General features: G+C 65.2%; 61 protein-coding genes and 1 tRNA gene (2 of these 62 running past the window's edge). 30 read left to right on the plus strand and 32 right to left on the minus strand.

What is annotated here, in order from left to right:
• A protein-coding gene (locus JQ603_RS31550; protein ID WP_212345691.1) for a TlpA family protein disulfide reductase crosses the window boundary here: on the plus strand, positions 1–358 show its 3' portion. Its footprint begins 236 nt before the window's first position; 358 of the gene's 594 nt are visible here — the last part of the coding sequence; its start codon lies beyond the left edge, outside the window; it ends in the stop codon at positions 356–358.
• A 7-nt stretch (positions 359–365) separates the two neighbouring features.
• Here JQ603_RS31550 and JQ603_RS31555 read toward each other — a convergent pair whose 3' ends face one another.
• Both JQ603_RS31555 and JQ603_RS31560 read right to left on the minus strand, forming a co-directional pair.
• Entirely contained in the window at positions 366–1,505 is a 1,140-nt protein-coding gene (locus JQ603_RS31555) for an amidohydrolase/deacetylase family metallohydrolase (protein ID WP_212345693.1), read from the minus strand.
• 124 nt (positions 1,506–1,629) lie between these two features.
• Positions 1,630–1,706, minus strand: a tRNA-Arg gene (locus JQ603_RS31560).
• Positions 1,707–1,850: 144 nt separating this feature from the next.
• On the opposite strand from JQ603_RS31560, the gene JQ603_RS31565 reads away from it, so the two are divergent.
• A complete protein-coding gene (locus JQ603_RS31565) occupies positions 1,851–2,204 on the plus strand; it encodes a VOC family protein (protein WP_212345695.1) in 354 nt (117 codons plus the stop codon).
• A gap of 106 nt (positions 2,205–2,310) precedes the next feature.
• Entirely contained in the window at positions 2,311–2,604 is a 294-nt protein-coding gene (locus JQ603_RS31570; protein ID WP_018316453.1) for a GYD domain-containing protein, read from the plus strand.
• Between the two features lie 57 nt (positions 2,605–2,661).
• Here the strand turns inward: JQ603_RS31570 and JQ603_RS31575 are convergent, their stop codons facing one another.
• The 5 genes from JQ603_RS31575 to JQ603_RS31595 all read right to left on the minus strand — a co-directional run bounded on the left by JQ603_RS31575 (position 2,662) and on the right by JQ603_RS31595 (position 7,373).
• The gene (locus JQ603_RS31575) at positions 2,662–3,618 is read right to left on the minus strand and encodes a tripartite tricarboxylate transporter substrate-binding protein (RefSeq protein WP_212345697.1); all 957 of its coding nucleotides are present in this window, start codon (positions 3,616–3,618) and stop codon (positions 2,662–2,664) included.
• 48 nt (positions 3,619–3,666) lie between these two features.
• Entirely contained in the window at positions 3,667–4,038 is a 372-nt protein-coding gene (locus tag JQ603_RS31580; protein ID WP_212345699.1) for a dimethylsulfonioproprionate lyase family protein, read from the minus strand.
• Between the two features lie 27 nt (positions 4,039–4,065).
• Entirely contained in the window at positions 4,066–4,704 is a 639-nt protein-coding gene (locus tag JQ603_RS31585) for an RraA family protein (protein ID WP_212345702.1), read from the minus strand.
• A gap of 26 nt (positions 4,705–4,730) precedes the next feature.
• Positions 4,731–6,248, minus strand: a complete 1,518-nt coding sequence (locus tag JQ603_RS31590) for an AMP-binding protein (RefSeq protein WP_212345705.1) — start codon at positions 6,246–6,248, stop codon at positions 4,731–4,733.
• 96 nt (positions 6,249–6,344) lie between these two features.
• On the minus strand, positions 6,345–7,373 hold the full coding sequence (locus tag JQ603_RS31595; RefSeq protein WP_212345708.1) for an alpha/beta hydrolase: 1,029 nt from the start codon (positions 7,371–7,373) through the stop codon (positions 6,345–6,347).
• Positions 7,374–7,582: 209 nt separating this feature from the next.
• Here JQ603_RS31595 and JQ603_RS31600 point away from each other — a divergent pair, with 209 nt between their 5' ends.
• Entirely contained in the window at positions 7,583–8,203 is a 621-nt protein-coding gene (locus JQ603_RS31600; RefSeq protein WP_212345711.1) for a hypothetical protein, read from the plus strand.
• 64 nt (positions 8,204–8,267) lie between these two features.
• Here JQ603_RS31600 and JQ603_RS31605 read toward each other — a convergent pair whose 3' ends face one another.
• Together JQ603_RS31605 and JQ603_RS31610 are read right to left on the minus strand one after the other, a co-directional pair.
• Positions 8,268–8,483, minus strand: coding sequence for a hypothetical protein (locus JQ603_RS31605; RefSeq protein ID WP_212345714.1), 216 nt, complete (start codon positions 8,481–8,483; stop codon positions 8,268–8,270).
• A gap of 32 nt (positions 8,484–8,515) precedes the next feature.
• Positions 8,516–9,517 (minus strand): 2-dehydropantoate 2-reductase, encoded by a 1,002-nt coding sequence (locus JQ603_RS31610; protein ID WP_212345717.1) that lies wholly within the window; start codon positions 9,515–9,517, stop codon positions 8,516–8,518.
• 161 nt (positions 9,518–9,678) lie between these two features.
• Here JQ603_RS31610 and JQ603_RS31615 point away from each other — a divergent pair, with 161 nt between their 5' ends.
• Together JQ603_RS31615 and JQ603_RS31620 are read left to right on the plus strand one after the other, a co-directional pair.
• On the plus strand, positions 9,679–10,272 hold the full coding sequence (locus JQ603_RS31615; protein ID WP_212345720.1) for a YidB family protein: 594 nt from the start codon (positions 9,679–9,681) through the stop codon (positions 10,270–10,272).
• A gap of 99 nt (positions 10,273–10,371) precedes the next feature.
• Complete coding sequence (locus JQ603_RS31620) at positions 10,372–10,644, plus strand: GlsB/YeaQ/YmgE family stress response membrane protein (protein ID WP_063692953.1); 273 nt, start codon at positions 10,372–10,374, stop codon at positions 10,642–10,644.
• A gap of 114 nt (positions 10,645–10,758) precedes the next feature.
• On the opposite strand, the gene JQ603_RS31625 is transcribed toward JQ603_RS31620, so the two are convergent.
• The gene (locus tag JQ603_RS31625; RefSeq protein WP_212345723.1) at positions 10,759–11,544 is read right to left on the minus strand and encodes an SDR family NAD(P)-dependent oxidoreductase; all 786 of its coding nucleotides are present in this window, start codon (positions 11,542–11,544) and stop codon (positions 10,759–10,761) included.
• Positions 11,545–11,792: 248 nt separating this feature from the next.
• Here JQ603_RS31625 and JQ603_RS31630 point away from each other — a divergent pair, with 248 nt between their 5' ends.
• From JQ603_RS31630 to JQ603_RS31640, 3 genes are read left to right on the plus strand one after another with little or no spacing between them, the layout of a single operon-like run.
• On the plus strand, positions 11,793–12,857 hold the full coding sequence (locus tag JQ603_RS31630; RefSeq protein ID WP_212345725.1) for an acyl-CoA dehydrogenase family protein: 1,065 nt from the start codon (positions 11,793–11,795) through the stop codon (positions 12,855–12,857).
• Between the two features lie 18 nt (positions 12,858–12,875).
• On the plus strand, positions 12,876–14,036 hold the full coding sequence (locus tag JQ603_RS31635; RefSeq protein ID WP_211404341.1) for an acyl-CoA dehydrogenase family protein: 1,161 nt from the start codon (positions 12,876–12,878) through the stop codon (positions 14,034–14,036).
• A 17-nt stretch (positions 14,037–14,053) separates the two neighbouring features.
• Positions 14,054–14,872: an enoyl-CoA hydratase/isomerase family protein gene (locus JQ603_RS31640; protein WP_212345727.1), complete on the plus strand. Its 819-nt coding sequence runs from the start codon at positions 14,054–14,056 to the stop codon at positions 14,870–14,872.
• A gap of 42 nt (positions 14,873–14,914) precedes the next feature.
• Here JQ603_RS31640 and JQ603_RS31645 read toward each other — a convergent pair whose 3' ends face one another.
• The gene (locus tag JQ603_RS31645; protein WP_212345730.1) at positions 14,915–15,931 is read right to left on the minus strand and encodes an IS30 family transposase; all 1,017 of its coding nucleotides are present in this window, start codon (positions 15,929–15,931) and stop codon (positions 14,915–14,917) included.
• Between the two features lie 214 nt (positions 15,932–16,145).
• Between JQ603_RS31645 and JQ603_RS31650 the strand changes: the two genes are divergently transcribed.
• From JQ603_RS31650 to JQ603_RS31665, 4 genes are all read left to right on the plus strand, one after another.
• Positions 16,146–16,586, plus strand: coding sequence for an EamA family transporter (locus tag JQ603_RS31650; protein WP_212345731.1), 441 nt, complete (start codon positions 16,146–16,148; stop codon positions 16,584–16,586).
• A 66-nt stretch (positions 16,587–16,652) separates the two neighbouring features.
• On the plus strand, positions 16,653–17,927 hold the full coding sequence (locus JQ603_RS31655) for an MFS transporter (protein WP_212345733.1): 1,275 nt from the start codon (positions 16,653–16,655) through the stop codon (positions 17,925–17,927).
• 25 nt (positions 17,928–17,952) lie between these two features.
• Positions 17,953–19,203, plus strand: a complete 1,251-nt coding sequence (locus JQ603_RS31660; protein ID WP_212345735.1) for an arsenic transporter — start codon at positions 17,953–17,955, stop codon at positions 19,201–19,203.
• A gap of 111 nt (positions 19,204–19,314) precedes the next feature.
• The gene (locus JQ603_RS31665; RefSeq protein ID WP_212345737.1) at positions 19,315–19,551 is read left to right on the plus strand and encodes a hypothetical protein; all 237 of its coding nucleotides are present in this window, start codon (positions 19,315–19,317) and stop codon (positions 19,549–19,551) included.
• A 46-nt stretch (positions 19,552–19,597) separates the two neighbouring features.
• Here the strand turns inward: JQ603_RS31665 and JQ603_RS31670 are convergent, their stop codons facing one another.
• On the minus strand, positions 19,598–20,962 hold the full coding sequence (locus JQ603_RS31670) for an MFS transporter (protein WP_212345739.1): 1,365 nt from the start codon (positions 20,960–20,962) through the stop codon (positions 19,598–19,600).
• Positions 20,963–20,986: 24 nt separating this feature from the next.
• Positions 20,987–21,751, minus strand: a complete 765-nt coding sequence (locus JQ603_RS31675) for a GntR family transcriptional regulator (RefSeq protein WP_212345741.1) — start codon at positions 21,749–21,751, stop codon at positions 20,987–20,989.
• Between the two features lie 179 nt (positions 21,752–21,930).
• Between JQ603_RS31675 and JQ603_RS31680 the strand changes: the two genes are divergently transcribed.
• The 3 genes from JQ603_RS31680 to JQ603_RS31690 are packed head-to-tail and all read left to right on the plus strand — an operon-like array spanning position 21,931 to position 24,968.
• Positions 21,931–23,130, plus strand: a complete 1,200-nt coding sequence (locus tag JQ603_RS31680; RefSeq protein WP_212345744.1) for a mandelate racemase/muconate lactonizing enzyme family protein — start codon at positions 21,931–21,933, stop codon at positions 23,128–23,130.
• 12 nt (positions 23,131–23,142) lie between these two features.
• On the plus strand, positions 23,143–23,910 hold the full coding sequence (locus JQ603_RS31685; protein WP_212345747.1) for an SDR family oxidoreductase: 768 nt from the start codon (positions 23,143–23,145) through the stop codon (positions 23,908–23,910).
• 26 nt (positions 23,911–23,936) lie between these two features.
• A complete protein-coding gene (locus tag JQ603_RS31690) occupies positions 23,937–24,968 on the plus strand; it encodes an L-idonate 5-dehydrogenase (protein ID WP_212345750.1) in 1,032 nt (343 codons plus the stop codon).
• Here the strand turns inward: JQ603_RS31690 and JQ603_RS31695 are convergent.
• Positions 24,965–25,831 carry a DUF3280 domain-containing protein gene (locus JQ603_RS31695; protein WP_212345752.1) on the minus strand — a complete coding sequence of 289 codons (867 nt, stop codon included), beginning with the start codon at positions 25,829–25,831 and terminating at the stop codon, positions 24,965–24,967. The genes JQ603_RS31690 and JQ603_RS31695 overlap by 4 nt on opposite strands.
• A gap of 189 nt (positions 25,832–26,020) precedes the next feature.
• Between JQ603_RS31695 and JQ603_RS31700 the strand changes: the two genes are divergently transcribed.
• Positions 26,021–27,406 carry a sensor histidine kinase gene (locus JQ603_RS31700; RefSeq protein WP_212345754.1) on the plus strand — a complete coding sequence of 462 codons (1,386 nt, stop codon included), beginning with the start codon at positions 26,021–26,023 and terminating at the stop codon, positions 27,404–27,406.
• Positions 27,403–28,065 carry a response regulator gene (locus JQ603_RS31705; RefSeq protein WP_183245131.1) on the plus strand — a complete coding sequence of 221 codons (663 nt, stop codon included), beginning with the start codon at positions 27,403–27,405 and terminating at the stop codon, positions 28,063–28,065. Before JQ603_RS31700 ends, JQ603_RS31705 begins: the two co-directional genes overlap by 4 nt.
• A gap of 4 nt (positions 28,066–28,069) precedes the next feature.
• On the opposite strand, the gene JQ603_RS31710 is transcribed toward JQ603_RS31705, so the two are convergent.
• The 3 genes from JQ603_RS31710 to JQ603_RS31720 all read right to left on the minus strand — a co-directional run bounded on the left by JQ603_RS31710 (position 28,070) and on the right by JQ603_RS31720 (position 29,993).
• Complete coding sequence (locus JQ603_RS31710) at positions 28,070–28,912, minus strand: hypothetical protein (protein ID WP_212345756.1); 843 nt, start codon at positions 28,910–28,912, stop codon at positions 28,070–28,072.
• A 206-nt stretch (positions 28,913–29,118) separates the two neighbouring features.
• Positions 29,119–29,610 carry an SRPBCC family protein gene (locus JQ603_RS31715; RefSeq protein WP_212345758.1) on the minus strand — a complete coding sequence of 164 codons (492 nt, stop codon included), beginning with the start codon at positions 29,608–29,610 and terminating at the stop codon, positions 29,119–29,121.
• Positions 29,607–29,993 (minus strand): ArsR/SmtB family transcription factor, encoded by a 387-nt coding sequence (locus JQ603_RS31720; protein WP_212345759.1) that lies wholly within the window; start codon positions 29,991–29,993, stop codon positions 29,607–29,609. Before JQ603_RS31720 ends, JQ603_RS31715 begins: the two co-directional genes overlap by 4 nt.
• Before the next feature lie 284 nt (positions 29,994–30,277).
• Between JQ603_RS31720 and JQ603_RS31725 the strand changes: the two genes are divergently transcribed.
• A complete protein-coding gene (locus tag JQ603_RS31725; RefSeq protein WP_212345762.1) occupies positions 30,278–31,339 on the plus strand; it encodes a serine hydrolase in 1,062 nt (353 codons plus the stop codon).
• A gap of 66 nt (positions 31,340–31,405) precedes the next feature.
• On the opposite strand, the gene JQ603_RS31730 is transcribed toward JQ603_RS31725, so the two are convergent.
• A complete protein-coding gene (locus JQ603_RS31730; RefSeq protein WP_212345765.1) occupies positions 31,406–32,239 on the minus strand; it encodes an outer membrane protein in 834 nt (277 codons plus the stop codon).
• A 267-nt stretch (positions 32,240–32,506) separates the two neighbouring features.
• Complete coding sequence (locus tag JQ603_RS31735; protein ID WP_212345769.1) at positions 32,507–33,211, minus strand: SDR family oxidoreductase; 705 nt, start codon at positions 33,209–33,211, stop codon at positions 32,507–32,509.
• Positions 33,212–33,313: 102 nt separating this feature from the next.
• Here JQ603_RS31735 and JQ603_RS31740 point away from each other — a divergent pair, with 102 nt between their 5' ends.
• Positions 33,314–34,153 carry a GNAT family N-acetyltransferase gene (locus tag JQ603_RS31740; RefSeq protein WP_212345772.1) on the plus strand — a complete coding sequence of 280 codons (840 nt, stop codon included), beginning with the start codon at positions 33,314–33,316 and terminating at the stop codon, positions 34,151–34,153.
• A gap of 6 nt (positions 34,154–34,159) precedes the next feature.
• Here JQ603_RS31740 and JQ603_RS31745 read toward each other — a convergent pair whose 3' ends face one another.
• Positions 34,160–34,621, minus strand: coding sequence for a hypothetical protein (locus tag JQ603_RS31745; protein WP_212345775.1), 462 nt, complete (start codon positions 34,619–34,621; stop codon positions 34,160–34,162).
• 280 nt (positions 34,622–34,901) lie between these two features.
• Here JQ603_RS31745 and JQ603_RS31750 point away from each other — a divergent pair, with 280 nt between their 5' ends.
• Positions 34,902–35,186 carry a hypothetical protein gene (locus JQ603_RS31750; RefSeq protein WP_212345778.1) on the plus strand — a complete coding sequence of 95 codons (285 nt, stop codon included), beginning with the start codon at positions 34,902–34,904 and terminating at the stop codon, positions 35,184–35,186.
• Between the two features lie 55 nt (positions 35,187–35,241).
• On the opposite strand, the gene JQ603_RS31755 is transcribed toward JQ603_RS31750, so the two are convergent.
• From JQ603_RS31755 to JQ603_RS31780, 6 genes are all read right to left on the minus strand, one after another.
• Positions 35,242–35,526, minus strand: coding sequence for a hypothetical protein (locus JQ603_RS31755; protein ID WP_212345780.1), 285 nt, complete (start codon positions 35,524–35,526; stop codon positions 35,242–35,244).
• A gap of 12 nt (positions 35,527–35,538) precedes the next feature.
• The gene (locus JQ603_RS31760; protein WP_212345782.1) at positions 35,539–36,003 is read right to left on the minus strand and encodes a curlin; all 465 of its coding nucleotides are present in this window, start codon (positions 36,001–36,003) and stop codon (positions 35,539–35,541) included.
• A 42-nt stretch (positions 36,004–36,045) separates the two neighbouring features.
• The gene (locus JQ603_RS31765; RefSeq protein WP_212345784.1) at positions 36,046–36,456 is read right to left on the minus strand and encodes a curlin; all 411 of its coding nucleotides are present in this window, start codon (positions 36,454–36,456) and stop codon (positions 36,046–36,048) included.
• Between the two features lie 26 nt (positions 36,457–36,482).
• Positions 36,483–36,875: a curlin gene (locus tag JQ603_RS31770; protein ID WP_212345786.1), complete on the minus strand. Its 393-nt coding sequence runs from the start codon at positions 36,873–36,875 to the stop codon at positions 36,483–36,485.
• 65 nt (positions 36,876–36,940) lie between these two features.
• Complete coding sequence (locus tag JQ603_RS31775) at positions 36,941–37,342, minus strand: curlin subunit CsgB (RefSeq protein ID WP_212345788.1); 402 nt, start codon at positions 37,340–37,342, stop codon at positions 36,941–36,943.
• Positions 37,343–37,519: 177 nt separating this feature from the next.
• Entirely contained in the window at positions 37,520–38,215 is a 696-nt protein-coding gene (locus JQ603_RS31780; protein ID WP_433996665.1) for a response regulator transcription factor, read from the minus strand.
• 551 nt (positions 38,216–38,766) lie between these two features.
• Between JQ603_RS31780 and JQ603_RS31785 the strand changes: the two genes are divergently transcribed.
• From JQ603_RS31785 to JQ603_RS31805, 5 genes are all read left to right on the plus strand, one after another.
• Positions 38,767–40,197 carry an efflux RND transporter periplasmic adaptor subunit gene (locus JQ603_RS31785; protein WP_212345793.1) on the plus strand — a complete coding sequence of 477 codons (1,431 nt, stop codon included), beginning with the start codon at positions 38,767–38,769 and terminating at the stop codon, positions 40,195–40,197.
• The gene (locus tag JQ603_RS31790) at positions 40,194–40,916 is read left to right on the plus strand and encodes an ABC transporter ATP-binding protein (RefSeq protein ID WP_212345796.1); all 723 of its coding nucleotides are present in this window, start codon (positions 40,194–40,196) and stop codon (positions 40,914–40,916) included. The genes JQ603_RS31785 and JQ603_RS31790 overlap by 4 nt, the downstream gene beginning before the upstream one ends.
• On the plus strand, positions 40,913–42,136 hold the full coding sequence (locus JQ603_RS31795) for an ABC transporter permease (protein ID WP_212345799.1): 1,224 nt from the start codon (positions 40,913–40,915) through the stop codon (positions 42,134–42,136). Before JQ603_RS31790 ends, JQ603_RS31795 begins: the two co-directional genes overlap by 4 nt.
• A gap of 51 nt (positions 42,137–42,187) precedes the next feature.
• Positions 42,188–42,505 (plus strand): response regulator transcription factor, encoded by a 318-nt coding sequence (locus JQ603_RS31800; protein WP_212345802.1) that lies wholly within the window; start codon positions 42,188–42,190, stop codon positions 42,503–42,505.
• Between the two features lie 989 nt (positions 42,506–43,494).
• Complete coding sequence (locus tag JQ603_RS31805; protein ID WP_212345804.1) at positions 43,495–45,348, plus strand: alkaline phosphatase family protein; 1,854 nt, start codon at positions 43,495–43,497, stop codon at positions 45,346–45,348.
• 56 nt (positions 45,349–45,404) lie between these two features.
• Here the strand turns inward: JQ603_RS31805 and JQ603_RS31810 are convergent, their stop codons facing one another.
• A complete protein-coding gene (locus JQ603_RS31810; RefSeq protein WP_212345806.1) occupies positions 45,405–45,977 on the minus strand; it encodes a hypothetical protein in 573 nt (190 codons plus the stop codon).
• Between the two features lie 382 nt (positions 45,978–46,359).
• Here JQ603_RS31810 and JQ603_RS31815 point away from each other — a divergent pair, with 382 nt between their 5' ends.
• Complete coding sequence (locus JQ603_RS31815) at positions 46,360–47,019, plus strand: peroxiredoxin (protein ID WP_057751633.1); 660 nt, start codon at positions 46,360–46,362, stop codon at positions 47,017–47,019.
• Between the two features lie 53 nt (positions 47,020–47,072).
• Here the strand turns inward: JQ603_RS31815 and JQ603_RS31820 are convergent, their stop codons facing one another.
• Positions 47,073–48,803, minus strand: coding sequence for a methyl-accepting chemotaxis protein (locus tag JQ603_RS31820; protein WP_212345808.1), 1,731 nt, complete (start codon positions 48,801–48,803; stop codon positions 47,073–47,075).
• A 169-nt stretch (positions 48,804–48,972) separates the two neighbouring features.
• On the opposite strand from JQ603_RS31820, the gene JQ603_RS31825 reads away from it, so the two are divergent.
• Both JQ603_RS31825 and JQ603_RS31830 read left to right on the plus strand, forming a co-directional pair.
• Positions 48,973–50,364, plus strand: a complete 1,392-nt coding sequence (locus JQ603_RS31825) for a cryptochrome/photolyase family protein (protein ID WP_245004005.1) — start codon at positions 48,973–48,975, stop codon at positions 50,362–50,364.
• Between the two features lie 66 nt (positions 50,365–50,430).
• Complete coding sequence (locus JQ603_RS31830) at positions 50,431–50,718, plus strand: histone (protein WP_212345810.1); 288 nt, start codon at positions 50,431–50,433, stop codon at positions 50,716–50,718.
• 61 nt (positions 50,719–50,779) lie between these two features.
• Here the strand turns inward: JQ603_RS31830 and JQ603_RS31835 are convergent, their stop codons facing one another.
• The 3 genes from JQ603_RS31835 to JQ603_RS31845 all read right to left on the minus strand — a co-directional run bounded on the left by JQ603_RS31835 (position 50,780) and on the right by JQ603_RS31845 (position 53,047).
• Positions 50,780–51,523: a hypothetical protein gene (locus JQ603_RS31835; RefSeq protein WP_212345812.1), complete on the minus strand. Its 744-nt coding sequence runs from the start codon at positions 51,521–51,523 to the stop codon at positions 50,780–50,782.
• Positions 51,524–51,622: 99 nt separating this feature from the next.
• Positions 51,623–52,495, minus strand: coding sequence for a DMT family transporter (locus JQ603_RS31840; protein WP_212345814.1), 873 nt, complete (start codon positions 52,493–52,495; stop codon positions 51,623–51,625).
• A 105-nt stretch (positions 52,496–52,600) separates the two neighbouring features.
• Positions 52,601–53,047 carry a hypothetical protein gene (locus tag JQ603_RS31845; RefSeq protein ID WP_212346066.1) on the minus strand — a complete coding sequence of 149 codons (447 nt, stop codon included), beginning with the start codon at positions 53,045–53,047 and terminating at the stop codon, positions 52,601–52,603.
• A 291-nt stretch (positions 53,048–53,338) separates the two neighbouring features.
• On the opposite strand from JQ603_RS31845, the gene JQ603_RS31850 reads away from it, so the two are divergent.
• On the plus strand, positions 53,339–53,602 hold the full coding sequence (locus JQ603_RS31850; RefSeq protein ID WP_211406413.1) for a hypothetical protein: 264 nt from the start codon (positions 53,339–53,341) through the stop codon (positions 53,600–53,602).
• 30 nt (positions 53,603–53,632) lie between these two features.
• On the opposite strand, the gene JQ603_RS31855 is transcribed toward JQ603_RS31850, so the two are convergent.
• A protein-coding gene (locus JQ603_RS31855; RefSeq protein WP_212345817.1) for a host attachment protein crosses the window boundary here: on the minus strand, positions 53,633–53,694 show its 3' end. The gene runs 400 nt beyond the window's last position; 62 of the gene's 462 nt are visible here — the last part of the coding sequence; its start codon lies off the right edge, out of view; the stop codon is at positions 53,633–53,635.

The following is a 53,694-nucleotide window of genomic DNA, read 5'->3' on the forward strand; positions in this document are numbered from 1 at the left end:
CTTGGTGAACTTCTGGGCGACCTGGTGCGCGGCCTGCAAGCTCGATCTGCCGATGCTCGCAAGTCTTGCAGGATCACGGCCCGACCGGCTCGATATCGTCGCGATCTGTACGGACACCAAGGACATCCGCAAGATCCGCGCGTTTCTCGGCGGCCTCGCCGTGCAGAACCTCGCCTGCTATGTCGATGCCTATGGCGCAGCGGCCGAAGCATCGACCACGATGTTCTCACTCGTCGGCATGCCCATCACCTATCTGGTCGGGACGGGCGGACGGATCGAGGGCTACATCGCGGGCGCGCCCGACTGGCTCTCGCCGGCGGGCGCGCGGCTGCTGCAGTTCTATCGCGAGCGGGATTAGCGCGGCCTCAGTTCGGATGCCACCAGCGACCGCCGATCACGACACCCTCCGAGACGATCTTGCGATCGCCGATCAGGTGCTCGCCGACGACGTCCTCATAGTCGAACTGGCCCTGCCTGACCGTAACAAGCGTGGCGTCGCCGACGCTGCCGGGCTTGAGGCTGCCGAGCTCGGGGCGGCGCAGCGCCATCGCCGCGTTCACCGTCGAGGCCGCGACCACGTCGGAGAGCTCCATGCCCATGCACAGGAATTTCGACATGGTCGTCACCTGGTCGAAGGCGGGGCCGTCGATGCAGAGCTGGTGGATGTCGGAGGAGATGGTGTCCGGATAGAAGCCGTTGGCCAGCATGGCGCGCGCGGTCTTGAACGCGAACGAGCCCTTGCCGTGGCCGATGTCGAACAGCACGCCGCGCTCGCGCGCCTCCAGCACCACCTTCTTCACCGTGCCCTGCGCGGTCGCCGGCGTGTTGGGGAAGGGACGGAACGCATGGGTCAGCACGTCGCCGGGACGCAGGCGGGCCAGCACCTCCTCATAGCTCGGCGGCGGATGATCGATATGCGCCATCAGGGGCATGCCGACCTCGTTGGCGACCTCGAGCGCGATCTCGAGCGGCACCAGCCCCGAGGTGCCCGAGGAATGCAAGCCCACGCGCACCTTGATGCCGACGATGAGATCGCGGTTGGCATCGGCCACCTTGGCCGCCTCGATTGGATTCATCAATCGCAGCTCCTCGCTCTCGCCGACCATGATCCGGTGCGAGAAGCCGAAGATGCCGGCATGCGAGACGTGCAAATAAGCGAGGATGCGGACCTGGCTCGGCTCGATCACATGCTTTCGGAAGCCGGCGAAATTGCCGGGACCGGCGCTGCCGGTGTCCACCGCCGTGGTGACGCCGGAGAGGCGGCAGAATTCCTCGGCGTCGATGCCGAGCGAGGTGCCGCCCCAATAGACATGGGTGTGCAGATCGATCAGCCCCGGGGTCACGATGTATTTCGAAACGTCGCGCACAACCGTGCCCGGGTCGGCCTTGAGTCCTGTGCCAATGGCAGCGACCTTGCCGCCCGAAAATGCGACATCCGTCACGGCATCGAGCTTCTGAGAGGGGTCAACGACCCTTCCGCCGCGCAGGATCAAGTCAAAAGGCATCATGGTCTCCGGATGTAGCTGTGAGGCGGCCGACGACCAGTCAGCCGAAAGGAAGGAAGACCCCACTTCTAGCAATTTTTACGCCGGAGAGCTTGTCGAGCAGGGCCGACGGCCCATACCGAAATGGCGATCCCGGGAAGACTCGAACTTCCGACCTACGGTTTAGGAAACCGTCGCTCTATCCGGCTGAGCTACGGGACCGCGGAACCCGCAAGTTGCGGGCTCGGCCCCCTCATAGCAGAGCAGAATACGGTTCGCCAGCCGCAAGGCGGGCGAGATCCATCGTCAAGCTGAACACGGCGGCAGTACAATCGCGGCCGGATCCCTCCGGACGGAGCAGCCCACATGATCGAAAGCATCAGCGCCATCACGCTCGGCACGCATGACATGGCGCGCGCCGTGCACTTCTACCGCTCGCTCGGGTTCGAGCTGCTGTATGGTGGCGAAGCCGCCGCATTCACGAGCTTTCGCGCCGGCAGCGGCTATCTCAACCTGACGGCGCAGCCGGACGACAAGCGCTGGTCCTGGTGGGGCCGCGTCATCTTCTATGTGGCCGATGTCGACGAGACCTACGCGCAGGCGCGCGCTGCCGGATGGCAGCCGTCGACCACGCCGCGCGATGCCGAATGGGGTGAGCGTTACTTCCATCTCACCGACCCCGACGGCCATGAGCTCAGTTTCGCACGGCCGTTGTCCTGACCGAATAAGTCGCATCCGCTGACGTTCCAACGCGCAAGTAGCGCTGTCTCAGCCGCCGTGGCAAGCTCGGTGCGGTTTCCTCAAGTTCGAACCAGGGAGGACGACCATGGTAACCTACGTTGTGCTGTCGAACTTCACGGATCAGGGAGTCCGCAACGTCAAGGACTCGCCGAAGCGGGCCGACGCCTTCAAGGAGATGGCCAAAACGTTCGGCGTGACCGTGAAAGAGATCGTCTGGACGCAGGGACGATATGACGTTGTGACCGTTCTCGAGGCTCCAGATGAGGCCGCCGCAATGTCGCTCAGCCTTAGTCTCAGCGCACTCGGCAATGTCCGCACCGAAACGCTGCGCGCGTTTTCGGCGGCGGACATGACAAAGATTGTTGGCAAGATGCTCTGACGCTCAGGCCCGCGCGAGCGCACTGGACCCGGGATGGCAATCCCGGGAATAGGCGTCTCACGCCCTGATATTGTTGTCCCGGACCACCTTGCCCCAATAGGCGACCTGCTTGTCGAAGAAGGACTTGAAGGCAGGGCCTTCCTGGAGCAGCAGCGTCATGTGCTGGGTCTCCTTGAGCTGGGCGGCGGTGGCGGGCTCGCTCAGGATCTCCTTCGAGGCAGTTGCCATGGCCGACACGATGTCGGGCGGCGTGCCTGCGGGCGCGAAGATGCCCCACCAGGCCAGCGTCTCGAAATCGGGAAAGCCGGCCTCGATCGCGGTCGGCGTGTCCGGCAAGGCCTGCAGCCGCTCGCGGCCGAGCTGCAGGATCGGGCGCAGCATGTTGGTACCGAGCTGGGCGGCGACCAGCGCCGCCGATCCGGCGATGAGATCGACATGGCCGCCGAGCACGTCGTTCATCGCCGGTCCGCCGCCGCGATAGGGCACATGCATGATCTCGACGCCGGCCTTGCTGCCGAGCACCGTCATGGCGAGATGGCCGAGCGTGCCGATACCGACGGAAGCGTATTTCACCGCACCGGGCGTTGCCTTGCAGGCGGCGACCACGTCGGCAAAGCTCTTGTAGGGACGGCCGGCACCGGCCGCGATCACATAGGGCGCGGTGCCGATCAGCAGCACCGGCATCAGCTCGCGCTCGACGTCGACCGGCGGCTTGTCGAGGATGGAGGGGATCACCGCGTGGGAGTCGAAGGTGACCAGGAACGAGGAGCCGTCCGCCGGGCTCTTGGCGACCTGCGCCGCACCGAGTGCGCCGGCCGCGCCCGACTTGTTCTCGACCAAGACGATGCGGTTGAGCTTCGTCTGCAGATTGCTCTGGAGCAGCCGCGCCATCGCATCGGTCGATCCGCCCGGCGGAAACGGCACGACCAGCGTGATCTTCGAGGCCTGCGCACTTGCCGGTGCCATCGCGAGGATGGCGGGCGCGGCAAGCAGCGCCCGTCGTGTGATCGTCATGGTCCCCTCCCTTTTGTTTTGCGCTTTGCTTTTTTGCTTTTGAGCGCTTTAGGTCGTTCCGAAGCCCGACCCCGCTTTTTTGTATTCTGGCCGAGGCGGACTGAAAATGTCCAGCACGCGGGCGCCATCGGGGCCGGCGCGCATGGTGTGCGGCACGTTGCCGGGCGTGCGCCAGAAATCGCCCTTCTTCACCGGGATCTCTTCATCGCCCTGGACGCGGATGGCGGAGCCGTCGAGCAGCACGCCCCATTGCTCCTCGGGATGATGGTGCAACGTTCCTTTCGCATGCGGGGCCAGCGTCACCACCGACAGCATCGCCTGCTCGCCGGAGAAGATGCGCGTGGTCACGCCGGCCGCGAGCTCGCGGAAGAGGCCGTCATCGGGATTGTCGATGTTGTGGAATTCGTCCTTCTGGCTCACGCCGCTCTCCCCTTCGTTCGTCTCTGGTCAGGATTTGCCATAGGAGCCCTGGTAGCGGCCCTCGCGGATCGCCTTCATGGTCTCTTCCTCGCGCGCGACCTGGGCACGCACCGCTTCCAGCAGCGCGGCCGCGCCGGCAGCGGGAAACGACACCACGCCATCCTCGTCGCCGACGACGATATCGCCGGGCGAGATCACGCTGCCGCCGACAGTAACAGGCACGTTGATCTCGCCGGGGCCGTTCTTGTAGGGGCCACGGTGGATCACCGCGCGGGCGTAGCAGGGGAAGTCGTCAGCGGCGAAGGCCGCGACATCGCGGATCGCGCCGTCGATCACATAGCCTTCGGCTTTGCGCCACTGCGCGATGTTCTTCATGATCTCGCCGACCAGCGCGCGCGTCTCGTCGCCGCCACCGTCGACCACGATGACGTCGCCGGGCCCGACCAGCTCCAGCGCGCGGTGGATGGCGAGATTGTCGCCGGGCCGGGTGCGCACGGTGAAGGCCGTCCCCACCAGCTTGCCGCCGCGATGATAGGGTTTTAGCCCCACCGCGCCCGGCAGCCGGGCGAGATTGTCCGAGATGACCGAGGTCGGCGCACCGCGAAAGCCCGCGATGATCTCGGCGGGCGGCTTCGGCACGCTGTTCGCTGCGATCGTGATCGTCATGTCAAGGAGTCCTTTCGTGAATTTTCTTATTCGGCATGCGCCGGCGCCTTCGCCGGCAAGATCCGGAAGGCGCGTCCCTCCTTCATCCACGCCGCGCGCTCGTCGCGCAACAGTGTTCTGCGAACCTTGCCTGAATCATCGCGCGGCGGAGCGCTGACGAACTCGAAGCTTTCAGGGTGCTTGTAGCGGCTGAGCCGATCCTTGAGGAAGTCCGCCATGCCGTCGGCGATGGTCTGGCCATCCGCAGCGGGCTCCGGCTCGATGATGGCATGCACGCGCTGGCCCAGTTCGGGATCGGGCAAGCCCACCACCACGCAGGAGCGCACACCGGGACATTCGGAGACCGCGGCCTCGACCTCGGCCGGATAGATGTTGGCGCCGCCGCGCAGCACCATGTCGGCGAGGCGGTCGCCGAGATAGAGATAGCCTTCGGCATCCAGGCGGCCGATATCGCCGAGCGATTCCCAGCCGTCACTGCGACGCTTCGGCTCGGCGCCGAGATAATGATAGGTGGCGTCCTTGCCGTCATTGTTGAGGAAATAGATCTCCCCGATCTCGCCCGGCGCGACGTCATTGCCGTCCTCGCCGATGATGCGAAGTTTCGCCATCTCGCCGATCTTGCCGACCGAGCCCTTGTGTGTCAGCCATTCGGTACCGGAGATGATGCACGAACCCTGCCGCTCGGTGCCGCCATAGAGCTCCCAGATGCGCTCGGGCCCGAGCCAGGCGATCCAGTTCTCCTTCAGCCAGGGCGGCATGGGAGCGGCCATGTGAAACACGGTCTGCAGGCTCGACACGTCATAGGCATTGCGCACGTGCTCCGGCAGCGCCCAGATCCGGTGCATCATGGTCGGCACGAAATTGAGCCATTGCACGCGCTCGCGTTCGATCTGGCGCAACGTCTCCTCGGCGTCGAATTTGGTGAGGCCGGTGAGCTTGCCGCCCGTGAACAGCGCATAATGCGACACGATGAACGGCGCATTGTGGTAGAGCGGGCCGGGATTGAGCAGCGAGACGCCGAAGGGAATGTTGAGCGGCGGTGCTGCGACGGTATCGATCACCGCCGGCTGATGATCGAGGATCACCTTCGGCCGCCCGGTCGAGCCGCCCGAGGTCATGGCCTTCCAGTAGCGGGCGACCGGCGGATTGAGCGGCTCATCCGAAAAGCCTTCCGGCACGAAATCCGAGGGCAGACGGTTCGGCGCATTCCAGTCGGCCTCGCCGCCGACCACCAGCACGGGCTTCAAAATGTCGAGCACCGCGGCAGCTTCGCCGCGCGGCAGCCGCCATGACAGCGAGGTCGGCGTCGCTCCGCATTTCCAAACCGCAAAGGAGGTCTCGAAGAACGCGTTGCCATTGGGCAAGCCGATCGCGACGAAATCGCCGGGCTTGACGCCCTTGGAAGCGAACGCCCGCGCGCGCCGGTTGGCACCGCGTTCGAGCGCGTCCCATGTCAGCCTGTCCTGCCCATGCTGGACGGCGATCGTGCCTTGCGGTTTGCGTTCAGCGTACCAGCGCGGCACGTCGGACAGGGGCAGCAGCATCAGGCGTTTCCACTTCGTCTTCTTGGCGGCGCCCCGGGGTGAGGCACTCGCGGGCCGAAGTGTAACAGCGACGGCCGCGCCTTCAAGGCACCCGCGTCAGCGCTCCGCGCCACAGCCCGGACTGTCGAACAGCGCCGCAAGGCCGCATTTCGAGGTCAGCATCCTGTCGCCGTCGTGGCCAACGCCGGCGACATCCCAGACGCGGTGATTGGGCGTGCCGTGGTCGCGCTTTGCCATCGCATCGGCATAGGCATGACCGCGGACATAGCGCGTGGCGCCTTGCGCCTCGGCCATGCAGCTCTTGTCCAACGCAGAATGTTTCGGATTGGTGTCGAGCGTGCCGAGCAGGTAGATCACCTCGCGCTCGACATAGCGCTGCTCGAGTGCCGCTGGTGTCGCGTCCGCAAGATAGGGCGGACGGTCGCCCATGCCGTATTTCCAATTGTCGTAGCCGGGGCAGGATGCGGCAACCTTCGGCAGCGGCCGCTCAGCGCTGAAATAGGCATAGGACGAGGGATTGGCGACGACGTAGCGGATGTCGATATGCTGGCGCAGCAAGGGCGCCTCGCCCTTGCCCGCGATCGCATAGCGCTGCACGACCTGGCCGCCGCCGGAATGCCCGGCGACCACGACCTGCTTCAGGTTCGGAAAGACGCGCCGGTCCGAGAGCTTTGCCAGGATCGCATCGAGCGCCTCGAAGGACGACACCGGATTCGGCGCAAGCGCGGCTTCGCCGCCCTCCCATCCCTCGAGCGACCAGCGCAGCATGTCCTGCGGCAGCTTATGCGCCTCGATATCGATCTCCGCCAAAAACTGCGGGACGATCATGAGCGCGCTCTTGCCGTCGTCGCCCGCCGCGGCCTGCGCGTTGTTGGCCGATATGTAATATTCGTCGGCATTGCGCAGGCGACCATGCAGCACGATGACCGCGCGCAAGACCGCCGGCAGCGGCATCGACCAGTCGCGGGAGAGATAAAGCGGCAGCATGCCCCGCCCGCCGACCGAGAGCCTGGCATCGCCGATGGCCTTCACCGGCTTGCGGTTGGGCGCATCCTCCTCCGCTGCGAAGGCATGACCGCAAGTCAGCACCAGGGCGAGTGCGGCAAGTCGGGCCAGCGCGCTCATGACGGAGATTCCCCCTCGGATTCAAATCGATAAAAGTCTAAGCGCAACACGTGCCGCGCGGCTGTGACTCCCGCGCCACGTCAAGCAAAAAATGTCAGCATTACAGCCATGAAATTCCCGGGTTCCATGGGTGACAAGCCGGCGATAAAGGGGCAAAAATCTGGCCCGACTCGGTTCGAGTTGAGTCGTGTAAGGAATGCCCTCGTAAAATGTCGGTTGTCGTTGCATCGCGTCGTGCGGCGCTTCTCATTGCCGCAGCAGGAATTTTTCTGCTGACGCAGTCGCATGCCCAGGCGCAATGGTGGAAACGCGCGCCCATCGACTTCGAGGAATGCGCCGATGCCGCCGAGAAGGCCGCAACCAAGGCCGAGAAGACATCCGCGCTCGCCGACTGCAACGCCAAGTTCGCCGGCCGCCGCAAGCCGGGCGGCGGCTACACCTATTACGATTTCCTCCAGGACCGCACCTTCGACATCGCAGGTCCCAATCCGACGCCGGAGGAGCAGAGGAAGATCGACGAAACCTATACCGCCTACCTCGCCAATCAGCGGCGCAGCAATGAAGCGGCCCAGGCCACGGCCCGCCAGCAGCGCGAGCAGCAAGAGCAACAGGTCCAGCAGCTTCAGCAGATCGCGCTGCGAACCGAGACCGAGCGCGTGCCGGTGCCGGTCGAGCGGCCGAAGGTGCAGCAGAGCGTCGGCCAGCGCCCGAAGGGCGCGCCCTGCACCAAAGGCTCGTTCTCCTGCGAATGGCCGCGGCTGTCGGAAGGCCTGAACGAAATCAAGAAGCTGTTCAACCCGGCGCCGAGCAAGCCGGCGAAGAAGGGCTGAGTTTCACTGCTTTCGTTCCGCTGTTACCACAAACTCCGCTGTCGTCCCGGCGAAGCGTGTGGCTTCAGTTCGGATGCTTCTTTTCTCTGTGCTTCGGTTTGACCACCGGCACAGTCGCAGGCGCCGTTACCGTCGGCGAACTACCCAGCTGCGACCTGCTCTCCTGCAATCGCCTGTCATAGCCGGGCGAGGTCATGACCGTCGGCGGCCTGGCGTACGCGAGCGTCGATGTGCCGCAGAGCGCGGCCAGCGCGAACCCAACCATCAAGCTACGTTTCATCACGCTCTCCCATCGCGTGGCGGGCTCAAGCGCTACCCGCGAATCTGCTGCGGCGACAGCCCGGGCGGGCCCTTGCCGGCGCGTTCAGCCTCCCTGATCAACGCAACAATGCGGCGCATCAGCGGCACGGCGACATTGTTCCGCTCGGCCAGCGCGATGACTGCGCCCTGGAGATAGTCGATCTCGGTCTTGCGGCCCTGCTTCAGATCCTGCCACATCGAGGAGCGCGCCTCGGGATCGATCTTCATCGTGCGTCCGAGGATCGCGTTGAAGATCATGTCGGGCAGCCGCAGCAAGGTCGGAGACCAGTTCATCGGGATCGGCGTCGACGACACCGGCGCGATGCCGGCGGCCCGCAGCGCGGCCAGCCCCTCCGTCATCTGGTCGGCGAACAATCTTCGCCAGTCGCGGCTTGCCAGTTGCGCGGCGAGCGGCAGGTCGGACAGCGCGCTGAGCGCGTTGTTCAGATTGATGATCAGCTTGCCCCATTGCACGCCGGTGATGTCACCGCTCGCATGCACGTTGAGGCCGGGCACCGAGAGCGCCCCGGCGGTGTTTGTAGCGTCTGCTCCGACATGGATGTCGCCGGAGCTCGAGCGGTGGAAGCGCCCCTCGCCCATCGCGACCACGTTGAACGGCACCATGCCGGCGAGCACCGGCCGGCCGCCGAGGCGCTCGCGCAGCACCGCGACATTGCCGATCCCGTTCTGAAGCGAGACGATGACGGCGTCCTGCGGCGCATGCTGCGCGATCTGGTCCGCGACATCGGCGGTGTCGGCGCTCTTCACCGTGACAAGCACAATGCCGGCGCTGTGGAAGATGGAAGGGTCTTCCGAGAGCGCGAGCTGGCCGGCACCGAGCTTCTTCTCGGCCCCGTCGAAATCGGTGAGCCGCAGGCCGAACCGCTCGATCTCGGTCTTCACCCGCGGCCGCACCAGGAGCGCGACGCGGCGGCCGGCCGCTGCCAGCATGCCGCCGACGAAACAGCCGATGGCGCCCGCCCCGGCCACCACGATGGGTCGATCCGTAACCACCTCATTCTCCTTAACGTCCCGCTTCGATAGCAGAGGCAGCGCCGCCTGCCCAATGGTTGCGACGCATCCGCCTTGTAACCGTCATGAGAGCCCCATATGTTTTCGCCCGGGGGGCAGTCAGCGGCGAGCGCTCGCCGAACGAGACGCCAAAGGAGAGTACCATGGGTCTACTCGATGTCCTCAACGGCATGCAGAACGGCCCCCGCGGCCAGAGCACGCCAAGCTCAGAGCAATCCTCCGGCGGCATGTCGCCGATGACCATGGCGCTGCTAGGCCTGATCGCCTGGAAGGCCTTCAAGCATCTGACGGCGGGCCAGCCCGACGCGACGCCTGCCCCGCAGCAGCGCTCACCGCTGCCGCCTCCGACGCCCGTCAATACCGGCAACGCCGCGCTTCCCGGCGACAGCGGCGGCCTCAGCGATCTGCTCAAGGGCGGCCTCGGCGGCCTGCTCGCCGGTGGCGCGGCCGGCACCGTGCTGAGCGGCGGGCTCGGCGATCTCCTCAAGCAGCTCCAGCAGGGCGGCCAGGGCGAGGCCGCGAATTCCTGGGTTGGCAAGGGCGAGAACAAGGCGATCGCGCCCGGCGATCTCGCCAGCGCGCTTGGCGCCGACCAGATCCAAAGCCTGTCCGCCCAGAGCGGCCTATCGCGCGAGGAGCTGCTCTCCGGTCTCAGCCAGTATCTGCCGCAGGTGGTCGATCATCTGACGCCGGACGGACGGCTGCCGACCGAGAATGAAATCTCGGGCAGGATTTAGCAGAAGTCTTCAGCTCAGTTTGAGCGTGATCCGCTCGGAAAACCGCTGCAGACTTTTCCGGATCACGCTCAACGAATTCTAGGCAAGGGGAGCACGGTCATGAGTTTCGGCGGCCTGTTGTGGATCATCATCGTCGGCTTCATCGCCGGCCTCATCGCGCGCTGGCTCGCGCCGGGGCCGAACAATCCGAGCGGCTTCATCCTCACCACCATCCTCGGCATTGCGGGTGCGTTTCTGGCGACCTTCATCGGCCAGGCCATCGGTCATTACAGCCCCGACCAGGGCGCCGGCTTCATCATGGCCACGATCGGCGCGGTGGTGGTGCTGTTCATCTGGCACCGGCTGGTCGCGAGCGGGGTGATAAAAGGGTAGCGCGTCGTCGCTTGCGATGGCGCCTGCCAAGAAACTCGGTGTCGTCCCGGCCTAGTTGCGCAATTGCGCACGGGGCCGGGACGACACTTGTATTTGCCGCACTAGCGGAGCATCTCACGTAATCAAATGCATCCCCGCATCCATGCGCACGACCTCGCCGGTCATGTTGCTGGAGGCCGGCATTGCGAGGAAGCAGACGAGCTGGGCGATGTCGTCGGCGCTTGATGCGACCTTGAGCGGCACCTTCGCCACCACGCTGTCGCGCACCTGCTTGGCGCCGGCCTCGCCACGGCCCTTGGTGAACCAGGGCGTGTCGATATAGCCGGGGCACACCGTGTTGACGCGGATCAGCGGCGCCAGCGCCCGCGACAGCGACAAGGTCATGGTGTTGAGCGCGCCCTTGCTGGCGGCATAGGCGATCGACGAGCCGACGCCGCTGATGCCGGCGACCGAGGACACGTTCACCACCGCCGACGGACGCCCCGAAGCCTTCGCACCAACCTCGAGCAGGCTGCGCGCCGCGCGCACCATCTGGAACGGGCCGATGGTGTTGACGCCGTAGAGGCGCTGGAAATCCTCCGCCGACAAGCCGTCGAGATCGGCATGGGCGACATGCTTGGTGATGCCGGCATTGTTGACGAGGATGTCGAGGCGGCCCCAGCCGCTGGCGGCCGCGACGATCTTGCGGCAATCCTCGTCCTTCGAGACGTCGCCCTGCGCAACCAGCACCTCCGCCGCGCCCGCCTTGCGGCAGACTTCCGCGGTGGCTTCGGCCTCCTTCTGGCTGGACGAATAGTTGATGACGAGCCGCGCCCCGCTCCGCGCGAGAATTTCAGCGGTCGCAGCTCCGAGACCGGATGCGGACCCCGTCACGATTGCGCACAAGCCGTCCTTTGCCATCCGGTATTTCCTTCCCTTTGTAAATTGCCGGCGCCTTGTTTAGCGAGTTTGCCGCGCCCTGCAAATCGAGCAAACTCCGCTAAGCGGAATTAGTCCAGACCGGCTCTCGGCCCCATGCCTGCGCCGCAGATGGACCTGCGATCAACGCTTGTCAGGGCCATGGCTTTTTCCGATCATCGGGCGCAAGAAGAACCTGCGCACCGCGCTCATCAGGCCCGACGCGCCAATTGCAAAATACGGGGAACGCTGTGGCGGAGAGTGACAATATCGTCGTCGAGACCGCGGAGAAAATCTTCGCCGATCTCGCCGATCCGCAAACCATCAACAACGACAGGAACAATTCGTGGCAGGCGCCGCTGTGGCAGGCGCTGAGCGAAGCCGGCCTGCCGCTGGCTTGGGTGCCTGACGATCTCGGCGGCTCCGGCGCGAGCCTTGCCGACGGCTTTGCACTGCTGAACGCCGCCGGCCGCTTCGCCGTCGCGGTTCCCTTCGCCGAGACCATGCTCGCAGGCTGGCTGCTCGCACAGGCGAAGGTCGCCTCGCCCGAAGGCGAGATGACGGTCGTGCCGGCGAGCCCGAAGGATCGTATCACCCTCGATGCCGACGGCGCGCTCTCCGGCCGCGCCCGCGGCGTACCCTTCGCCAAGGCGGCGAAACATTTTGCCGTGCTGGCGCACGGCAAGGACGGCGCGGTCATCGCGCTGGTCGATGCGAGCAAGGGGCGGATCGAATCCGGCCTCAATGTCGGCTACGACCACAGCGACACCGTCACGCTGGACAAGGTGCAGCCCGTCTCGATCAAACCGGCGCCCAGGGGCTTCGACCAGACCACGATGATGCTGATGGGCGGCGTCGCGCGCAGCCTTCAGATCGCCGGCGCGCTGGAATCGATGCTCGACATTTCCGTCCGCTACTCCAACGAGCGTGTCGCCTTCGAGAAGAAGATCTCGAAATTCCAGGCCGTGCAGCACAATCTCGCGCGCCTTGCCGGCGAGTCCGCCGCGGCGCTTGCGGCCGCAACCTCCGCGGCCGACGCCATCGCGAATGCAAAATCGTTCAACGACGAGATCTATCTCGAAGCTGCCTCCGCAAAGATCCGCTGCGCGGAAGCCGCCGAAAAAGGCGGCGGCATCGCGCATCAGGTCCATGGCGCGATCGGCTTCACCATGGAGCACATCCTGCACCGCTACTCGCTGCGTGCGCTGGCCTGGCGCGACGATTTCGGCTCGGAAAGCCATTGGGCCGTCGAGCTCGGCAAGCTGGTCGCCAGCAGAGGCGCCGATGAATTATGGCCGCTCGTGGCGTCGCGCTGATCAGGAGACGAGACAACAATGACCGCTGCCCTCCGTTTCGATCCGATCCGCCTGCCCGAAAAGTGCGAGCAACTGCGCAAGGAAGTGCGCGCCTTCCTCGCCGAAGAAATCGCCGCCGGCACCTTCGATCCGAACAAGCCCAACCGCGAGGACACCGACGCGCCGGAATTTTCCCGCCGGGTCGGCGCCAAGGGTTGGCTGGGCATGACCTGGCCGAAAAAATATGGCGGCCAGGAGCGCTCCTTCCTCGAACGCTATGTGGTGACCGAGGAGATGCGCGTCGCCAATGCGCCGACGCGGCGCTTCTTCGTCGCCGACCGCCAGAGCGGGCCGGTGCTGCTGAAATACGCGCCCGAGCACATCAAGATGGAGATCCTGCCACGCATCTGCCGCGGCGAGATCTGCTTCGCCATCGGCATGAGCGAGCCGAACTCCGGCTCCGACCTGTTCGCGGCGAAGACGCGCGCGACCAGGACCGACGGCGGCTATCTCATCAACGGCACCAAGATCTGGACCTCGTCGGCACACATCGCCGACTACATGATCGCGATCTTCCGGACCTCGCCGCCGACCAAGGAGAACCGCCGCCACGGCCTGACGCAGTTTCTGGTCAAGATGAAGCAGCCGGGCATCAAGGTGAACCCGATCGGCCAGATCACCGGACAGTACGAGTTCAACGAGGTCGTCTTCACCGATCACTTCATCCCTGATGATCACGTGCTGGGCGAGGTCGACGGCGCCTGGAAGCAGGCGACGAGCGAGCTCGCCTATGAGCGCTCGGGTCCCGAGCGCTTCCTCGAGACTTATTACGTGCTGACGGAGCTGGTGCGCGCGGTCGGCCCCAATCCGGACACGCGCAGCGCCGAAGGCATCGGCCGGCTGGTCGCGCAGCTCCACACCATGCGGCGGATGTCGGTCTCCGTTGCCGGCATGCTGCAGGCCGGCAAGGAGCCGGTGGTGGAGGCGTCCATCGTCAAGGACATCGGCACGGTCTGGGAGCAGCAGCTTCCGCACCGCGTGCGCGACCTCGCGGCCTTCGTCGAGGAGACCGCGACTAATCGCGAGACCTTGGAGCGGCAACTCGACTTCGCGATCAAGACCGCACCGAAACTCACCATCCAGGGCGGCACCACCGAGGTGCTGCGCGGCATCATCGCCCGCGGGCTTGGCTTGCGCTAATTCAATCGAGGACCATCATGAGCACGTATAAAGACATCGGCGTCGAGAAGATCGGGCACGTCGGCACCATCGAGATCCGCCGCCCGCCGCTCAACTTCTTCGACATCTCGCTGATCAACCAGATCGCGGATGCGCTCGACGAGTTCGACCGCGACATCGAAATCCGCGCTTCGGTCCTGTCGGCACAGGGCAAGGCGTTCTGCGCCGGCGCCAATTTCGGCGACCCGGCCCGGCAGGCGCAGGAAGCGCGCGAGGCCGAGCAAGCCAAGAAAGGCGATCCCGCTGACAATCTCGGCCAGATCAGCCATCTCTACATCCAGGCCGTTCGCATCTTCCGCGCCAAGAAGCCGATCGTCGCCGCCGTGCAGGGCGCCGCCATCGGGGGCGGCCTGGGCCTCGCGGTGTCCGCCGATTTCCGTGTCACCTGCCCCGAAGCGCGCTTCTCCGCGAATTTCACAAAACTCGGCTTCCATCCCGGCTTCGGCCTGACCGTGACGCTGCCCGAGCTGATCGGCAAGAACAACGCCGAGCTGATGTTCTACACCAGCCGCCGCGTCACCGGCGAAGAGGCCTACAAATGGGGCCTCGCCAACGAGCTGGTGCCGCAGGACCAGGTGAAGCCGGCCGCGATGAAGCTTGCCGGCGAGATCGCCGAATGCTCCCCGCTCGGCCTGCTCTCGACCCGCGCCACGTTGCGCAACGGCCTCGCCGACCGTGTCATGGCCGCAACCAATCACGAACTCGCCGAGCAGACGCGGTTGCGGGGGACGGAGGATTTCAAGGAAGGCGTGAAGGCCACGGAGGAGCGCCGCGCGGCGAATTTTAGGGGAAGGTAAGCGCGGCCGCGTTTCATCGCATCACGCTGCCGTTGCTACAACCTACCCGCGTCGTCCCGGCGAAGGCCGGGAGGTGGATTCACACTCGAAGTGCAACACTTGGGAGAAGGCCTCTGCCGGGGTCCTGAAGTCAAGGCACTTGCGTGGGGTGTTGTTGTAGGCGGCGACGAGCCGGCGGAAACGGTGGCTTGTCAGGGCGGCAAGATCGGTTTTGCGGGGGATGAAGCGCCGCATCCGGCCGATGGCATTCTCGATGCCGCCCTTCTGCCAAGGCGAGTGAGGGTCGCAGAAGAAGGTCTCGATCGAGAGGCGGTGCAGGGCCAGGTGTTGAGCGAACTCGGTGCCATTGTCGAAGGTGACGGTCTGGCGCAAGCTCTCCGGCAGGTCAGCGAACAAGCGCACGAGATGGCGCGCGATGCCGCGGGCGACCTTGCTGGCGAGACGAATGCCGAGCAGCAGGCGCGAGGTGCGCTCATGCACGGTCAGCACGGCCTGACCGTATTTTGAGAACATCATCAGGTCGGCTTCCCAATGGCCGGGGACCTTGCGGCTGGCGGCCTCGATGGGCCGTTCTGCCAGGGAAACACGGCCTTCGATGAAGCTTGCGGGGCTGCCGCCCTTCTTGCCGCGACAGCCGCGCTTGCTCTTGCCGCGGGGCAGATAGCGGCGCCAGCTGTAGTCGGAGGTGCGGCGGAGCTGGGCGTAGATGAAGCGGTAGATGGTCTCGTAAGAGATCACCTTGCGGCCATGGTCGCGGGCGAGCCGGCCTGCGACCTGCTCGGGCGACCAGCCCTGTCCGAGGCGCTCCAACACCGCACGGCGCAGGCCGGGCTCCCGGTCGAGGCGAGAGCCCGTCCAGCGCCGCGCTCGTGCCCGTTGCTCGGCATAGCCAGCTTTGTAGCCGACCTGCTTGCCCCGATTACGCTTCAGCTCTCGAGATATCGTTGATGGCGCGCGATCCAGAGCTGCCGCGATTTGCCGGACCGAGCTGCCATTGGCCGATAGGCGGGCAATCTCGCATCGATCGTCAAGGGATAGCTGCTCGTAACTCCGCCCCATGGCAACACCTCCTCCAGGAAGTGTTGCACTTCGTTTGTGAACTCAGGGGACCCATAACCACAGGAAGAAGTTTGACACCAGATGGTCATTGGCAGTCTTCGCCAAACACCTTTTCGTGGCTATGGGTCCCGGCCTTCGCCGGGACGACATCGGAAATTAGGCTACATTTATCCGCATAACGACGACCGCACGGCAACGCATCGGATATCCTCCCATGAAACCCGCCCTCCTCTCCGCCTGGCAGACCTGGGCGCTTCTTTCCGCCTGCTTTGCGGCGCTGACCGCGATCTTCGCCAAGGTCGGCGTCGAGAACATCAATCCGGATCTCGCCACCTTCATCCGCACCATCGTGGTGCTGCTCGCCTTCTCGGTGCTGCTGTTCTTCACCGGACAATTCACTGTACCGTCGGCGGTCTCCTCAAAAACCTGGCTGTTCCTGGTGTTGTCGGGACTTGCAACCGGCGCCTCATGGCTCTGCTATTTCCGTGCGCTCAAGCTCGGCCCCGCCACGCTGGTCGCGCCAATCGACAAGCTCAGTGTCGTCCTGGTCGCACTGTTCGCCTTCGCCTTTCTCGGCGAGCGGCCGACGGCCCAGGGCTGGCTCGGCATCGCCATGATCGGCGCCGGCGCGGTGCTGCTGGCCGTGAAGTTCTGAAGCGAAACAAAGATACCGCGACGTCCGTTTCTGCCCGGACGTTTCCGCACCTCGATCGAGACACCGATGTCGAGCCAGGACCCCGATCAGACAAGGCGCGCCGGCCGTGCGCTGGATGCGGCCAATTTCTTCCTTGCCGACGTCCGCGACGGGCTCGGTCCTTATCTTGCCGTCTATCTCCTCACCGAGCAGCGCTGGGACGAGGCCCGCATCGGCCTCGTGATGTCGATCGCGACCATTGCCGGCATCGTGGCGCAAACGCCGGCCGGCGCGCTGGTCGACGCGACGCGAGCGAAGCGAGCCGTGATGGTTGTCGCGGCCATCATGGTGACAGCAGCCTCGCTGTCGCTGCCTTTGTTCCCCGGCTTTCTGCAGGTCGTAATCTCGCAAGGAATCGCACAGGCCGCCGCCGTGATCTTTCCTCCGGCGATTGCAGCCGTCTCGCTCGGCATCTTCGGCCACGCCGCCTTTACGCGGCGGATTGGCCGTAACGAGACCTTCAATCACGCTGGCAACGCGGTCGCGGCGACGCTGGCCGGGCTTTCCGCCTATTGGTTCGGGCCGACCGTCGTGTTCTACCTGCTCGGCGCCATGGCGATCGCAAGCCTCGTCAGCATTGTCGCCATCCCCGAGCAGGCCATCGACCACGACCTCGCCCGCGGGCTACACGATGCCGACGGCGACAGCGCGCGCGAGCAACCCTCGGGCCTCGCCGTGTTGCTGACCTGCCGCCCCCTGCTCGTGTTCGCGATCTGCGTCCTGCTCTTCCATCTCTCCAACGCGGCCATGCTGCCACTGGTCGGGCAGAAGCTCGCACTCCAGGACAAGAACATGGGCACCAGCCTGATGTCGGCCTGCATCGTCGCGGCGCAACTGGTGATGGTGCCGTTCGCGATGCTGGTCGGCGCAAGGGCCGACCGGTGGGGACACAAGCGCTTCTTCCTCGCGGCACTCCTGATCCTGCCTGTTCGCGGCGCGCTCTACACACTCTCCGACAATCCGTTCTGGCTGGTCGGCGTGCAGCTTCTTGACGGCGTCGGCGCCGGCATCTTCGGCGCCATCTTCCCCGTCATCGTCGCCGACCTCATGCGCAACACCGGGCGCTTCAACATCGCGCAGGGCGCAGTCATCACCGCTCAGGGCATCGGAGCTGCGCTGTCGACAGCGCTCGCCGGCTTCGTCGTGGTCGGCGCGGGCTACAGTGCGGCCTTCATCACGCTCGGTCTGATCGCGGCGATCGGCGCCGTCATCTGCCTCCTCGCCCTGCCCGAGACGCGGCATGGCGCCTTGCGGCCGCAGGGGAAGACAGCGCCGCCGACATCGGATATCGCTGCCGAATGAACCCGTTCCACATTGAGGACTGAACGTGCCGTCTGACGCCATCTGGGCCTGGAGCATCATTGTGCTTGCGACCGCAGGCGTCATCATCCGCCCCTTCCGCCTGCCCGAGGCGATCTGGGCGGTCATCGGCGCCGGCGCCCTCGTCCTGCTCGGTTTGCTTCCGTGGCAGGATGCGCTTGCCGGCATCGAGAAGGGCCTCGACGTTTATCTCTTCCTGATCGGCATGATGCTGATCGCCGAACTCGCCCGGCTCGAGGGCCTGTTCGACTATCTCGCCGCACTCGCGGTGGAATATGCAGATGGGTCGCCGCAGCGGCTGTTCCTGCTGATCTATATCGTCGGCACGGTCGTGACCGTTCTGCTGTCCAACGATGCCACCGCGATCGTGCTGACGCCGGCCGTCTATGCGGCGACGCGCGCGGCCGGCGCGAAACCGCTGCCTTATCTCTTCGTCTGCGCCTTCATTGCCAATGCCGCAAGCTTCGTCTTGCCGATCTCCAATCCCGCCAATCTCGTCGTGTTCGGCGCGCGCATGCCGCATTTGACCGAATGGCTGCGCCTGTTCGCCCTGCCCTCGGCGGCCTCGATCCTGCTCACCTATGTCGTGCTGCGCCTGACCCAGCACCGCACGCTCAAGGAAGAGACCATCGCCCGCAGCGTGCCGCATCCAAAGCTCGGCCGCGGCGGCAAGCTCACCGCAATAGGCATCGTCGCGATCGGCGTCGTGCTGGTCACGGCCTCAGCGCTGGACAAGCAACTGGGCCTGCCGACCTTCATCTGCGGCGTGGTGACGGCCGCGCTCGTGCTGCTGCTCAGCAATCAGTCCCCGCTGCCGGTGCTGCGGGGCGTGTCGTGGAGCGTGCTGCCGCTGGTCGGCGGACTCTTCGTCATGGTGGAAGCGCTGATCAAGACCGGCGTGATCGGGCAGCTCACCGCGCTGCTGCACCAGGCCGTCGCACAATCGGTGTCCCACGCCGCCTGGAGCGTCGGCATCGCTACCGCCATCGCCGACAATATCGCCAACAATCTTCCAGTCGGCCTGATCGCCGGCTCGGTTGCCGCCAGCGATCATCTGCCGCCCCCGGTCATCAGCGCGATCCTGATCGGCGTCGATCTCGGACCGAACATGTCGGTGACAGGATCCCTCGCCACCATCCTCTGGCTGGTTGCGCTCCGGCGGGAGAAGATCGAGCTCAGCGCCTGGCCGTTCCTCAAGCTCGGGATCTTGGTGACGCCGCCCGCTCTGATCGCGGCGCTGGCGGCGGCAATCAGGTAGCAGCCGCGAATTAACCGCGGTTATTTGCGGTGCATCAATGCCGGCGGCGCGACTGCGGCTAGAGTTCACTTGCCGCGTGCTTCAGATAGGCCGCGGCAAGGAAGGTTCATCATGCAGATTCAATCAAAGGCGCTGCCGCAGAGCTTCTCCCTGCGCCGCGAAATCTTGAGCTTCATCGCGCCCGCCGAAGGCCGCGCGGAGAGGTCGCATCACCTGCTCGTCTTTTCCGTCGTGGTGCTGCTGACCCTGTTCGCCATCGTACAGATCGACCTGCACAGCGTCCAGCTTCAGGCGATCGGCCTGCTCGGCCATGGCGCCGGGATCGATCCCGTCTTCCTCAGCCCGTAGCGGACGAAGCCCGATCGTGGCCACAAGGCCGCGACCGGGCAACGCGTCAGTCGTTCTCGTAGCCGTAGACTTCCGGCAAGATGAAGATCGCGGCGAGCAATCCGATCAGCGGAAAGATCGCGACCATCAGCGTGGCATTGGCCTGCCCGATCGCCGCGAACACGGTCGGAAACAGGAAGATCGCCAGGAACGACGGCAGCTTCACGAACATGTAGGCGAAGCCGCTGGCGGTGCCGCGATATTTCGGCTTGGCGACCATGGTCGGGATCGTCATGCAGTTCGACGCGTCCCAATAATGGCCCCACAGCATGGCTGCGGCAGCGAACGGCAGCAGGATCTTGTTGTCGGTGTAGAGCGCGAAGGCCGCGACCAGCAGCGCGGCCAGCACGATCGCGAAGCCCGCGATCGAGATGCCGCGGTGGCCGATCTTCGGCGTCAGCAGCGGTCCGACCCAACCCGACAGGGCGGCGAAGGAGAACAGTGCCATCGTCACCAGATTGATGCCGAGCACGCTCGATACGCCGACCATGACGAAGAGCACCGGCAGGTAGAACGCGAAGGTCGAGAATTCGCTGGCCTGCACGAAACAGGCGATCCAGCCATACAGCGTGGCGCGCCAGCGGATCGGGTCCTTCTTGAGGTCGGCGAGGAAGGCACGGGTCGAGACCTTCGGCACCTCGACGTCCTGGTCGGGCAGCATGTCGAGATTGTCGTTGAACATCTCGCGCGCGACCTGCTTGGCCTCGCGGTAGCGCCCCTTCTGCACCAGCCACACCGCCGTCTCCGGCACGTCATGGCGCATGATCAGGATGATCAGCGCCGGCACCGCGCCGAGGCCGAGCGTCACGCGCCACAGCATCTCGTGCTGCATGTCGATCAGGAGGAAGATCACGATGACGCCGATGGTGAGGACCTCGCCGACCGCGAACATGAACTGCCAGCGGTTGCCCATGACCTCGCGTTCACCCTTGGCCATGGATTCCATGATGTAGGTGTAGCCGGTCGAGATATCAGAGCCGAGCGGAATGCCGAGCAGGAAGCGGATCACGATCAGCCAGGTGATATCGGGTACAAAGGCCTGCGCCAGCGCCAGCACGATGAACAGCACCATCGTGGCCAGGAACATGACGCGGCGGCCGATCTTGTCCGAGAGCCAGCCGCCAAGCAGCGCGCCAATGAGTGCGCCGCCTTGCGTGCCCGCCGCGGCAAGGCCGAGCATCAGCGCGGTGGGATTATACTGCTCCTTGATGAAGATCAGCACGAAGGCGATCGAGTAGAGATCCCAGGCCTCCACCAGGATCGAGGCCATCATCAGCCAGCCGACCTTGTTGCCCTTGGGGCTGTAGTTCGTAATGAGGTAGCGGACCGCCGCCTCGCTCGCGGTCGGTTGTGGCATGGCCATTGTCTGCATGTTTGGTCCTCTCTTCAAAATCTTCTACGCGCCGAGCAGCGGCTCGATGCTGCAATCGAGCAGCCGCGGATCGATCCCCGCCTCCATGCCCGTGAACATCTCGCCCATGTAATCGATCAGTGCATCGCTGGCCTTCACGGCTTCGTCGACCCGGCGGCTGGCGACGGCACTGAGAATGGCGAGATGATGATCGATCGTGCCCGACAGATCGGCCTGCCCCGGCATGAAGCGGTGGTGGATGTAGCCGATGCGGCGATACAGCGTGTGCAGCGGCCGCAGCGTATGCACCAGGAACGGCTCGCCGGCGGCTTCCAGCACCAGTGCATCGATGCGGCGATCAATGCTGTTGAATTCGTCGAGGGTCAGGCTGGAGCGACGTTCGCGCAGCAAACGCTCGATGTGCAGAGCCTGATTGCGGTGGGAAAGGCTGGCGCGATCCGCCGCGAGGCGAATGACAAAACGCTCCATGTCGCGGCGCAGGCCCAGCAGCATGCGCTCGCGCGCGAGATCGATCGGCGCGATATGCAGGCCGTGACGCGGGCGGATGATGATGAGCGTATCGGCGGAGAGACGATTGACGGCGTGATGCACTGGCGTGCGCCCGAAGCCGGTGATCTGCTGCAATTCCAGCATCGTCATGAATTGTCCGGGCTTGAGCTCGCAATGAACGAGCAGTTCCTCGATCCTCTGATAGGCCAGCTCGAAGAAGTTGAGACGGTTGCGGCGGGAGGGCCTGCCCTCGCCGTCATCGTGTCTCACCACCTCGAGCGCGCGCTTGCGCCGTGCCATGTCGTCCTCTCCCGTCAGCCCGCGCTCTCGTTTGCAGGGTGGCGCCTTGTTTGTGGCACCCTTAAAACATGTTGTGATATATTACAAGCAGGCGTAAGACTCCCGCACGACCTGCAGCATGCTGCAATGCAAAATGAGACGTCGGGCGCGAAGCGCCTTTCGATGGGAGGAGAGTTGCTGTGAAGATCACGTCGATCGAGACGCTGCGTACCGAGGAATTTTCCAACGTCATCTGGGTGCGTATCCACACCGACACTGGTCTGATCGGTCTCGGCGAGACCTTCTACGGCGCGGGCGCGGTCGAGGCGCAGATCCACGACACCTTTGCCGGCCGCCTGCTCGGCCGCAATCCGCTGCACATCGAGGCGATCCATCGCGACATGCTGAACCTGCCGATGGCGCAGTCCTCAACCGGCGTCGAATATCGCGCGGCCTCCGCGATCGACATCGCGCTGTGGGACCTGTTCGGCAAGGTCTGCAATCAGCCGGTGCACCAGATGCTCGGCGGCCTCTGCCGCGACAAGCAGCGCATCTACAACACCTGCGCCGGCACGCAATATGTCCGCTCGACCAATATCAGCCCGGTCGCGAACTGGAATCTCGGCGCGTCCAAAGGTCCCTACGAAGATCTCGACGGCTTCATGAACCACGCCGATGCGCTGGCCGAAAGCCTGCTCGAAAGCGGCATCTCGGCCATGAAGATCTGGCCGTTCGATCCGGCGGCGCAGGAAAACAAGGGCCTCTACATCACGGCCGCGCAGATGAAGAAGGCGATCGAGCCGTTCGAAAAGATCCGCAAGGCCGTCGGCGACAAGATGGAGATCATGGTCGAGCTCCACTCGCTGTGGAATCTGCCGACCGCCAAGCAGATCGCCCGCGCGCTCGAGCCCTACAAGCCGACCTGGTACGAAGACCCGATCCGGATGAACTCGCCGCAGGCGCTGGCCGAATATGCCCGCTCCACCGACGTCTGGGTCTGCGCCAGCGAGACGCTGGGCTCGCGCTTCCCCTACAAGGACATGCTCGACCGCGACGCCATGCATGTGGTGATGGCGGACCTGTGCTGGACCGGCGGCCTCACCGAGGGCCGCAAGATCGCGGCGATGGCCGAGACCTATCACCGGCCTTTTGCTCCTCATGACTGTATTGGCCCGATCGGCTTCATCGCGGCCATCCACATGTCGTTCAGCCAGCCCAACACCTTGATCCAGGAATCCGTACGCGCCTTCTACAAGGGCTGGTACAATGAGCTCGTCACCACGATGCCCGTGATCAAGGACGGCTATGTCTTCCCGATGGAAGGCCCCGGCCTTGGCGTCGACCTTCTGCCTGCTGTCTTCGAGCGCACCGATCTCACCGTGCGCCGCTCCAACGTCTGAGGATTTTTTGAGATGAGCACCGCCCTGTTCGACCTTTCCGGCCGCACCGCACTCGTGACCGGCTCCTCCCGCGGCCTCGGCCGCGCCATCGCCGAGGGCATGGCCAAGGCCGGCGCCAAGATCATCATCAACGGCGTCGATCCCAAGCGCGTCGAGCAGGCCGTCGCAGAATTTCGCGCCGCCGGCCATCAGGCCGAGGGCGCAGCGTTCAACGTCACCGACGAGCCGGCGATCGTTGCCGCCTTCGAGCGTTTCGACCGCGAAGGCCTCGCGGTCGACATCCTCGTCAACAATGCCGGCATCCAGCACCGCAAGCCGCTGGCGGAGTTCACCACCGACGAATGGCGCAAGGTCATCGAGACCGATCTCACCAGCGCCTTCGTGATCGGGCGCGAGGCCGGCAAGCGCATGATCCCGCGCAAGCGTGGCAAGATCATCAATATCGGCTCGCTCGGCAGCGAGCTCGCGCGCCCCACCATCGCGCCCTACACCGCCGCCAAGGGCGGCATCAAGAACCTGACCCGCTCGATGGCGGTGGAATGGGCCCAGCACGGCATCCAGGCCAATGCGATCGGTCCGGGCTACATGCTCACCGACATGAACGAGGCGCTGGTCAACAACCCCGATTTCAACAACTGGCTGATGGGCCGCATTCCCTCCAAGCGCTGGGGCAAGCCGGACGAGCTGGTCGGCGCGGCGATCTTCCTCGCTTCTGATGCGTCCACCTATGTCAACGGCCAGATCATCTATGTCGATGGCGGCATGATCGCCGCGATGTGACCGCCAAGACAACGAAGGAGCAAGCCATGCGCGCCGTCGTCATTCACGCCCCAAAGGATTTGCGGATCGACAGCTACCCCGATCCGGCGCCCGGCCCCGGCGAGGTCCGCGTCAAGATCGCCAATGGCGGCATCTGCGGCTCCGATCTGCACTACTATCATCATGGCGGCTTCGGCGTCGTGAGGATCCAGCAGCCGATGGCGCTGGGGCACGAGATCGCCGGCGTCGTCGCCGCAGTCGGTGACGGCGTGACCAGCGTGAAGGCCGGCACCCGCGTTGCGGTCAATCCGAGCAAGCCGTGCGGGGCGTGCCTGCATTGCCAGGAAGGCATGCGCAACCAGTGCCTCGACATGCGCTTCCTCGGCAGCGCGATGCGCTTTCCCCATGTGCAGGGCGGATTTCGCGAGTTCATCACGGTCGATGCGACGCAGGCCGTGCCGATCGCCGACAGGCTTTCGCTCGCGGAAGCGGCGGTCGCCGAACCGCTCGCGGTGTGCCTGCATGCCGGCAAGCAGGCCGGTCCCCTGCTCGGCAAGCGCGTGCTGATCACCGGCTGCGGCCCGATCGGCGCGCTGATGATTTTGGTCTCGCGCTTTGGCGGTGCGTCCGAGATCGTTGTCACCGATGTCGCCGATGCGCCGCTCGCGGTTGCCAAAAAGCTCGGCGCCACGCATGCCATCAACGTCGCGACCAATGCCACCGCGCTCGATCCCTGGCGCGCCGGCAAGGGCGTGTTCGACACGCTGTTCGAGGCCTCCGGCAACCAGGCAGCGCTGCGCACCGCGCTCGACGTGCTCAGGCCCGGTGCGACACTGGTGCAGCTCGGCCTCGGCGGCGAGATGACGCTGCCGATCAATTCCATCGTCGCCAAGGAATTGCAGCTGCGCGGCACCTTCCGCTTCGATCCCGAGTTCGAGCTGGCGGTGCGGCTGATGGGCGAAGGCCTGATCGACGTCAAGCCGCTGATCACGGCGACCATGCCGTTCGAGAACGCGGTCGCCGCCTTCGAACTCGCCAGCGACCGTTCGCAGTCGATGAAGGTGCAGCTGACCTTCTAGGGTTTTGCCTGGCTCTCGATCAGCCGGTCGCTGACCAGGCGGACCGCACCCCGCTTCCACGAATAGTCTGCGCCCATGCGCAGGCCGCTGTCGCCGCGCGCCAGCACCGCACCGGTGTTGGCATCGCGGAGCTGGAAGCCCAGCGTGTATTCGGTGCGGCTGACCCGCCGCACCACACCGATCAGCGACTGGTCCGCACCGAGCTTTTGCGCGATCGCGGCCTCGCAGCCGCCACAGTCGCGCAAGGCCTGCACCTTCCCCGCCTCGCCGCTGACATCGACGACGCGATAGCGGCCGGACTGGCCGAGCGCCTCGCGCACACCGGCGGTGACTTCGGCCAGATATGACGCATCCGACGTGGCCGACGCGCCCGCTGACGCGGCAGTGGTGTCCTCGAGCTCGAAATCGAACACCGCCAGCGCGACTGGCGCGGGCGTAGCGAGCGCGGCCATCACTTCGCGGGAGACGAAGATCTCGGCGCGCTCCCAGGATTCATCATTGTCGCCGCGGAAGGTGTAGAGCTTGTCCATCACGAGCTTCTTGGCGCCAACGTCGATCACGGCGACCTTGGCCCATTGCACCAGCGTGCTGGTCTTCTGGATGCCGCCGATGACCTTGAACGCTGCTCCGTCCTGGGCCGATGGCGTCAGCCGGTAGCGACCATCCGCGCTGACATCCCGCCGGAGCGCAGCCATGAACGCCGACAGCCGCCGCTCGTGGGCTGCGGTCTGGTTGGCCGGCTCGGCCGACGTGTCGGTATAGCTGAAATCGTCCATGGCAACGCCGATGGCCTCGGCACCGGCCGGCGCATGAGAGAGGACGAACAGGAGAATGGCAGCGAGAATCAACCGGGAGCGGTGCATGAATGCCTCGTGGGATGGAACGGCGCGTAAATCTTGACGGGGGAGCCTGAGACCACGCAGCCGTGACTGTCCCGACCAACGCCGGGAAAATTTCACGACGTTGCACTGCGGCACGGCGGGAACGCTTCCCGCCGCCTGCGTTCTGCCGTTTAATGCGCAAGCGACAAACCCGTTCGCATCAGGTGCCCGATGTGGAACCGTCCGAGATTCGATCTCAAGGTCCGTCTGACGTTGCACGTGGCCGCCATATCGGCCGCCTGCTTCGCCGCGATCTCCGCCTATTTCCTTGTCACGGCTGACCGCGCCGCGCATGCGCGCAGCGACAGCATCGCCGCCATCGTGGCGAAATCACTGGAGCTGCAGCAAGGCAAGGTCCAGTGGGTGGCGAACCCGCGCTCCGACTTTCCTAACCTTGATCCGGTTTCCGCCTACGTCATGACGCCCGGCCTGTGCCTGGGCTTCCGTGGCCCCGGCGGCGACATGCAACAGCGCTTCTGCAGCGGCGCGCCGGCCCCGGCCAAACCGCCGCCGCAGGTCTTCGCCGCCTTCTACCGCAGCCTGTTCGACCCCGGCCGCGAGGCGGCGCGGCCCGTGATCGTGCGCGGCACCAAGCTCGGCGAGACCGTGGTGTCGGTCGATCCGGCGGTGCAGACGGCGGAGGCCTGGCACGAGGCCGGCCGCTTGATGCTCGCGCTCGCGATCGCATTGCCGCTGCTCTGCGTGCTGGTCTACGCGGCACTGGCGCGCGCACTGCGCCCGACCCGCATGATCCGGACCGGTCTCGAACGCATCGCCGCCGGCGACCTCACGACACGACTGCCGCCCTTCGACCTCGCCGAGCTCTCCGCCATCCGCGACGTCTTCAACCATCTCGCTGAAAGCCTCGACACCGCGCTTGCCGAGCGCAGCGAGCTGACGCGAAAGCTGATCGCGCTCCAGGACGAGGAGCGCCGCCATCTCGCCCGCGAGCTGCATGACGAGTTCGGCCAGTCGCTGGCCGCCATCCGCGCGCTGGCATCGTCGGCCCGCCAAACCGCCGCGCAGGACTGCCCGGCCCTGCTGTCCGAATGCGACGGCATTTCGCGGACCGCAACCGGCATGATGGAGACGCTGCGCGGTGCACTGTTCCGGCTGCGGCCGCCCGATGTCGAGGAGCTCGGGCTCGTCGCCAGCCTCGAAGGGCTCGTCGCCGGCTGGAACGGACGCAGCCGCGGCCAGACGCGATTTTCGATCCGTTTCGACGGCGCATTCGAGACCCTGCCGGCCGCGGTCAGCGCCAACCTCTACCGCATCGTGCAGGAGGCCCTCACCAACGCCGCCAAGCACGCCGGCGCCACCAGGGTGAGCCTGGAATTGACGATGCGACCCGATGAGATCGCGCTTGCGATCGACGATGACGGACGGTCGAACGAGCCCGCCGCGAAATCGGGCATGGGCCTGCTCGGCATGCGCGAGCGCGTCGCCGCGCTGCGCGGCCGGCTGAGTTTTGAAGCCGGGCCGAACGGCGGCACTGCGCTGCGCGTCGTCATTCCGCTCGAAGCCGCCGATCGGCAGCTATTGGATCACGCGGCATGAGTGCGGGCGATGCGACCATCCTGCTGGTCGACGACCATTCCGTCGTCCGCGAGGGCTATCGCTCGGTGCTCGAGAAGCAGCCGGGCCTGCGTGTCGTCGCAGAAGCCTCTGACGGCGCGGAGGCCTACCGGCTGTACAAATCCGAGGCGCCCGATCTCGTCATCATGGACCTGAGCATGCCCGGCATCGGCGGCATCGAGGCCGTCAGACGCATCCGGCAACGGGACAAGGGTGCAAAGATCCTCGTCTTCACCATGCATCAGAATGCCGGCTTCGCCGTGCAGGCGATCCGCGCCGGCGCCAGGGGCTATGTCACCAAGACCAGCCCGCCCGAGACGCTGGTGCGCGCGGTGATGGACGTGCTCGCCGGCAGGATCGCGATCAGTCCCGACATCGACCACGAGCTTGCCCTGAGCCGGCTCGCCGGCGAGAGCTCGGCGGCCGACGTGCTGACGCCGCGCGAGTTCGAGGTGCTGCGGCTGCTGCTCGCCGAGAGGACGACCGACGAGATCGCGGAGACGCTGCATGTCAGCCCGAAGACGGTGGCGAACCTGCATTCCCTGATCAAGGACAAGCTCGGCGTCGGCTCCGACATCGAGCTGGTCCGCCTGGCGCTGCGCCAGGGACTTTTGACGCAAGTCGATCTCGGCGAAGCGTGATCGCTCAGGCGAGATACCGCGTCAGATAGCCTTCCATCGCGTAGAGCGCGCAGAGCGCAAGGCTCGACCAGACGGCTGCACTGAAATACAGGAACATCCAGGTCAGCTCGCCCTTCCAGTGCGCGATGTCGTGGGTCACCACCCATCGCGTCGAGACGTCATGCAGGCCTTCGAGGAAGCCGAGGAACTTGTTGCCCTCGGCGTGCCCTGCCCGCCAGCGGCTGAGATACATCGGCACGTCGACGGTGACGAGGAAGGCGAGGAAGCAGGCGATCCCGACGATGCCTGACATCAGCGCCCAGCGCACCACGCCCTGGAATTCCGGCATCAGCCGGCATAGCGCGATGCCCGCGAGGAAGAAGGTCACCGCCCACAGCGAGTTCTCGATGGCGTTGTAGAGGAAGTTCGTGGTCACCACCGCGTACCAGGAGAAGCACTCCGCGATGATGATGATGGGCACGATCACGAGCGCGATGTTCACCGCGGTTTCCGCGCCGGTCATGTGACCCAGCTGATGCAGGATGATCGCCCATTGCGCGACGAAGCAGAGCTCGGCCACGGTCGCAACGGTGCGGCCGACGACGACGCTCGACAGCCAGGTGTCGAACAGGCAGATGCGTTGCACGTCGGCGCGCGGCAGCACCGAACGAAAGGCGCAGCCGAACACGTAGCCGGCGCAGAGCAGGAACATCAGTCCGATGTCGGAGCCGCCGCCGATACTACCCGCAACCGTCGGGTAGAACTCCCGGTACAGCATGAACCAGACGAAAATGTTGGCAGTACTGACGAGCGTCAGCGACCCCCACCACCACGCGAGGGGATTTGACCGCGCCTGCCACTGCAACATGATGAATCGCTCCGCTTTAAATCGACGTGACATCTAGCGGTAGCAATTCTGTCATAATTCAGTAGCGCGACGCGATAGAAATCGATGTCATGATACTGTCATAATAGCGCTGCGCGCTGTCATAATCGCGAAAGCGGCCGCGCTCCCTCCGTTTCAAATTGATTCCAGGGACACCTATCCGGAGCCCCTGGGATCATGAGGGGGACTTATCTCTTCATCCCACCCACATACGCCGCCAGCTTGTCCAGCGTCTGGTAGCCGTATTCGACCGCGCCGAAGCCGATCATGCCGTCGCGCTGCTCGGTGCTCGAAGCCAGTTGCCGCATCATCAGCACCGTCTTGCCGTTGCTCTGCTCGGCAAAGGTGACGGTGAAGCGGAACATGCCGGGATCGTCGTCCTGGTCGACACCGTGGTCCATCTCCATCAGCGACGGCCGCTCGATACGGCGGAAGCGCATCCGGTTCGGATAGACGGTGCCGTCGGGACCGATCATGTTGAAGCGCCAGACGCCGCCGACGCGGACGTCGATCTCGAAGGTCTCGACCTTGAAGCCCTTCGGCCCGAACCATTGCGGCAGATGCTTCGGGTCGGACCACGCCTCGAACACCAGATCGCGCGGCGCGTCGATCACGCGCGACATCACGATCTCGCGGTCGAGCGACCATTGCGACAGGGCGGGATTGGCAGAATTCGTCATGACTCGGCACCTTTCTTTTTCATTGTCCGCGACGGCTGCTTGGCGGCCGCCCTCTCCTTCTTCAGCTTCATCACATAGGCCTCGAACCGGTCGAGCCGCGCCTCCCAGATCGCGCGCTGCTGCTGGAACCAGTCTTCCGCGCCGACAAGTGCGTCCGGGCTAAGCCGGCAGGTGCGCACCCGGCCGGATTTCTCGGATTGGACCAGCCCGCTCGTCTCCAGCACGTGGATATGTTTCATGAAGCTCGGCAGCGCCATGTCGAAGGGATCCGCGAGCTCGCCGACCGAAGCCTCGCCGGCGCACAGCCGCATCACGATCGCCCGCCGCGTGGGATCGGCAAGGGCCGCGAAGACCTGGTCGAGTCGGTTCAATTGGTTAGCCATGAAGCTAACTATAAGACCTTGAGCGATGGGTGTCAACAATTGTTAGCTGATCGGCTAAGTTACACCTCGTGCCCTCGATGCGGAACCCACAACGCGCAATCGTGAATTGGGACCTTGCGCCCTCCCCGCTAGAACAGAGTCGGGGGCGCACAAGCATCAATCATCAAGAGCACGTGCCGCCTATTGTCATCTCATCTTCGATCACCCGGCGAACGCTCGCCCGGGCTGCGCTCGTTCCTCTTGCGATCGCGCTTCGCCCGCGGCAGGCATCCGCGGATTCCGACATGATCGCGCAGATGCGCGACATCGTCGCCGCCGAGCTGGCGCCGACCGCAACGCCAGATCATCCGGGCGGCCTCGCCGCCGCGCTCTATGCCGGCCGCCATGTCGAGTTCTTCATCTATGGCTTTGCCGACGACGCCACACGACGGCCGGTGACGCCGGACACGATGTTCAACCTCGCCTCGCTGCGCAAGCCGTTCGAGGCGACGCTGGTCGCGCTCGGGACGCTTCGCGGCGAGCTGCGGCTCGACGACCGCCTGCAAAAATACCTTCCCGAGCTCGATGGCGACTATATCCGCCGCGTCACTGTCGGCGAGCTCGTCACCCACACCTCGGGGCTGCTGCTGCCGACCGATCATCCGCCCTGGCCGAGCGAGCAGTTCACACGGGCGCAGTTCATCGAGATGCTCAACGCCTGGAAACCGCAGGCTGGCGAGCAGCCCGGCAAGCAACGCATCTACAGCCATGCCGGCTACGTGCTGCTCCAGCTCGTGCTCGAAAATTGCTACCGCACGCCGATCGCAACGCTATTCGAGCAGCGCATCCTCAAACCGCTCGGCATGACCGCCACCTTCGTGCCCGAGCGTGGCGAGGACAACCGCGCCGTCATGGAGGCGGCCTGGATGCAGCGCGTGGTCCAGGGCTATTCGGATCAGGGCATAGCGATCGGCCCGATCGGCAACCAGCAGAGCTATTTTGACCTTCCCGGCACCGGCCAGATGTTCTCGTCTGCGCGGGATCTTTCGACCTTCGTTGCGGCCTGTCTCGACGGCCACTCGGTCGATCCGCATTTGCGCGAGGCGCTGCGGATGACGCAGCGCGAGTCATTCCGCGTCGACGAGAAGTTCGGGCAAGGCATGGCCTGGGAGACCGTGCGCCTGCCCGGCGTCACCGTCGTCGACAAGCCGGGCGGCCTCAACAACGCCTCCGGCTATCTCGGCCTCGTGCCGGCGCGGCGGATCGGCATCGTGCTGCTCGCCAATCGCGGCGAATATCCGCACGAGATCGCGCGCTACAAGATCCTGCCCGCGCTGGCGCATCTGGTCGCATCGCACGGCGGCTGAGCTCAAAAGCAGAAAGCCCCGGCTCGGCCGGGGCTTTCCACACCAGATCCGCAAGCGGGATGGAGCTCAGTACCTGGCGACGACGGGTCCGCCGAACTTGTAGTTCACGCCGACGCGCACGATGTCCGACTTGATGTCGACTGAGTGGGTGTAGACGTTGCTCGGGAATGCGATGGCCGGCACGAAGGCCGCAAGGTTCGTGCTGGTCGTGCTGGCCCGGCCGAGATCGACATGGAGATATTCGGCCTTGAGCGACCAGCCGCCGCCGAACGCATATTCGGTGCCGACGCCTGCGGTCCAGCCGACGCGCGTATCGCGGACCGCCGCAGATTCCGTCGCGCCCGCGAAGGTGTCCGTGAAGTTGAAATTGCCCTTCACCTCGGCGATGGCCGCACCGCCCGTGGCATAGAGCAGCCAGGTCGGAGCCGCGAGGAAGCCGATACGGCCGCGGATGGTCGCGAGCCAGTCGGCCGAGACGGACGACGACACCGTAAAGCCGGTCGGCGCGCAGCAGGGATAGAGCGCCGAGCCGCTCGCACTGCCCTTGAAGCCGAAATAGTTGATGTCGCCCTCGAGGCCGAGCACGGCGTGGTTGATCTGCCAGTTGTAGCCAGCGGTGAAGCCGCCGGTGACGCTGGAGCTGTTGACGCTTTGGGCGCCGACCGTGTTGATCGCGGGGACGCTGGTGGTGGCGAAATAGCCGGTCGGCGAGAATACGGTCGAGGTGGTGGGATCGGCGCTGCCCCACTGCCCGCCGACGGTGCCGCCGACATAGAAGCCGGTCCAGTCGTAGCCCTGCGCCATCACCGGCGCCTTGGTGTAGCGCGCCGCGAGGTCGGCGGCCTGCACGGAGGCGGTGCCGAGCACAAGCGATGCGACCGCCAGCAAAATCTTCTTCATTCCAGTCTCCATTCCCCCACGCGATCGATCTCGCGTTTTCGATGCGCGCCGGCGGGAGCCATCCGGCGCAGATGGGGAATAGGCGGAGCACCGCCCGCGCGTCTCGGCCTGTTGCGCAGTTCGTAGGGACTGTGACGCAATCAGTGACTTATCGCGCAAGTCGCGTGACGAGTGTGACCTGAGCGCCACGCATCGCGCCTGCCGCAGTGACGCGCGATGCAAATCGTCGGCGCGCCACGACAAGTGCGAGCGAATCCGCGCGCGGCCTCAGACCGAGCGCGTCAGTCCGCCATCGACGCGGATGTTCTGGCCGGTGATGTAGGCAGCGCCGTCGGATGCCAGGAACGAGATCGTCGCGGCGATCTCCTCGACCTTGCCGTAGCGCTGCATCGGCACGCTGTCGCGGCGCGCGTCCTGCTGCGGCAGGCTGTCGATCCACCCCGGCAGCACGTTGTTCATGCGGATGTTGTCGGCCGCATGGGCGTCGGTGAAGATCTTCGTGAAGGCGGCAAGGCCTGCGCGGAACACCGCGGAGGTCGGAAACATCGCGCTCGGCTCGAATGCCCATGCGGTCGAGATGTTGATGATGGCGCCGGCCTTCTGCGCCTGCATCACCGGCGTCACCAGCCGGGTCGGACGGATCACATTGAGCAGATAGGTGTCGAGGCCGGTGTGCCACTGCTCGTCGGTGATCTCCGTGATCGGCGCGCGCGGCCCGTGCCCCGCGCTGTTGACGAGCACGTCGATGCGGCCCCATTTGGCCAGCGCCCCGTCGACGAGACGCTTCAGATCGTCATTCGACTTGTTGGAGCCGGTGACGCCGAGGCCGCCGAGCTCGGCCGCCAGCGCCTCGCCCTTGCCGGAGGACGACAGGATCGCGACGCGGAAGCCGTCCGCCGCCAGACGCCGCGCAGCGCCCGCTCCCATGCCGCTGCCGCCGGCGGTGACGAGTGCGACCTTCTCTGCTGCCATGACCGTTCATCCCTTGAGTTGAGGCGAGCCGCAGGCCCGGCCTATCATGAGGCCTTCTACCGCCGGACCTGCCGGCTGGTCCACCGTCCGAAGGCATCCGTCATGAGCGAATTGCAGATCCGCAACCTGCGCCCGGAGGAGATTTCCCTCGCCATCGACTGGGCCGCCGCCGAAGGCTGGAATCCGGGCCTGTCGGATGCCGCCTGCTTCGCGGTTCCCGACGCGCAAGGCTTCCTCGTCGGCGAGATCGGCGGCGAGCCGGTCGCGACCGTCTCCTGCGTCAATTACGATGACCGTTTTGCCTTCCTCGGCTTCTACATCGTGCGCGCCGACCTTCGCGGCGCAGGCCACGGCCTGCGGATCTGGAACGCGGCGATCGCGCATGCAGGCCGCCGCGTGATCGGCCTCGACGGCGTCGTGGCCCAGCAGGACAACTACAAGAAGTCCGGCTTCCAGCTTGCTTACGCCAACATCCGCTATGGCGGCATCGTCGCCGCGCCGAAGCCGCCCGCCGGTGTCGTTGCACTCGATACGGTCCCGCTTGGGCTTGTGGAGGCGGACGATGCCACGGTGTTTCCCGCGGCACGCAGCGCCTTCCTGCGCGCCTGGCTTGAGACATCAGGCCATGTCGGCCGCGCGCTCATGCGTGACGGCAAGCTCGCCGCATGGGGCGTGATCCGCCCGTGCCGGAGCGGCTGCAAGATCGGCCCGCTCGTCGCCGACGACCGCGCGGCGGCGGACACGATCATGCAGGCCTTGCTGGCGGGTGCGGGCGGCGGCGAAATCTTCCTCGATGTCCCCGCCGTCAATGGCGAGGCGATCGCGCTCGCGGAAGGACTCGGCCTCAAGCCGGTGTTCGAGACGGCGCGGATGTACACGGGGCCGATCCCGCCGCTGCGGATCGACCGCGTCTTCGGCGTGACCAGCTTCGAGTTAGGCTAGCTCTGCTCAGTAGCAGCGCATGATGTTGACGGTGTGCTCGCCGCCGCCGCGGCCGGGCACCGTCACCTGCTCCGTCGGGCAGCTCGGCACATAGGGCCGGTCGGACGGCACCACGTTGGGCGGGAAGCGATGCGCCCAGTCCCAGGGGACGTCATAGGTGTAGGTGTAGCGCACGTCGTTCGAGGGCGGCTGCGCGGCATCGAGGAAGGGCTGGCTGTAGGTCGCACCATCGTAGAAGAACCCGCCTCCGCCCGGCCAGTAGACGAAGGGATTGTTGCGGCGGTGGAAGCGCGCCCCAGGCGCGATCGGCGGACGCGCAGCAGCCGGCGGCACGGCGGCGCCGGCCACGCCATGCGGCGCGGCAGCGCCGGGTCTGGCAAAACTGTCGCTGGGGCTGAGGAGCAGCGCGCCTGCGCTGAGCGAGGCAAATAGCGCCGCAAGGGATCTGCCATGTGATCTGGACATCATGATACGCACCAACTCGTTTGGCTTCGCGATAGCTCCCCACTGCACGCTAGGCCGGGCCGTCGGCCCGCCGCAAACGTATTATTAATTATTGGTTAAGGCACGGGATTAACGGGGAACCCGGTGCGGCAAGACGCCCCTCGATTTCCGGCGATTTCGACCGCTCCGTTCCTCGGCATGCCATTCATAACGAGTTGATCGGAGTTGATCGCTCCCACCCGATACGTCCGGAACGCGCCCTTGCCGCGGTTGTTGGCCCCGACAGGAAAGCAAGGAGCATCTCATGCAGAACAAGTCAAAACTCCTCTGCCTGATCACGGCATCGCTCGTCGCCGGCACAGCCGCGGCATCGGCGCAGGGCTATGATTGGAGCGGGCCGCGGGCCGGCTGGGACCGCACCGCCCCCGCCTATGAACCCGTTCAACCGCGCGCGTATTACTACCCGGATGCCACCGGGCCATATGGCGCGCTCAACGGCACCAACCATCCGACGCCGAGCTCGACCCAGGGCGATGTCGGTCCCGGCGGAAACAACAACGGTACGCTGACCGGCCGATATCGCTGGTAGCCTCACCGGACAACGAGGCCCGTCGTCCTTGCGAGGGCGGCGGGCCTTTTCTGTGTCAATGCTCCTGCAGCTGCTTGCGCAGCCACTCGAGCATGTCAGGCGAAGCTCCGGTGCCCTGGGTCACGATGGCGGTGTTTCCGCCGCTGCGGCGATAGACCGTCGTGCGCCCGGGCTCCTTCTCGATCCTGACCTCGGCCTGCGCCGGATCGCCGCTTTGCGTGATGACCGAGGTCCCGTTCTCGTCCTGCACCACCGTGGTGTGACCGTCGGCAGCACCGGCCGGCGCCGCCGCGATCACGCTCATGATTCCTATTCCGGATGCGAGTAGCAGCAATCTCATGTCACACCTCCGTCACCGGCCGAACTGGAAGATCGCCAGCCAGTTGAAACGTCCGAACTGCCTCACCGCTCCCGTGTTCATGTCGCCGGTCTGAAGCAGGAGCGTATTGGTGGAATTGCCGATCTGGGTGATGTCGGCGGTGTTGCTGAGGCCGGACTGACCGACCGCCGCGTTGGTGGTGCCGCCGACCTGGATCACATTGGCATAGTTCTGCGTACCGTTCTGGATGATGGTCGCATCCACCGTTCCGGTCCCGCCGAACTGGATCACCCGGGCGATATTGATCCGGCTGTTCTCCTCGATCGTGACGGGCTGAGCGTCGTTGCCGAATTGCACGACCATCTCGACGCTGACGTTCGGGTTCGTCACGCGGCGCAGGACGGATGATGCGGCCGACGCCTGCGTCGACGTAGCGACGGCGGCCAGCAACGCCGCAACCGCCGCAACCCGCTTCAACACGTCCCTGCCATACCGCATCGCGCTTCCCCGCTGCTTCCAACGCCGATCAGCTCGCGCGCTTTACGGATGGGTCTGGACGACGGTCGAACTGTTGACCGCGCCGAATTGCATCACCGCACCCGTGTTCATGGCCCCGAGCTGCGACACCAGGCTGGTCGCCGACTGGCCGGCCTGGCCGACGAAGGCGAGATTGTTCGTCCCGGTCTGCCCGACCGATGCCGAATTCGTCCCGCCGAATTGCAGCACGCCGGTGGCGTTGTTGGTGCCGTTCTGGGTCACTGTCGCGCTGGTGCTGCCGCCGATCATGAACACGCCCGCCATGTTGAGCTGACTGTTCTGGTTCAGCACGACCGGCGGTCCGCCGACCGACACGATGGTCTTGATGTCGGCCGTCTGGGCGCGGGCCGACCCGGCGCCGGCCAGGCACAAAGCGAGCATCACGGCGCCCGCGCTTCGCAATGGATGTTTCATGACGTGCCTCACCACTTCGGAAGTGCTCACGGGGTCTGCTGAAGTATTGTCGAGCCGTTCAGGATTCCGAGCTGCCCGACGCCGGCCGTGTTGTTGGCGCCGATCTGGCCGATCAGGCTCGAATTGGAGCCGCCGACCTGGCCGGCCAGCGCCGTGTTGGACGCTGTCGCGGTGGTGCCGCCCTGCCCGATCACCGAGGTGTTGACGGTCAGCAGCGAGCCCGTCTGCAAGGTCGTCGCCGTATTGGTCGCGCCGAACTGCAACGTCGTGGCGCTGTTGCTGGTTGACCCGCTCTGCGAGATGAAGGAGTTGTTGGTTGTGCCGAACTGCAGCACGCTCGCCGAGTTGCCGGCCTGGGCTTCGACGGCAGTGAGCGCACCAAGCGCCGCGACCGTCGCAACGAGATAGGTGATCCGCATGTCATTTCCTCCAGAATGGCCCGGACGCACCGCAACCGGATGCGTCCGGCCAAACAGTACGTGGGTCAGTGCGCCGTCTGCGAGACGGAGCTGCCGTTGACGCCGAACACGCTGAGCTGGCCGACGGCCGCGGAGTTGTTCTGGAGCGCGGCAGGCCCGAACGAGTTCTGGGTGATCGCGCTGCCGTTGTTGCCGAACGCCACCTGGCCGGTGGTTGCCGAGTTCTGCACGCCGATCTGGTTGACCGTGCTGGCGTTGTTAAGCGAGGCCGCGCTGGTCCCCTGCATCGTGGTCGCGTTGTTCACGATGCCGAGCTGGCTGGTCGTGGAAGTGTCATTGGTGAGGCCTTGCTGCGAGACGCTCGAACCGTTCACGAGGCCGACCTGCACCGTGGTCGCGGTGTTGGCGGCGTGAGCTGCGGAGGACAGGGCGAGCACGGCAACGGAAGCAAAAAACAATTTACGCATGGAGTATTCCTTTCTGGCCAAGTTGTCTGACTGGGTTCGGATGCCGGTCCTGAATGCGACTGACATCGTGGGAATACTCTGAACCGATCGTGTGCCGCGCGACAGACTGCAGTTCATGCTAGTCGGTACGGACTAGACGTTGCGCTTGTGTCCGCTCGAAAGCCGCACGATGCGCGGCTAGCCCGCACCGGCGCGCGGCGCTTCCGCTCCGCGTCCCATGCTGTCGATCAACCGCACCACCTCGATCGGCGACCGCAGCTCGAGCTTTCGCATCATCCGGGCACGATGGACCTTCGCGGTCACCTCGCTCACGCCGAGCTTTGCTGCGATCTGCTTGGCGACGAGCCCCTCGGCCATCAGCATCATGATCTCGCGCTCGCGACTCGTCAGCATCTCGACGCGCTGCCGGGCCTCGCGGACGGCATCCTCGCGCTCCATCCGCCTGCGATCGCGCTCGATGCCGTGCCTGATCGCGTCGAGCATCTCCTGCTCGCGAAAGGGCTTCGGCAGAAACTCGACCGCGCCGCGCTTCATCGCCTCGACCGAAACACGGACATCGGGGTAACCGCTGATGAAGACGATCGGAATGAACACGCCCTTCTCGATGAGCCGGCGCTGCAGCTCGAGACCGGTCGGCGATGTCCCGGGAAAGCGAACGTCGAGCACGAGGCACGACGGCCCTTCGGAGAGCCTCTCGGCAAGGAACTCGTCGGTCGACGCGAACAACTTCACCTGGTGACCGGTCTCCTCACAGAGATTTCCAATCGCATTTCGAATCTGGATTTCGTCGTCAACGACATAAACGGTGGCTTGACCTGAATTCATTGCAACAAACTCCCCGGCTTGGGGCTCGACGGGCGAGCAACGAGCCATCCATTCTTCTTGCAAACGATAACAAGGTGCTTGGATGAATTCGCGGGAATCGGACGATCGGTGTCCGTCCGCCGGTTCGACGTCTTAGGGCCAATGCTCGCCGGAAGCGAGTGAAGGCGTTCACACATCGGCTTCGTGATTGCAGGGACTTCCGCCTGGTCACAGGCGGCATCATTGCGAGGCGCATGATCGCTGACGTGACGATCCGGTATCGTGGTCGCAGCCTCGCCAACTGCGTCATGGCATTGCTACCCATGTGCGAGCTTGAACGCCGGCCACCGGCAGCTTCAGCCGGATCATACCGGACGTTCAGTCAGCTTATCGAGTTCGATACCGCGCGCATCGTATCGATACGACGGGTATGCATTTTCGGCAAATCACGAAACGTCGCACCTGCGGATTTTACTTCTGGATGATGCCGCGCACCCGACCGTCGCCCCGGCGAGGACGACATACAGACATTCGATACTACCTTAGATAATTTACAACCATAGCGAGCTTGCCACTTTTTCCCGATTCCCCGAAGCCATTTTAATTAGGCGAGTTCTGATATGCGATTTGTGCCAGCAATTGCCTTGCTCGGAACTGCATGCGGCCTTGCTGCGATCTACGCCGCGGCGCCGACCGTCGTCGCCGGCGCCGCCGGGAGCGCGGCAGACAAGGCGGCTCACGCCTATGACCAGACCAGGCGGCTGCTCGTACCCGGCGCCCGCGAACCGTCGACCTTCGGGTCGGACGCGCCCGTGTTCCGCTATGCCGCGATCCAGCGCGGCAGCATCGAACAGACCGTCACCGTCACCGGCGCCCTGCAGCCGGTCAAGACGATCGAAGTGGGTTCCCAGCTGTCCGGGCAGCTCGCCCGCGTCTATGTCGACTTCAACGACACCGTCGCCAGGGACCAGCCGCTCGCGCTGATCGATCCGCGCAGCTTCGCGGCCAAGGTCGACGAAGCCAGGGCTTCGCTCGCGGTCGCCAATTCCCTGGTCGACATCGCGCGCGCCAAGCTCGATCGCGCCAAGATCGATCTGCAGAACGCCAAGGGCAGCCGCGACGTGCTCGCCGCCAAGCTCGAGAGCGCCCAGGCGGTCAAGACCTCGGCCCAGAAGACCCTGCAGCGCAAGTTGGCGCTGCAGTCGCAGAACGTGGTGGCAACGACGACGGTCGACGACGCCCAGACCGAGTTCACGGCGCGTCTCGCCCAGGAGCGCGAGGCGGAGGTCCTGATGTCTCTCAACTCCTACTCGGTGGATGGGGCGCAGGCCGATGTCCGCCGCATCGAAGCCGAGCTGCAGCAGGCGCGCATGGCGGTGCCGGAGAAGGCGGCCGTTCTCGCCGCGGCCCAGGCCGATCTCGACCGCACCGTGATCCGTTCGCCGATCGACGGCGTCGTCGTCGGCAGGTTCGTCAACGAGGGCCAGACGCTCGCGGTCGGGCTGGAGTCGCGCACCACCTTCGTCGTCGCCCACCGCCTCGAAGACATGGAGATCCATGCGCAGGTCGATGAAGCCGATATCGGGCGCATCGCCCCCGGTCAACGCGCCCATTTCACTGTCGATGCCTACCCCGACCGCCGCTTCGAGGCCGTGGTGCGGCAGGTGCGCAAGGCGCCGCAGACCCAGCAGCACGTCGTCACCTACACCGTCGTGCTGTCGACCTCCAATCTCGACGGCGCGCTGCTGCCCGGCATGACCGCCCTGGTGAAGATCGTGATCGAACGGCAGGACGACGTGCTCAAAGTGCCGCTCGCGGCGCTGCGTTTCCAGCCGTCCGGCACGCGGCCGGACTCAGGCAGCGCGCACAGCGGCGTGTGGGTACGGACCGCCAGCGGCTCGCTCCAGCGCATCGCCGTGACGGTCGGCGCGGCCGGCACCGAGCAGGTCGCGCTCAAGAGCGGCGATCTCGTCGAGGGCAGCCAGGTCGCCGTCGGCCAGGCGATCCGGCCGGCGGGCATGGAGTTCCTCGGAATCAGGTTCGGATCATGACCGCCCTGCCCCTCATCAGCCTCCGCTCCGTGTCCAGGACCTATCGCACCGACGGAATAGCAGTGACCGCGGTGCGCAACGTCAGCTTCGACATCGCGCAAGGCGAGATCGTCGCCGTGATGGGACCGTCGGGCTCGGGCAAGTCGACGCTGATGAACATGATCGGGCTGCTCGACCTGCCGAGCGAGGGCACGGTCCATTTGGAGGGCGCCAACGTCGCCGAGCTCTCGGAAGACCGCCGCTCGTGGCTGCGCGCCCGCAGCATCGGCTTCGTGTTCCAGTCGTACAACCTGCTCGCGCGCCACAATGCGATCGAGAACGTCGCGCTGCCGCTGGTCTATTGCGGCATCAACCGCAAGGAACGTCTGGCCAGAGCCGAGCAGAGCCTCCAGGCCGTCGGCATGCTGCACCGGGCCCATCACTTCCCGCGGCAGCTCTCCGGCGGCGAGCAGCAGCGCGTCGCGATCGCGCGCGCGCTGATCGCCTCCCCGCTGATCGTGCTCGCCGACGAGCCGACCGGCGCGCTCGACAGCCGGACCGGCGCCGAGATCCTGGCGTTGTTCGCAGCCCTCAACCGGAGCGGCCAGACCATCGTGATGATCACGCATGATCCCAGCATCGCGACGCAGTGCCGGCGCACGATCCGCCTGCATGACGGCGAGCTCGTCAGTGACGAGACGGTCGCGGAGCTGCTGCCGAGACGGAGCGCTGCGTCATGACGATGCTCCAGGGATTTCAGATCGCCTTGCACGCCCTGCGCCTCAACCCGCTGCGCAGCTTCCTCACCATGCTCGGCATCGTGATCGGCGTCGCCTCCATCGTGACCGTGTTCGCGATCGGCTCCGGTGCACAGCTTCGCCTGCAGGAACAGATCCGCTCGATCGGCGCCAACGTGCTGATGATCACACCGGGCGCGGTCTACCAGGGCGGCGTGCGCCTCAAGGACGGCAGCAAGCTGACGATGACCGAGGGCGACGTGCAGGCCATCCTCGAGCAGATTCCGGAGATCCAGGCCGCCGCCGGCTCGCTTGCCGGGACGGCGCAGGTCATCCACGAGGGCAAGAACTGGAACACCACGATCAACGGCACGACCACCGGCCACTTCATGGTGCGCGACTGGCAGCTCGCCTCAGGGCGCTATTTTTCCGGCGCGGAAGAGTCGGGCGCCGGCAAGGTCGTGATCCTCGGCAGCACCGTCGCGCGCGAGCTGTTCGCGCCGGGCGACGATCCCATCGGCGCGCAGATCAGGATCATGAAGGTGCCGCTCGAGGTGGTCGGCGTGCTCGATCGCAAGGGCCCGGCGCAGGACGACGTCGCCTTCGTGCCGCTCAGCACCGCCAAGCTCCGCTTCCTCGGCAGTGCGAGCAACATCAACCGGGATTCGGTCGCCTACATCATCGCCAAGGTGGCCGCGGACGGTCAGATGGCGGGCGCACGATCGGAGATCGAAAGCCTGCTGCGGCAGCGGCACCGCGTCCCGGCCGGCCAGGAGGACGACTTCAAGGTCCAGGATCCGGCCGCCGCCATGGAAGCGCAGCAGGGCGCGATCCGCACCGTGGCGCTCCTGCTCGTCGCCATCGCCTCGGTCTCGCTGCTCGTCGGCGGCATCAGCATCATGAACGTGATGATCGTGTCCGTCACCGAGCGCACGCGGGAGATCGGAATCCGCCGCGCGCTCGGCGGACGGATGCGGGACATCCGCCTGCAGTTTCTCTGCGAGGCCCTCGTGCTCTGCCTTCTCGGCGGTGCCATCGGCGTCGCCGGAGGCATCACGCTCTCGATGACGGTCGCCCGCATGGCCGGATGGGTCACTTCGATCGACGGTGAGGCGATCGGCCTCGCCCTCGCCTTCTCGATCGTGACCGGCCTCATCTTCGGGTTTTATCCAGCCCACAAGGCATCCAGGCTCAGTCCGATCGAGGCGCTGAAGACGGAGTGAGACGATGCCGGGGGCGGCTACATCAAGTAGAAGAGCAGGAAGGAGCCAGTCATGAGCCCGGGTCAGAAGGATTCGATCACACCGACACCGCGCGAGCGTGAGCTGATGATGTTGATCGCGCGGGGGCTGCAAAACAAGAACATCGCCTACGAGCTCAAGATCTCGGAGAATACGGTGCGGGCGCATATCGGCAACATCATGCGCAAATACCACCTCCAGAACCGAACCCAGATCGCGATCATCTACGCGCTCAAGACCGTCCCGTTGGCGCTCCGGCGCGATCTCGTCAGGAAAGGGGCCGGCCCGGCAACGGTGAAGCCGCCACAGGCGCTGGCGCCGGATCCGCGGGTACCGACCGCGCCGGAATAGCCACAACCCCTTGCGCAGCCCGTCGGGCAAAACACCCAAGCCCGGGGTCAAGAGAGCAGCATCGAAATAATTCTCTTTATTAGAATTCGGATTTTTATTAGAACTTTACTCACTCCGGCCCAAGGAAGAGGGGCGCATCGCGATCGTCACGACACGCGGGCTGGACGGCGGTGGACGCGGATGGCGTTGGCGCGAACGGGTTTGCAGGGCGGGAGACCGTGAGCAAGGACCTCGCGCATACGACCGGTGCCATCAGCGTACGGCAAAATCGTGTGGTCCTGACGTCCGGGGTCTGTGCGTCAAGTCTTGCGGTGATGTGAGCGGCCCGACCGGACCGGCACATCAGTCATCCGCATGGCGACGGGGGCAATAGTGCATCGCTCCCCGGGGAGATCACGACATAAGCCGTAAAACCACTGCGCAGGGAAGGCCGGATGTTTGGCTCCACCTGTATGCCGCTGTGCAAACTTCCTTGTTGCCACCTTTCGCACAGTGGACCGTGGGTGCCCGGCCGGCACCCGGTCTTCCCTGCGCCCTCTTTCGATTGAGGGGCAGACGACGAGGTAAAGCTCGGGCGAAATGAGCCGCGAGAGCGCGAAGCTGTGTCTGCGAGGGAAACGCGAATTGACAATCCAGAGTCCCTCCGCAGAGGCATTCTGGATTGTTTCGCTGCGCTCGCAATGACGGCGTGGAGGCTCTGCGCACAACAACTTCGCTCTCGTGCCCCGGACGCAGCGCAGCGTCTCTTCGACGGTGCGCTGCAGAGCCGGGCCCATGTCACAGCGAACCGTGCCGCCACCTGGGTCCCGGCTCTGCGCAGCAACGCTAAGGGCGTTGCAGCGCGTCCGGGACACGAGACAGACCCGCCCCCCTCCCCAGCCGTCTTGCATCAACAACAGGCCTTGTAACAAAACTGTCATACAGCAAAACTAAACGATTGCCGGGGGCCGCGGTCGGCGGCCATGCCGCCTCACCGCCAGGAGACTTCCATGCGCCGCTCACTGCTGTTGCTGTCCGCCGGACTGACAGTGCTGTCCACCGGACTTGCTTCCGCCCAGAACAATACCCCCCGCAACCTGATCCTGTTCATTCCGGACGGCCTGCGCGCGCTGAAGGTCACCCCTGAAACCGCCCCCGCGATGGCCGAGGTCCGCGACAAGGGCGTCAACTTCAAGAACCCGCACTCCCTCTTCCCGACCTTCACCATGGCCAACGGCTCGGCGATGTCGACCGGCCATTATCTCGGCGACACCGGCGTGTTCTCGAACACGATCTGGACCAACTACACCTCGGTGCCGGCCGGCGACACCGTGGTCCCCTTCATCGAGAACGACGCCGTGCTCGGCGACATCGACGAGCATTTCAAGGGCGACTACCTCAACGAAGAGACCATTTTGAAGATGGCCCGCGACAAGGGCCTCAGCACCGCGGCGATCGGCAAGGTCGGTCCGACCTACCAGTTCGACCACACCGACAAGCCCGAGAAGCCGGGTCAGCATTCGGTCGTGTTCGACGATTCCACCGGCGGCAAGAACGGCGTGGCGCTGTCGGACGAGGTGAAGGCGGCGCTGACCAAGGCGGGCCTGCCCCTCGCCACGCCGCCGCGCGGCGACAATTCCAAGGCGGGCGATGCCAAGACGCCGGGCACCACGGTCGCCAACGTCGCGCAGCAGGCCTATTTCGCCGACGTCGCCGCCAAGGTGGTGCTGCCGATGTTCAAGGCGCGCAACAAGCCGTTCGTGCTGGTGTTCTGGTCGCGCGATCCCGACGGCAGCCAGCACAACACCGGCGACAGCCTCAATCAGATCCTGCCCGGCATCAACGGGCCGACCTCGATGGCCGGCATCAAGAACGCCGACACCAACCTAGCCCAGCTCCGCAAGGCGCTCGACGAGCTCGGGCTTGCTGCCAACACCAACATCATCGTCTCGGCCGACCACGGCTTCTCGACCATCTCCAAGGAGAGCAAGACCAGCCCCTCGGCCAAGGTCAGCTATGACGACACGCCGAAGGACTTCCTGCCGATGGGCTTCCTGGCGATCGACCTCGCCAAGGCGCTCGACTTGCCGCTGTTCGACCCCAACGACAAGAACGCGAAGATCGAGGGCAACAGGCATCCCAAGGCCGGCAACGGCGTGCTCGGCAAGGATCCGGAGAAGCCCGACCTCGTCGTCGCCACCAATGGCGGCTCGGACCTGGTCTATCTGCCGAACAAGGACAAGAAACTGGCGGCGAAAACCATCAAGGCCTTGCTCGAGCAGGACTACGTCTCCGGCCTGTTCGTCGAGGACTCGCTCGGCCGCTTCCCGGGCACGCTGCCGCTGTCGAGCATCAATTTGCGCGGCAAGTCGGCGACGCCGACGCCGTCGATCGTCGTCAACTTCCGCTCCTACGCCAGCGATTGCGGCGAGGCGCCGACCAACTGCTCGGTGCAGGTGGCCGACACCGTGCTGCGCCAGGGCCAGGGCATGCATGGCAGCTTCAGCCGCGGCGACACCATGAACTTCATGGCCGCCATCGGTCCGGACTTCAAAGCCGGCTTCGTCGACGAGCTGCCGGTCAGCAATGCCGACGTCGGCATGACGGCGGCGCAGCTGATGGGCCTGCGCGGCTCGCAGAACGGCGGCCTGGTCGGCCGCGTGATGTCGGAAGCCCTGCCCAACGGTATCGTGCCGAAGGCGTACAAGGCGGTCGAGAAGTCGAAGATGTCCGAGAACGGCCTTCAGACCGTGCTCAACGTCCAGCGCGTCGGCAGCCAGCGCTATTTCGACGCCGCCGGCTTCCCCGGCCGCACGCTCGGCCTCGAGCTTGAGGCCGGCAAACAAAAAACGGCGGGGAAATAACCCCGCCGTTTCCTCACATCCTCAAGTGACGCGCAAAATCTTACATGCCGAGTCTCTTACATCCCAATGTCGAACACGTTCGGCAATTGGCCCGCCAGGGGCAGCGCGGTGGCGCCGAGGAACGTCGCCACCATCGCCATCAGGCGACGATTGTTCTGGCGCTTGCCGCGCATCTGGCCGGCAATCCACTCCAGCATCTCGCTGTTGACCTTCGAGGCGTAGGACGGCGCCCAGCTCTCGATGTCGGTGTCGGCCGACAGCGCGACGCTGCGCGGCGGCACCTTCAGGCCCGAGGCGCTTGCGGCATAATGGGCAACGGCCTTGGCGAGCAAATCGTCGAAGCGGCCGCCATCGGTGCGTTCGGTCGCGGCCTCGTTGATCTCGAACAGGACCTCGGCCTCGGTGCGGCTGACTGGCTGGTCATTGACGGCGGTCGCGGTCAGGATGCGGGCGCACCAGGCGGTGTCATCGGCATCAAGCGAGCGGGAAAAGTGGACCCGGCCCTTGGTGGTCGGGCCTTCGCCCGTGATCACACCGTCGCGGACGATGGAGAGTGCATGGGCCGCGGTATCGCGGCAGGACGGTTCGAGGGACGGCGACTCAACAGACTTAGGCGCAGCGGCAGACATAGTTCACTTCCAGATTTCTTCTGATCGGCCAGCATTTTCATGCCGGCGTAAAGGGGTGGTTAATGATTCGATACGGGGATCGCGACTTTTCTCAATGGTTGCCGATTAGTCGCTACGAGGACCATTTCGGTTCCGGAGAGCGTCGGGCGAGCGTGATGCGAGTCATAAAAGGCTTTATCGCGGCAATCGAAACCGGTGGAGGTGTTTCGCCGCAGGTGCCGCTGTAACAGAAAAGTGCTAGGAGATCGGCTCTTCAGAGAAAGAATTCACATTTTACTTCAAGCGGTTCAGTCAGCGTTCACTTAGCCTCGCCAAGCCCCTATACTGGCGGCGACGGCCACGGACAAATTCTTAAGTAAATTCAATGCGATGAGGTAGAACCATGACACTTCCGATTGGCACCACCGCCCCCGACTTCGAAGCCGAGACCACCGAAGGGAAGATCAAGTTCCACGACTGGATCGGCAACAGCTGGGCCCTCCTGTTTTCGCACCCGAAGGACTTCACGCCGGTTTGTACGACCGAGCTCGGCGCGCTCGCCAAGCTGAAGCCGGAATTCGACAAGCGCGGCGTCAAGCTGATCGGCCTCTCGGTCGATCCAATTGATCGCCACGCCAAATGGGCCGAGGACATCAAGGAGACCCAGGGCGCCGCTCCCAACTATCCGCTGATCGGCGACACCGACTTCAACGTCTCGAAGCTGTACGAGATGCTGCCGGCCTCGACCTCGGGCGATCCCCTCACCCGGACGCCTGCCGACAACCAGACCGTCCGCAACGTCTTCATCATCGGGCCGGACAAGAAGATCAAGCTGGTGCTGGTCTATCCGATGACCACGGGCCGGAACTTCCAGGAGATCCTGCGCGTCATCGACTCGCTCCAGCTCACCGCCAAGCACCGCGTCGCGACCCCGGCCGACTGGTCGCAGGGCGAGGATGTCATCATCGCCGGCTCGGTCTCCAACGACGAGGCCAAGACGATCTACCCGCAGGGCTGGAAGGAGCCGAAGCCCTACATCCGCATCGTGCCACAGCCCAAATAACCAACTGTCATCCCGGGGCGCGCAAAGCGCGAACCCGGGATGACTACACCGGATTACGCCGCGTGCACGCGGTCGAGGAAGCTGTCGACCTCGGCCTTCAGGTGCAGGCTCTCGCCCGACAGCGCCTGGGCGGAGGCGAACATCCGGCTCGACGTCTCGCCGGTCTCGCTCGCCCCCTTGGCGGCGTGACGGACATTGACCGCGACATCGGCGGTGCCTGACGCCGCCGCGCGAACGCTGGCCGCGATGTTGTGGGTGGCGCTCCGCTGCTGCTCGACCGCAGCCGAGATCGAGCCGGCGATGCCGCTGATGCGCTCGATGGTCTGACCGATCCCCTTGACGGCGGTAACGGATTCCTCGGTCGCAAGCTGCATGCTGGCGATCTGGTTCGAGATTTCCTCGGTCGCTTTCGCGGTCTGCCCGGCAAGCGTCTTGACCTCCTGAGCCACGACCGCGAAGCCACGGCCGGCATCGCCGGCGCGCGCGGCCTCGATGGTGGCATTCAGCGCCAGCAAATTGGTCTGCTCGGCGATGGAGGTGATCAGCTTGACGACGTCGCCGATGCGCGCGCCCGCCTCGGAGAGCTGCGCGATACGCTGGTCGGTGGCCTCGGCCTGCCGCACCGCTTCGGCGGAGATTTGGTTCGACTCCTGCACGCGCCGGGTGATCTCGGAGATCGACTGGGACAGCTCGTCAGAGGCTGCGGCCGCCGAGCGGACATGCTCGGAAGCGTCCTCGGAGGCCCCGGCCGACCGCGCCGAGAGATCGGCGGTGGAGCGCGCGGTGTCGGTGAGCTGCCGCGCAGCCCGTTCGAACTCGCCGGATGAGCTCAGCACCTTGTCGAGGATGCCGCCGACGCTGCCGCGGAACTCTTCGACGAAATTGCGCAGCTCCGCCTTGCGCTGCTCGGCCGCGGCGGCCGTGGCCGCCGTCTGCTCGCTGCGCAGGCGCGCCCGCTCCAGCGAATTGCTCCTGAAGACCGCGACCGTGCGGGCGATCTCGCCGATCTCGTCGGCGCGGTCCTCGCAATCGATCTCGACGTCGCTCTGGCCGTTGGCAAGCGCCGTGAGCGAGCGCGTGACCGAGCTGAGCGGCTTGGTGACGCGGCGGACGATCAGCAGCGTGAGCACGAGGACCAGCAGCGCGGCCAGCGCGGCGGCCATTGCCATGCTCTCGATCGCCTGCGCCAGCATGCTCTCGAACTGGGCCATGGGAATGCCGACATAGAGAATGCCCGCGACCTTGCCGGCCGCGTCCATGACCGGGAAATAGGCGGTCATGAAGGACTTGCCGAACAGGACGGCCGGGCCCTTATAGGCCTCGCCACGGCGCAAGCCCGCCTGCGCCGGATGATCGGCGGCAAGCTGGGTCCCGACGGCGCGGTCGCCATTCTCCTTCTTCACGTTGGTCGAGCGTCGCACGAACTGCCCGCTCGCATCGTCGAATACGAACAGGGTCGCGTTGCCGCCGACATAGGACACCGCGCGATCGACGATCGCATGGTCCTTGAAGTCGGGCATCCTGGGGACCTCGGCGCGCACGACCGCGCCATCCCGCACCGTGATCTTCACGTCCGGAGCCGTCTCGGCCAGGGCCAGCGCCAGGGTGCGCAAATTGACCTCGATTTCGCGCAGCGCGCGATCATTGAAGGCGGACGTGAGCGACCAATAGCCGGCGCCGACCACCAGCGCCGTATTCACGGCGATCAGCAGCACGGCAGACAGGACAGCCTTGGTGCCGAGCTTGAACTGCGGCAGGAACTTTGCCGTTGAAAGGTTGGACATGAATGGAATGACCCCCGTAATTCTTGCATAATCGTGCAATCGGCTTACGGCCGCATTAACGAGGGTTCACAGCGCCGCGAGCGGCATGCTTTCCAAATCGTAAACGAGGCCCCGCCTGACCACGCCAAGCGCGCCGCCCGTCATCGTCTGGTTCCGCGATGACCTCCGCCTGTCCGACCATCCCGCCCTCCATGCGGCCGCGAAAACCGGCGCACCGGTGATCTGCCTCTACGTCCTCGACGATACGGTCGGGCGAGTGCCGGGCGGCGCGGCACGCTGGTGGCTGGCGCACTCGCTGCGGGCGCTCGGCGCCGAGATCGCCGCGCGCGGCGGATCGCTGATCCTGCGCAAGGGACCAGCGGCCAGGGTAATCCCCGACCTGGCGCGCGAGAGCGGCGCCCGCGCCGTTTACTGGAACGGGATCGCACAGGCGCCGCACCAGGCGGTTGAGCGGCAGCTCGAAGCTGCGCTTTCAAAGCGCGGCGTGGCCTCGCAAATCTTCCCCGGCGATCTCCTGGTGTCGCCCTCGGCGATCCGCAACAAGGAAGGCCGGGGCCTGCGCGTATTCACGCCGTTCTGGCGGCGGGTGTTGTTGCTCGGCGATCTGCCAAAGCCCCTGCCCGCACCAAGAGAGCTGCGCACCGATCCGAAGATCGCGAGCGACATGCTGGAGAGCTGGAAGCTCGAGCCGAGCAAGCCTGACTGGGCCGGCGGCCTGCGCGAGACATGGACGCCGGGCGAGGCCTCGGCTCGCACGCGCCTGCGCGACTTCCTCAAGCACACCGCCCGGACCTTTGTCGGCGATCGCGACCGCCCCGACCGCGACGGCACCTCAGGCCTCTCGCCGCATCTGCGGTTCGGCGAGCTCAGCCCGCGACAGGTCTTTCACGCCGCGCGGTTCGCTGCGGCCGAGAATCCGGCGCTCGGGCCCGGCATCGACAAATTCCTGAGCGAGCTCGGCTGGCGCGAATTCTGTCGCCACCTGCTCCACGACCATCCCGACCTCGCCACCGAAAACCTGCAAACGAATTTTGACAGCTTCCCGTGGAAACCGGACAAGAAGGCGCTCGCCGCCTGGCAGCGCGGGGCCACCGGCTATCCAATCGTCGATGCCGGCCTGCGCGAGCTCTGGCACACCGGCGTGATGCACAACCGGGTGCGGATGGTGGTGGCGTCCTTCCTGGTCAAGCACCTCTTGATCGACTGGCGCGATGGCGAGAGGTGGTTCTGGGACACGCTGGTCGATGCGGATGCCGGCAGCAATCCCGCCAACTGGCAATGGGTCGCCGGCTGCGGCGCGGACGCTGCGCCCTATTTTCGCGTGTTCAATCCACTCCTCCAGGGCGAGAAGTTCGATCCTGACGGAGCCTATGTCCGGCGCTGGGTACCGGAGCTGAAAGCTCTGCCGGCAAAGCTGATCCACCAGCCCTGGCAGGCGACGCCGATCGAGCTGGCCAGCGCCGGCATCACGCTCGGCAAGACCTATCCGCAGCCGATCATCGATCATGCGAGGGGACGCGAGCGCGCGCTCGCTGCCTACGCAAAGATCCGCAAAGGTTGAGCGTTGCTTTGACACAATTGTGAAACCCGCTATCGTCATCGCTCCATACAAACCGTGGGGGACGATATGGACGACGAGAAGCCGATCACCGAACAGGCGATGGAGACGATGACCACCGCCGTGGAAGCAACCAAGGACGCCGCTGTCACCGCCGCCAAGACGGTGAGGAAAGCCGCCAAGAAGGTTGCGAAGAAAGTAGCGCCGAAGAAGGCAAAGAAGGCCAAGAAATCTTCGAAGAAGGCTGCAAAGAAGTCGTCGAAGAAAGCTGCCAAGAAGACCGCGAAGAAGGCGGTGAAGAAATCCGCGAAGAAGGCCGCCAAGAAGAAAAAGAAGGCCAAGAAGTCCAAGCGCTGATCGCAGCAACGGAAGCATGTCTCCGGGTGCGGGCGCGCCCGGAGACTGCTCCTGCAATACCCTACCCTCGCTTCTTGGCGGCGCGCCGGCCCGGGTGATGCTTGCCTTGCGGATCGCGGAATTCACTGCGATGACCGCGCCGGTCCTCGCTATTGAAGCGCCGCCGCTTTGCCGGCGAGCCGAACGCCTTGATCACCTTCCTGCCGTTGACCTTCTTGATGACGTAGCCGCCCTCGGTCATCGAGAACGGCTCCTTCAAGGTCCCCTTGTGGTCGAACTTGGTGCCGCGGGGATGGCGGAACGGCTCGAACCAGGACGGGTAGACGAAGTTCGACATCTCGAAACGGCCGACGCGGAAGGAGTCCTCCTCCACCGCGTCGCAGACCTCATAGGCATATTGGGTGTTCGGGTTCTTGTCGGCCCAGAGATTGGCCATGGGGTCGAGCACCATCTCGAACAGCTCATGCGAGGCCGCCACGCTGAGCGGCTCCTCGCCCAATGCCTTGACGAATATCTTCGAGATCGGCTGACCGCAGTGGGTCAGCTCGTGGCGCCCGAGCATGTTCTTGTGCGAGGCGTCGTCGAAATAGACCAGCTGCCAGTCGGCCGGCGTCGGCTTCCGGGTGACGTAAAGGTCGACCGGATAGCCCCACACCGGCAGGAAATGCTTGTCGTAGCATTCTTGCAGTGCTGCGGTGAGCTCGGCCATTTCGCGGCCGCTGATCGACTCCGCCGCGTAGTTGATGCAGGCAATCCGGACCGGCTTCAGGGACCGGCCAAGCAGCGCGCGTCTCGCCTTCTTCATGGAAATCACCGCGTGAAAGGGGAAGCTGAAATGTGCTCAGCCTAACATGGACGCGGCCCGCACGTCAGGGATGTATTCCGCCGCACCGGTCCATCCCCCCTAGAACCGCCGGTTGACCACGAACACCGCGGCCGCGCACATCGCCATGCCTGCGATCGCGAGCGCATCGAGCTTCTCGCCGAACAGCAGATAGGCCATCAGCGCGGTCACCGCGGGCACGAGATAGAACAGGCTCGCCACCGACGTCGCCGCGGCGTGGCGGATCAGCCAGTACAGCAACCCGATCGAGCCGATCGAGAGCGCGACCGCGAGCCAGGCCAGCGCGAGCACGAACTCCCGCGTCCAGTGCACGACGCGGTCCTCGAACAGGAGGGCGCCGATCGCGAAGAAGATCGTGACGGCCACGTATTGCACGAGATTGCCGGCACGCCAGTCGATGTGATTGCAGTAGCGGCGCTGATAGAGCGTGCCGAGCGTGATGGAGATCAGCGAGACCACCGAGGCGAGCCAGCCGAGCCCGGCTTCGCCTGTCATCGGACGGTTGTGCAGGATCATCACCACACCGCCGAGACCGAGCACGAGGCCGCCCCACTGCACCGGCGTCACCTTCTCCCCGAGCCAGCGGTTGGCGATGGTCGAGGTCAGGATCGGCTGAAGGCCCGGAATGAGCGCGGAAAGCCCGGCCGGAATCGAATGCGCGATCGCGATCGCGGTGCCGCCGAGATAGAAGCCGTGAACGAGGATGCCGGCGACCGCGCTGTGCGCGATGCCAATCCGGTCAGGCCATTTCGGCCGGGCAATCGCGACGATGATCGCCATCAGGCCGACCACGATCGCCATGCGGATGGCGAGATAGGTCAACGGATCGGCGTTGTTGACGACGTATTTGGTGCCGATGAATCCGGTGCTCCAGAGCAGGACGAACAGGATCGGCGCGGCGCGGGCGGTCAGGGCTTCTTGATTATGGTTCATTGCCGCCCTCATTGCCCGATGGGGGCCAATGCGGCAATGCGAATTTCCTGACGATTTCTTGCCCGGCGATGCTGCGCTGCGGCGGACGGCCTCTAGCTCAGCCGCTCACCATTCTTCCGGACAGGGGTCGATGATCTTCCAGAGCTCGACGCCGTTCTTGATCTTCTTCATGTCGGTGGTGAGTCCGCCATTGCGGCGGATCCAGTCCTTCACCGTGTCGGGGTAGTAGGACATCAGGTCGGACGTCCCCTCCGCGCTGGTGACCTTGATGCCGAAGGTGAAGGCCTTGTCGTAATAGGCCTGGTGGAAGCCGAGGCTGGCCTTCGGGGTCACGCAGATCTTGTTCATCGGCACGATGCCGAGAACCAGCGTGCAGGCCGAGTTGCAGATGCCGTCGATGATGACGCGCTCGCCCTTGTCGCGGACCCGCTTGTACTTGACCTTGTACTCTTCGACATAGCCGCCATGGTCGCGGGTGATGTGCAGCTCGGCCCGCGCCGGCGTCGTGGCGGCGAAGCAGAGCAACAGCAGGCTCAGAAGCGTGATGCGCATGGCGAGGTGACGGTGAAAGCCTTGCAGGAACGGGCCGGCCTCAAAGAGCACCCCAGGCGACCGGCAGGAATCTCTAACCGAATTCTTCTTGGTCATACTTATGTGGGGAATTCGTTAAGCATCCCGAAAAGGCCAAAAATGGGCAGACTTCGCCCTCACCTCCGGGCAATTCTGTCACACCCACCCCGGAATCTGCCGGATTAGCCCCTGATTCCGGCCGCCGGACGATGCCCTCGCGGCCCGAAATGGCTATAACGGCTGAGCTGTTTGCGCGGGTTCCGGAGAATCGAGATGAGCAAGTTGAAGCTTGTAGCCGCAGTTGCTGCCCTGTCAGCCGCAATCCTGGCCCCTGGCCTTGCGGAAGCAAATGGACATCACCGGTATCACCGCTCCTACGTCAACCCGCTACCCTACCCGATCAGCTATCTGCACAATTACGGTCCGGGCATCACGCCGGGCACTTTCGCCTATTACGACGGTCCGGCGACCAACCACTGCTACCAGAGCTCGGCCGCCTATATCGGCCAGGACCGCCGCCGGCACCCCTGCTACTGAGGGGCGCCAGCGCGTCCGCTGCGGGCGTCCCTATGTCGCGGCGCCCGATCGTAGCAACTGCTTCTCGATCTCATAGACCGGCAGCTTGACGA

Origin of the sequence: Bradyrhizobium liaoningense (assembly GCF_018130825.1) — a bacterium.
In the GTDB taxonomy this organism is placed as follows: domain Bacteria; phylum Pseudomonadota; class Alphaproteobacteria; order Rhizobiales; family Xanthobacteraceae; genus Bradyrhizobium; species Bradyrhizobium liaoningense_B.

Excerpts from the sequence above, each read along its gene's own strand:
- JQ603_RS31555 (WP_212345693.1), bottom strand. The coding sequence starts at position 1,505 with ATGCCTTTTGACTTGATCCTGCGCGGCGGAAGGGTCGTTGACCCCTCT.
- JQ603_RS31565 (WP_212345695.1), top strand. The coding sequence starts at position 1,851 with ATGATCGAAAGCATCAGCGCCATCACGCTCGGCACGCATGACATGGCG.
- JQ603_RS31570 (WP_018316453.1), top strand. The coding sequence starts at position 2,311 with ATGGTAACCTACGTTGTGCTGTCGAACTTCACGGATCAGGGAGTCCGC.
- JQ603_RS31575 (WP_212345697.1), bottom strand. The coding sequence starts at position 3,618 with ATGACGATCACACGACGGGCGCTGCTTGCCGCGCCCGCCATCCTCGCG.
- JQ603_RS31585 (WP_212345702.1), bottom strand. The coding sequence starts at position 4,704 with ATGACGATCACGATCGCAGCGAACAGCGTGCCGAAGCCGCCCGCCGAG.
- JQ603_RS31590 (WP_212345705.1), bottom strand. The coding sequence starts at position 6,248 with ATGCTGCTGCCCCTGTCCGACGTGCCGCGCTGGTACGCTGAACGCAAA.
- JQ603_RS31595 (WP_212345708.1), bottom strand. The coding sequence starts at position 7,373 with ATGAGCGCGCTGGCCCGACTTGCCGCACTCGCCCTGGTGCTGACTTGC.
- JQ603_RS31600 (WP_212345711.1), top strand. The coding sequence starts at position 7,583 with ATGTCGGTTGTCGTTGCATCGCGTCGTGCGGCGCTTCTCATTGCCGCA.
- JQ603_RS31605 (WP_212345714.1), bottom strand. The coding sequence starts at position 8,483 with ATGAAACGTAGCTTGATGGTTGGGTTCGCGCTGGCCGCGCTCTGCGGC.
- JQ603_RS31615 (WP_212345720.1), top strand. The coding sequence starts at position 9,679 with ATGGGTCTACTCGATGTCCTCAACGGCATGCAGAACGGCCCCCGCGGC.
- JQ603_RS31620 (WP_063692953.1), top strand. The coding sequence starts at position 10,372 with ATGAGTTTCGGCGGCCTGTTGTGGATCATCATCGTCGGCTTCATCGCC.
- JQ603_RS31625 (WP_212345723.1), bottom strand. The coding sequence starts at position 11,544 with ATGGCAAAGGACGGCTTGTGCGCAATCGTGACGGGGTCCGCATCCGGT.
- JQ603_RS31635 (WP_211404341.1), top strand. The coding sequence starts at position 12,876 with ATGACCGCTGCCCTCCGTTTCGATCCGATCCGCCTGCCCGAAAAGTGC.
- JQ603_RS31640 (WP_212345727.1), top strand. The coding sequence starts at position 14,054 with ATGAGCACGTATAAAGACATCGGCGTCGAGAAGATCGGGCACGTCGGC.
- JQ603_RS31645 (WP_212345730.1), bottom strand. The coding sequence starts at position 15,931 with ATGGGGCGGAGTTACGAGCAGCTATCCCTTGACGATCGATGCGAGATT.
- JQ603_RS31650 (WP_212345731.1), top strand. The coding sequence starts at position 16,146 with ATGAAACCCGCCCTCCTCTCCGCCTGGCAGACCTGGGCGCTTCTTTCC.
- JQ603_RS31655 (WP_212345733.1), top strand. The coding sequence starts at position 16,653 with ATGTCGAGCCAGGACCCCGATCAGACAAGGCGCGCCGGCCGTGCGCTG.
- JQ603_RS31665 (WP_212345737.1), top strand. The coding sequence starts at position 19,315 with ATGCAGATTCAATCAAAGGCGCTGCCGCAGAGCTTCTCCCTGCGCCGC.
- JQ603_RS31670 (WP_212345739.1), bottom strand. The coding sequence starts at position 20,962 with ATGCAGACAATGGCCATGCCACAACCGACCGCGAGCGAGGCGGCGGTC.
- JQ603_RS31675 (WP_212345741.1), bottom strand. The coding sequence starts at position 21,751 with ATGGCACGGCGCAAGCGCGCGCTCGAGGTGGTGAGACACGATGACGGC.
- JQ603_RS31685 (WP_212345747.1), top strand. The coding sequence starts at position 23,143 with ATGAGCACCGCCCTGTTCGACCTTTCCGGCCGCACCGCACTCGTGACC.
- JQ603_RS31690 (WP_212345750.1), top strand. The coding sequence starts at position 23,937 with ATGCGCGCCGTCGTCATTCACGCCCCAAAGGATTTGCGGATCGACAGC.
- JQ603_RS31695 (WP_212345752.1), bottom strand. The coding sequence starts at position 25,831 with ATGCACCGCTCCCGGTTGATTCTCGCTGCCATTCTCCTGTTCGTCCTC.
- JQ603_RS31700 (WP_212345754.1), top strand. The coding sequence starts at position 26,021 with ATGTGGAACCGTCCGAGATTCGATCTCAAGGTCCGTCTGACGTTGCAC.
- JQ603_RS31705 (WP_183245131.1), top strand. The coding sequence starts at position 27,403 with ATGAGTGCGGGCGATGCGACCATCCTGCTGGTCGACGACCATTCCGTC.
- JQ603_RS31710 (WP_212345756.1), bottom strand. The coding sequence starts at position 28,912 with ATGTTGCAGTGGCAGGCGCGGTCAAATCCCCTCGCGTGGTGGTGGGGG.
- JQ603_RS31715 (WP_212345758.1), bottom strand. The coding sequence starts at position 29,610 with ATGACGAATTCTGCCAATCCCGCCCTGTCGCAATGGTCGCTCGACCGC.
- JQ603_RS31720 (WP_212345759.1), bottom strand. The coding sequence starts at position 29,993 with ATGGCTAACCAATTGAACCGACTCGACCAGGTCTTCGCGGCCCTTGCC.
- JQ603_RS31725 (WP_212345762.1), top strand. The coding sequence starts at position 30,278 with ATGATCGCGCAGATGCGCGACATCGTCGCCGCCGAGCTGGCGCCGACC.
- JQ603_RS31730 (WP_212345765.1), bottom strand. The coding sequence starts at position 32,239 with ATGAAGAAGATTTTGCTGGCGGTCGCATCGCTTGTGCTCGGCACCGCC.
- JQ603_RS31735 (WP_212345769.1), bottom strand. The coding sequence starts at position 33,211 with ATGGCAGCAGAGAAGGTCGCACTCGTCACCGCCGGCGGCAGCGGCATG.
- JQ603_RS31740 (WP_212345772.1), top strand. The coding sequence starts at position 33,314 with ATGAGCGAATTGCAGATCCGCAACCTGCGCCCGGAGGAGATTTCCCTC.
- JQ603_RS31745 (WP_212345775.1), bottom strand. The coding sequence starts at position 34,621 with ATGATGTCCAGATCACATGGCAGATCCCTTGCGGCGCTATTTGCCTCG.
- JQ603_RS31750 (WP_212345778.1), top strand. The coding sequence starts at position 34,902 with ATGCAGAACAAGTCAAAACTCCTCTGCCTGATCACGGCATCGCTCGTC.
- JQ603_RS31755 (WP_212345780.1), bottom strand. The coding sequence starts at position 35,526 with ATGAGATTGCTGCTACTCGCATCCGGAATAGGAATCATGAGCGTGATC.
- JQ603_RS31760 (WP_212345782.1), bottom strand. The coding sequence starts at position 36,003 with ATGCGGTATGGCAGGGACGTGTTGAAGCGGGTTGCGGCGGTTGCGGCG.
- JQ603_RS31765 (WP_212345784.1), bottom strand. The coding sequence starts at position 36,456 with ATGAAACATCCATTGCGAAGCGCGGGCGCCGTGATGCTCGCTTTGTGC.
- JQ603_RS31770 (WP_212345786.1), bottom strand. The coding sequence starts at position 36,875 with ATGCGGATCACCTATCTCGTTGCGACGGTCGCGGCGCTTGGTGCGCTC.
- JQ603_RS31775 (WP_212345788.1), bottom strand. The coding sequence starts at position 37,342 with ATGCGTAAATTGTTTTTTGCTTCCGTTGCCGTGCTCGCCCTGTCCTCC.
- JQ603_RS31780 (WP_433996665.1), bottom strand. The coding sequence starts at position 38,215 with ATGGCTCGTTGCTCGCCCGTCGAGCCCCAAGCCGGGGAGTTTGTTGCA.
- JQ603_RS31785 (WP_212345793.1), top strand. The coding sequence starts at position 38,767 with ATGCGATTTGTGCCAGCAATTGCCTTGCTCGGAACTGCATGCGGCCTT.
- JQ603_RS31790 (WP_212345796.1), top strand. The coding sequence starts at position 40,194 with ATGACCGCCCTGCCCCTCATCAGCCTCCGCTCCGTGTCCAGGACCTAT.
- JQ603_RS31795 (WP_212345799.1), top strand. The coding sequence starts at position 40,913 with ATGACGATGCTCCAGGGATTTCAGATCGCCTTGCACGCCCTGCGCCTC.
- JQ603_RS31800 (WP_212345802.1), top strand. The coding sequence starts at position 42,188 with ATGAGCCCGGGTCAGAAGGATTCGATCACACCGACACCGCGCGAGCGT.
- JQ603_RS31805 (WP_212345804.1), top strand. The coding sequence starts at position 43,495 with ATGCGCCGCTCACTGCTGTTGCTGTCCGCCGGACTGACAGTGCTGTCC.
- JQ603_RS31810 (WP_212345806.1), bottom strand. The coding sequence starts at position 45,977 with ATGTCTGCCGCTGCGCCTAAGTCTGTTGAGTCGCCGTCCCTCGAACCG.
- JQ603_RS31815 (WP_057751633.1), top strand. The coding sequence starts at position 46,360 with ATGACACTTCCGATTGGCACCACCGCCCCCGACTTCGAAGCCGAGACC.
- JQ603_RS31820 (WP_212345808.1), bottom strand. The coding sequence starts at position 48,803 with ATGTCCAACCTTTCAACGGCAAAGTTCCTGCCGCAGTTCAAGCTCGGC.
- JQ603_RS31830 (WP_212345810.1), top strand. The coding sequence starts at position 50,431 with ATGGACGACGAGAAGCCGATCACCGAACAGGCGATGGAGACGATGACC.
- JQ603_RS31835 (WP_212345812.1), bottom strand. The coding sequence starts at position 51,523 with ATGAAGAAGGCGAGACGCGCGCTGCTTGGCCGGTCCCTGAAGCCGGTC.
- JQ603_RS31840 (WP_212345814.1), bottom strand. The coding sequence starts at position 52,495 with ATGAACCATAATCAAGAAGCCCTGACCGCCCGCGCCGCGCCGATCCTG.
- JQ603_RS31845 (WP_212346066.1), bottom strand. The coding sequence starts at position 53,047 with ATGCGCATCACGCTTCTGAGCCTGCTGTTGCTCTGCTTCGCCGCCACG.
- JQ603_RS31850 (WP_211406413.1), top strand. The coding sequence starts at position 53,339 with ATGAGCAAGTTGAAGCTTGTAGCCGCAGTTGCTGCCCTGTCAGCCGCA.